Source organism: Bartonella sp. HY761 (assembly GCF_026743145.1).
Classification (GTDB): Bacteria; Pseudomonadota; Alphaproteobacteria; order Rhizobiales; family Rhizobiaceae; genus HY038.
In genome coordinates this window covers 3,330,001-3,387,109 of the sequence record NZ_CP104887.1, presented here as the reverse complement: position 1 = coordinate 3,387,109, position 57,109 = coordinate 3,330,001, and the positions used below count along the sequence as shown (strand labels likewise).

The following is a 57,109-nucleotide window of genomic DNA, read 5'->3' as shown; positions in this document are numbered from 1 at the left end:
TAAAATTTTGAATTATCCAAGATGAGAATGTTAAAAAACTTAACAAAAACAAGGCAATATTGAATGGGTGTTGATAAGACTCACATTGTTATAAAGAGACTCATTTTAAGCCGATCAAGCTTGTGAATGAGTGAGTCTTTAAAAACAAGAATCAAAATTAGGTTATAAACATATATTTATATAAAAAATTAACCATTATCAAAATAACGCATAAAATTTACTACTAATTGGTGGCGCGATGGATCCACGTTTTTAGAAAATTTGTTAACCATTAAGGCAAAAGCTAAAAAATAAGGTGCTTATTTAAAAAAGCTGATCGTCTCTTTAGTCCCAAATGTTTCAGCCTAAAATTTTATATAACCAAGCCTTTGATTCTATCATTGAGTAGACCGTAATGCGATCCATAGAGTAATAAATACGGATTGGGCAGCCACAAAAATTGTTTTCACCAGAAACTTACATGAGACAAAGGGAGGTAAATGCAAAAACGCTTCACATCAAAAGATGCAAAGCGTTTTCAAAGATAAAATTTTTAAAAAACAAGTTTATGGTTTTTGCATAGCCGCTTATGTGGCGACGACAATACGTCCAATCCTATCAGGCAGCATTTTGCAATGTTTGGATGCGTGAAGAAGCAGCACCTTGTGCAATGCGGCGTTGCTCAATCCAATCCTCACGGCTTAAGCTGAAATTATCAGCTATTAATAATCCTGATACGATCGATTGTTGCTCACTAACACCTTCATAACGAAATCCTAATTTTTGGATAACTCGCCGCGAAGGGGTATTGGCAGCAAAACAGGTGACATAAATGCTATCAAGATCAGTTGCGCGAAAAATAGTATCGATTAATGCGTTAGTGGCTTCGCTTGCATAGCCCTTTTTCCAATAGGGTTCACCAAGCCAATAGCCGATCTCAACACCATTTGGATCGTCATGGCGTTCTCGAACGCTACAAGAGCCAATAAATTCGCCTGTATCACCCAACGTAATAGCATAGACACAATGGCCCATCTCGCCCGCAACCGCACGTAGAATAAAGTCGGCCGCATGTTTTCGCGTAAACGGATAAGGCATAGCGCTAAGCATTGCAGAGACACGGCGATTATTGGCGAGATCGGCAATGGCGTCCATGTCTTCAATATGGGGTAATCGCAATACCAATCGTTCAGTTACTAAAACAGGGCAATGTAACTGCCGCCGCCGCTCATTATTGCTGATGCCGTTATTACTTAACGGCTCATTATTATCCAAGGGGTCGTTGCTCATTATAACCTCCAGAGCAAAAGAAAAAAGGGAAAGATGGTGTCCCATCTTTCCCTTATATTTTGGTCTGGATTAACAGTACCGGGGTCCAATGGGACGCCGGACTGTTTTAAGAGCTCCGGCTTACTCTGCTGCTTCTGCCATTTTCACGACAGATACAAAGCTGCGGCCATTGGCTTTCGTACGGAACGAAACAGTGCCGTTAACAAGTGCAAAAATAGTGTGATCTTTACCAATGCCTACATTGTCGCCAGGGTGCCACTGGGTGCCACGTTGACGAAGAATGATATTGCCAGGAATGACAGATTCACCACCAAATTTTTTCACGCCGAGGCGTTTTGATTCTGAATCGCGACCGTTGCGTGACGAACCACCAGCTTTTTTGTGTGCCATAGGTGTTCTCCTAAAAACTTTATTGCTATTGCAAATAATTTAACATTTTGCTGAAATTTACTGCTGCCAGTTTTGGCGCATGTATCAGCGGTTTTAACTTTTATAAAAACCAGTGATGGTTTTTAAATCTTTTAATTAACCAGCAACAATCTCGGAAATGCGGATTGTTGTCAATTCTTGACGATGGCCACGTGTGCGCTTTGAATTTTGACGGCGACGCTTCTTAAAAGCGATAACCTTACGGGCACGGCCCTGCTCGACAACAGTTGCCTTAACCACAGCACCCTTAACAAAAGGAAGGCCGATCTTGGCATCTGCACCAACGCCAACCATCATGACATCGGTAAATTCTACAACGCTACCAGCTTCACCAGCAACTTTTTCTACTTTAAGGAGATCATTAGCAGCAACGCGATACTGCTTGCCTCCGGTCTTGATAACTGCAAACATTTATAAGCCTTTCATACACACCAGATCTCACTGCAATTATAAAACTTTCAAAAATGAAAGATTTCAAACATAAAGGCAATTGCCGTTATTTTAACAGTGGCTAGTCTTTTTATAGTTTGTATCCCATTTATAGCTTTAAGCTAAAACCATGCGACCAACTTGTTTTTCATCAAAATTGCACAAAATTTAAGGCATAGAATCCCAAACCCAATTCATGCAAGTTTTTCTATTGCTAATTTTTGCTGCAATGTCAAGATTTTTTGCTAAATTTGATAAAATAACACTTGTCAGCGATTAAATTCACAGCTATTAAGCCGCTTAGCATGATATGCACTATCTGTGCGCTTTTTTGTTTTTCAAACAGCAACTAGCAAGCGCATGATTGGAGAGGTGGCTGAGTGGTTGAAAGCACCGCACTCGAAATGCGGCATAGGGGCGACTCTATCGGGGGTTCAAATCCCTCCCTCTCCGCCAGTCATAGCAAGCTTCTTTAATTTCCCTAAGCTTTTGAGATATCTTTATTTTATAACTGAAAAGCAAATTTTTTCACCCAAAACCATTCCCATTCTTTTAAAATTGACTTTCTTATAGATTAGCCTAATTTTAAAACTTCATTTTTAACATTGGGGGATATTGTGAAGGATTTAAAAAAACAATTTGAGGAAGAACTGTTTGCTTTAGCTGAAAGAACATATGCTGAGACAAATTATAATCCAAAAAGATTCAAAAATTTGATAAAGGAACATGGTGGCGTAGGAACAGCCAAGAACTTATTGGGATCTAATAAGCAAGAAGAAGGTTATATCAAATTACTTCAACTGGGACGACTTGACCTCACCATGGAGTATTTTATTGTTAACACCCCTCAATATCATTCACTTTTCACAGAAAAAGAGTTGAAAAAGGCGTTGCAACTTTGTCCAAATGAAGACAAATAGACATATTTGGTTTCACGCCGCACCGAAGCTATATGCTGTCTTATAAAACAAGATTAATTCATAGCTATTTTAAAACAACGGCTGCCCAAGGCAGCCGTTTTCTTTTTATCATAAGTGCAAAAACTACCACTTTACTTTAAAGCCAACGCTGCCTTTTAGTGCATAGCTGTCTGAAAAATCTTGTAAGCTGGTTTTAACCGTACCTTCACCAAAAAGCGCATATTTATCATCATTCCAACTATAATTAGCACCAATAGTTACACCGCCCCAAGTGCGTTGATTGCGGTTTTCAAAGGCTTTGTCATTAAGCTTAACTTTTACACCATCGGCAAAATCTTGATAGATATTGGCAATTGCATAAATATTGCTTTTATTCTGGCTGCCATCTTGTTGTTTGATGATGGTTTCGCGTTCAAAACCAAGACCAATACGGGCGGTTAAGCTTTCGGCTTTATCCAATGATACATGCACATTATAAGGGCCGGTGAAATCATCAAAATCAACTGATGACCAACTTAACTGCGCTTGAGGCGTAATGATCCAACCATTATCTAAACCAAAACGGCGACCAGCTTCAATAGACAATGCATAGCCTGTGCCATCATTATCTGAGCGCAAGCCTTGTAAAATGTTTGAATCAAGGTCGCTATTATACCAATTCATCTTGGCAAGACCATCGACATAAAAACCGTTTTCGCCGATCCAAGTTAAATTAGCACCAAAACCATAGCCGTCAGTTTTAATCTTGCCATCACCTACATTGGCGTCAATTTTGGTGGAGCCATTGGTATAATTAACAAAAATGCCGCCAAGCAATTTGCCATTGCTATTTTCGCTGAGCAATAGATCAAGTCCAGCTTCCAACTTAACCATATTGGTCGAATGATCGGCACCGCTTGTACTGCGGCTAGGGTCAAATTTACTATGCCCACCTTCAACGCGGCCCCAAAATAATGAGCCAGCTTTGCCTGCCTCGGCTGTATTATTGGCAGCACTATATGGATCAAAGAAATAGCGACCACCAGCGCGTTCGCGATAGGTAGAAACAGCATTTAAATCTAGCAAGGCTTGGCCATAAGTTTCATAGACTGGCACAGCAGGCTGATAATGCGAGCGCAAATACCAATTGCCATCATTACCAGTAATACCGCCTCTATTATAAAGGGAATAGCCATAAATGCCGTGAATAATTGACTGCTTGCCCTCGGGAGTGATGTAGTCACCATTAGCAAGAGTGAAATGTGCATTTGATGCGCCATTAACTTCAATCAGTTTAATGCCATTTAAAGTTTCTGCGCCTTCGCCGCCAGTGCGCATAACACGCAATGCGGTTGTACCACTTGTGTCTCCAGTCACATGCAACATATCGGTAGCTGATTGATCGCCACCAAAGCTGGTTGCCATTTCAAGCACACTGCCCGCGCCGCCGTGATAGGAACCAACGGTTAATTGTTGCCCCGGCAATGGGCGATTAATTGAAGTAAGCGACAAGGTGCTATTATTGATCATTGCACCACTAAGGCGTGAATTGCCGGTAAAGATTAGCGAGCCGCCGTTAATAGTTGTTGTGCCGCTCCAGCTATTATCGCCATAGAGCTCGAGCATGCCCGTGCCATTTTTGGTAAATGAGCCTTGAGTTGTAATGCCTGTTGATGGCGCAACATAATCGCCAATATTATTGCCCCATGTATCATAGGCATTAAAGCCGCCCTTGGCGCCATCCATATTAATGGTAACAAGACCATTAAAAGCACCATAACCATCTGCTGCATCATAAAGGTTTAAACGTGCATAACCACTACCATTATCTAAAGCGTGGCCTGATTGAATTTCAGTTGTTGCCAAAACTTCGCGCAATTGTTCCTTGCTCATATAAGGAAAGCGGTTGGCAATTAAAACTTCCGCACCTTCTGGCACAACGGCATCAAGATTGGTGGCACCAACAGTTGGCAAACCGTAAGTTAAACGGTAGCGATAAACTTCCTTATCTTTAAGCGATTGGGCAAAGCCATCGGTGGTTTTGGTGCAAAGCGTAAGATCTCCTGCACAACCTTCATTTAAAAGATTACGCAAATCTTGCTGGGCTGCATCAAAAAGCGCCTTAAAATCTGATGGTAAGGCAAAACGACCGCCCAAAATACCAGGAACTTCGCTATTTAAATAATCTGGATTATTATTGAGCGCTTGCGTCAAAGCATAAAGCGTATGAATACGCGCACCAATCACGTCAAACGCATAATGCACGCCAAGCACGATACGGCTATTACCATATTCACTACCGCGCAGCATCATTTCCTTATAACGCTCTGGCACCATCATTGCCATGCTCATTGTTGTCACAAAACCAGTTGCCGAATGACCGCTAGGAAAAGCGGCATTATGGCTTACACCGGGAAAAATATTGGTTGCGGTATTAACTGGCTTGCCAAAATAATTAACGCCATCAAAAGCCACAACCCGGTCTGGCGCAACTTGCAATGGTCGGCTGTCACCAACGCTATTGGCATTTTCTGGCAATGGATTATAAGCAACATCATAGGTATTAAATATGCCATCACTTGGCATTGTGATGCCGGTTAGCGGGTGATCGGGATTACCATCATAACTACCATTGGCAAAATAATTTTTTGCCACGGCAGAATCGCCGCCAACTACAATCGCGCTCATTGCGCTCATATATTTGGAAAAATTTGGTGAAAAAGTCGTTACTTGAAAGCGCTCAGTAACGGAATTATTGTCCTTATAGACTTGTGCAAGCTGCGGCCCCAATGCATCTGCTGCTAAAAGACCATTATAAAGCGAGCCGACGAGATAGCCGGTTGTATCATCATAAATTGCCTGTTGGCGCTCTGCTGCTGTTGCCTGATTATTAATGCGCAACGTTGTTTCCAAGTTTTCACGCAAGGCATTGCGGCCAGCTTCGGTTGAATTTAGCTGACTAAAACCCATAAGCAATTCTGTCGCTTTGATATTTGTATTGGTTTGCGCTCGTGCTTGCACCCCTGCAATCGTCACTAAAGCCGAACTCAATAAAAGATAGGAAAAAAATTTCTGTGTCGTTTTTAGCATCAAAGCTGCCCTCAATATCCAATGTTGCCAAAGTTAATTATTAAGGGTGCTAATGCCGTAGCGATGTTACAGATAAATGACATATTTATGTCAGAAAAATAACACGAATAAATAATGATATTTATAAGAAATAAAACCTATATTTTGCACACTAAAGACGTTTGCTTATCTCAACATAAATCAATTGGCATATTAATTCGATGAGGGTTTGGGTAACAATAATCGCCGGTAATAATGGCACGGCGTTGGGAATTGTTAAGGCAAGCGGCATAATCACCAAAGAATTACGTGTTGCCATGCTAAAGGCAATACTGCGTTTTTGTGGTTTATTTAGCTTGCAAATTTTGGCAAGAACTAACCCCAGAATTGGCGCCAAAATTGCAAAGCTGATATAAATAGGCAAAACAGTAAGCAGCGCTTTGCCAGCCAAGCCTAGTTGGGGTGCAATAGCTAAAATGACAATAAATAGCACCATGGCGGTAGCAGGAACAGGAAGACAATCAAAATACTGTTTTAAACGAAAGCCGAATTTTTGCTTTTTTGCCCAAATCTGCACAAGACTTGCAAGACATAAGGGCATAATAATCAGCCATAAAAATGCATCTATGAAGGGAGCAACTTGGATATAATTTGCTGCTTCTTTACTCAAAAAAAGTGATAAATAAAGCGGTAAAAACATCATTTGCAATAATAATAAAAGTGCCGTTGCACCAAGCAGCGCGCGCGCATCACCTTTACCCATATGGGTGAAAGTCACCACATAATCGATGCAAGGTGATAATAATACCATTAAAACGCCAAGCTTGATTAAAAAATCCAAAGGAAAAATTTGACTTAAACCAAAAACAAGGCATGGAATGACTATAAAATTGCCAAATAGCAAAACTGACAAAAAGCGTAAATCTTTGAATACCCCACCAAGAGCCGCAAGCGGTACTTGCAAAAATGTGACAAAAAGCATGAAAGCAAGGGCTGGATTGATAAGATTTTCCAAAAATGGTGTAAATTTTTGACTATTGGGATTACCCCAAACAATGAGAAGTGCCACCAAGACACTGGCAAAATAAATCAATGCTTGCCAATGCTCCAATTGCGTTTGTAATTTTAAAAATTTTTGCAAGCAGAAGCCCCCTTATTGGCGCCAATTTTCCAATTATTTTAAATTATACACTTAAGATAAATTTTCCGTGAATTAATACTTGATTATTATAGTCATGTTTGATAGAAAAAATCTGTTTATGTAGAACATAGGTATAATACAGTATAAAGCCAGCAAAAATTTAAAAAAATAGCCAGCCATATTATATCTGCACCATCTTAAAATATTAAATCCTATTATTAAAATTTAAAGGCAAGTATTAACTTCCTTTAAATTGAATGATTCTAAAAATAATTTCGATTTTTATGATTGGTGCATTTGTTCATTTAATAAAAATGGTTCAATTAAAATTTTTTCTATTTTTGGAGAATACTTATGCGCGTTGCTTTTAAAATGAAAAAGCATCTTTTAATGGCTGGTATAGCACTTAATTCGGTCATCCTTTTGGTGGCCAATATTGCCCATGCCCAAGATAGTCATAGCGGCGAAAATAGTGATACATTGCAAACCGTAACGGTTACCGGCAGCAATGGAGCAATGACACCAGCTGGCGTAAGTGTTGTTACGGCTGAAGACATTAACCGCTATGGTAGTGGCAATTTACAGGATGTTATCCGTGATATTCCTGGTACTTTCACTTGGGATAATCCTAGCCAGCCCGGCCTTGCAATTAATATTCGTAGCTTTGAAGGCTCTGGCCGCGTTAACACCATGATTGACGGCGTGCGTCAAAACTTCCGCTTTACCGGCCATGATGCTTCGGGCTATTCTTATGTTGATTCAAACCTATTAACTGAAATAGATGTAGAGCGCGGTGCCGTTGTTGGCGCTGGCGGCGGCGCTTTGGCTGGTAGCGTTAATTTGCGCACTTTAAGCGTTGAAGATATTATCAAGCCCGGTCAAAATTATGGCGTTATTGGCAAGGCATCATGGGGCAGCAACGGTGTTGGCTTTTCTGAGATGATTGCTGGCGGTGCGCGCAATGATATTGCTGGTGTTGCAGCAGCAATCAGCCGCCGAGATTCACGCGATTTTAAGGATGGTGATGGCAACCGCCAAAGCAATACCGGCCAAGAATTGACTTCCGGTTTGGTTAAAGCTGAATTTGGTTATGGCACCGATCATCGTCTTAATCTTGGTGGCGTTTTCTATAATAATGATTTTGGTGCAAATTCCTATAATCAAAATGTCAAAAATACTACATTAACCGCCAATTATTCTTATAATCCTGCGGATAATGATTGGGTCGATTTGCATGTCAATGCTTATTACAACCGCTTAAAAATGGAATATTTTGAAAATTTACGCGGTGTATGGGGAGGCTCTAGCGGCCGTGAAATTGAAGATCGTGGTGTTGGCTTTGATATTTCCAATACATCACGCTTTAATCTTGGAGAGGTTGGCGTCAAATGGCTTTATGGCGTTGAATATTTCCGCGATAAGATTGAAGGAGCTAATTCTGGCGTTAATCCAAGTAATGGTACAGCAAGCAGTGGCGGCGTTTTTTCTGATGCAACCTTCTCCTATAAGATTGTCGATCTAACTGCTGGTTTGCGTTATAATTTTTATAAAATGAATGGTGATGCAAAAGATGGCACGTCCCTTGTTGACCAATCGCATAATTCGGTTGATCCGCGTATTACCTTAGCGGTTAATGTTACCGACTGGTTGCAACCTTATGTTACCTATTCTCAATCTATGCGCAGCCCCACTTTACAAGAAACTATGGTTGGCGGCATTCATCCAGGCAGCACAACCTTTGGCTTTATTGCCAATCCTAATCTTGAGCCAGAAAAGCAAAAAGGTTGGGAACTTGGTGTAAATGTCAAAAAGGCTGATGTCTTTACTGCAGGCGATTTCTTCCGTGCAAGAGCTGCTTATTATGACATGGATATCAAAGATTATATCGTCAGTGAAGGGCGTGATGGTTGTGATCCATTGGCAAACCGTCGCTGCCAAACTTGGTATAATAATGTGCCCGGTACGTCCCGCGTCCGCGGCTTTGAAGCTGAAGCACTTTATGATGCTGGCTTTGCCTTTGCCAATTTAAGCTATACCCATACAAAATCCGATCTTCCCGGTATATTACCTGGCCTTGGTGCTAGCCAATATTTGCCAGATAATGTCTTTTCAATCGGTGGTGGTGCACGTCTATTCGAGCGTAAACTCACTGTTGGTGGTCGTTATCGGTATGTATCATCAGGCAAGGTCTCAACCTATACAGGTGTGAGTGAGTCAGATGGCAGCTATGGCCTTGTTGATATCTTCACCACCTATAAATTCAAAGAAGATATTGAATTATCCTTCAAGGTCAATAACCTCTTTAACAAAACTTATACGCCATTCTTAAGCTCGGCGAATTCCGGTCAGGGTAGAACATTCCTCGTTTCAACCCAGTTCCGCTTCTAATAGGTTTTTTTAAAATTTAAAAAAGCAGCCATTGATATAATGGCTGCTTTTTTTCATGCCTAAAATTCTGTACTTAACATAGTTTAGCGTAAGGGGGAAATACTAAGCGGTACAGCAAGAAGCGAGCGCATATCGCTCGTTAGCCATTGCGGCCCACCAACTGGTGGCCAAACACCTTGCTTGACCGATTCACTGCGTAAATCAAAACGCTCACTAGCATTTTTAAATGGCCAAATATGGGTAATGCGTGGCTCGCCATCAATGCTATAAAGCGCAATAGTGAGGGGCGATATTTTTTCACGCGCTGGCACGGCATTTTCCCAAGCTTTTAAAATATGCGGTAAACCGCCATGCTTATAGACATAGCTGCGCATTTCATAAATTGGGCCAAACTCACCAGCCTCAACTGGCTTTAAAAATGGAAAAGGAATGTAGCTATCCAAAACCAAATTGCTCATCCATTCTGAAGCACCAAAAGGATTGGCGGCATTTAAGGTGCGCTGACGCTCACTATTAAAATCATCTTCGCTATCAAATCCACGCAATAAAATAACTTGGTTTAAGGGGCCAACTTCAGTGGCAAAAGCCCCTAACAGCTTGCCCTTTGCCCCCGATTGCGAGCAAAATTCTTCAATCGCAGGGGCGGCCTTGGCAGCGCCGCCCATGGCAAGCTGCAATGTTGCAATTTCATAGCGTTCCATAATAATTGACCTTTCTTGGGTTATATAAATTCTTTTTTGGTTTGTATAAATTAAAGCGACTTATCACGATAAGACGGCCGTAAAACTGACTTTAGTCTTTAAATGAACCGGCGAGATATTTGCCAATGCGCCACCCAAAAACCATCGCTGGTCCAAGGGTTGTGCCAGGGCCCGGATAGGTGCCACGAAATATTGAGGTTGCATCATTGCCGCAAGCAAAAAGCCCTTCTATCGGCTTTTGATCATTATCAACAACGCGGCCAAATTCATCGCAATCTATGCCGCCACTGCTAGCAAGATCATAGGGGCGAACGCTCACCGCATAAAATGGCCCTTTACCCAAAACGCGCATACAAGGATTTGGCTTATTGTCCTTATCACCGTTAAAGCGGTTCATAACACTGCTACCACGCCCAAAAGCTTGATCGACACCGGTTAATGCATCGTCATCATATTGCTTTACGGTATTGATGAGCCCTTGAGGATCGACATTGATTTTTTGCGCCAAAGCCTCCAATGTATCGGCCTTAATGATGTAACCCGATTGGATAAGTCGATTAAGACCAACACCACCTGGTAAAACAAGCCCCAAACCATATTGGTAGATAAAGGCATCATCAACAATCAAATAGGCTGGTATGGTTGGCACCATTTTGTTTCGTTGCAGCGCCCCCATACAAAAATCATGATAGCTATTGGATTCATTCACAAACCGCTCGCCCTTTTGGTTTACAGCCAAAAGCCCAGGCTTAGCGCGATCTAGAATAATATGCGGCCAAACCGCCATTTCACCATTTGGCTTTTTATAAGATGAACATGGCATCCATAAAGCAGGGCTATCGCAGCCATCATCAAGCCGCGCGCCAATTTTAATCGCATTTTCAACACCATCACCATTATTGCTTAAAGGTGCAAGGCACTGCTCCCTTGTCCCTTCAGGATAAAGCGATTGGCGCAATTCCTTATTATTAGCAATGCCACCGGTTGCTAAAACAACGCCTTTACGCGCATGAATAATGCGTATGCCGTTGGGCGTTGCGACTTTAGCACCAATGATGCGGCCGTTTTCTCGTATAAGTTCTTTAAGGCTATGCTCAAATTCTGGCATGCAGCCTTGCTGTTTAAGGCTAAAAAATAATCGTGCAACCAGCGCATTGCCCATTAATACACGAGTTCCGCGTGAAAAACGCAAACGATCTTTAAAATAACGACTAACAATTTTTAATGTTGTTTTTAAATTGGCAAGGCTTTTAAAGCGATTTAAGATGATATCCAATTCATCGCGGCCAACCATCATGCCGCCAAGCCCCATAAATTCAGGACGCGGTGGTCGCACCCGCTCAAAATCCTTGCCAAGCAAGCGGCCATCAAACGGCAAAGGCGATAAAGCCCTGCCGCCAAAGGCTGCACCGTCACCATCAAGATAATCAGGATGGGCTTTAGAAGCGACAAATTGCACTTCTGTCTTTTGCGTAAAATCATCAATGGCGCTAGCGCCAGAGCGCAAGAAAGCCAACCGCTTAGCTTCCCCACCGCGATTACCAATAATGGCTTTTAAAAATTTTTCAGCGTCTTTGGCGCTATCAGCGACACCCGCCGCGATACTTAAACTAGTACCCGGCACCCATGTTGTACCGCCTGATGTTGCAGTAATGCCGCCAACTTGGCTTGTTTTTTCGCATAGCAAAACCTCAAGCCCTTCAAGCTTAGCAATTAATGCTGCACTCATGCCACCAGCGCCAGCACCAAAAATCAAAACATCCACTTCCTCAATAGTGTCTTGAGATAAAGGCGCATTTGGCTTACTCCCTGACATGTTTAATCCTCCCCTATGCTTTATCTTGTACTCTATTGCATGCAGCGGCAACACTTTCACCAATAATGTAACCAAAAGTCATTGCAGGCCCAAGGGTTATGCCGCCGCTTGGATAGGTTCCGGCAAAAATGCTATTCATATCATTTCCTGCTGCAAATAGCCCATTAATTGGCTCGCCATGCCCATCAAGTACCCGCGCTTTATCGTCACAAATAAGGCCGGCAAAGGTCCCCAAACTGCCAGCAGTAATTTCAACCGCAAAAAATGGGGCTTTAACTATCGGCGCAATACATGGATTGGGTAAATGATCCTTATCGCCTTGCGCCAATTGGTAAGGCGTTGTGCCACGGTGAAATTCATTATCTATGCCCTGCTCGGCGTCGCGGTTATAATTGGCAATGGTTGCTTGTAAGGCACCTGCATCAATACCGCATTTTTGGGCAAGTTCTGCCACGCTATTAGCGCGTTTTAAATAGCCATTTTTAAGCCATTTAGTAAAAGGCACTGGAAAAGGCTTGACCGCACCAAGCCCGTAACGGCGGATAAACCTTTGGTCAGCAAGCAGCCAAGCTTTTACCGGCTCGCCCTTCGCGGTTGCATTGAGTAGCCCGACCATAAAATCATGATAGGATATATCCTCAGCAACAAAACGCTTACCATCTTGCCGCACGGCAATAAGCCCTGGCTTACCGCGCTCCACCAAATGGGGAAAACGGTTAAAGCCACCTTGCCGGTTAGGTACTAAGGACACTGGCGCCCAAGCACCTGACGATATCAATGTTTCATCAACCAAGGCACCAATATTTTCAGCCATTTTTAAGCCATCACCATCAACGCTTAAAGGTGCGGCACTTTCATGCGGCGAGCCATTTTGCACATGGTCAAAAAGCCGTTTCTTTCTTAATTGGTCGTGAGGGAAGCCGCCCGTTGCGAGCACCGTGCCATATTTAGCAAAGACTTGTTTTTTTACGCCATTTTTCTCAATAATTGCGCCACAAATATCATCATTATTTTTTATCAAGGATAAAGCTGGTGTATCAGATAAAAGCCTGACATTATAATGCTGCGCCGACTTTAACAAACGTGCCACCAACGCATTACCATTAACAATTTGCGTTGAACGGCGATAAAACGCTAAATCATAAAAATGGCGCATAAGCCGCTTTGTTACATGGCTAAAGGACGATATTGAGCGCAAAGCCGTTAAAAATGCCCGCATATCTGCGCCTGATGCGATGGCCATGCCCATGAGCGTCATTTGCGGAATGGGTTTGCGCAATTTATAAAGAAGATCTCCTAATTTTCGACCATCAAAAGGTGCTGCAACCACCGAACGACCGCCAGTGACCGCGCCATCCACCTTGCCATGAAAATCAGGAACGGCATTGCCGCCATTAAAAGCAACATCAGTTTTTGTTTCAAAAAAATCGACCATTTCAGGAGCTTTTTTCAAATAAATATCCACCATCACATCATTATAACGGTTGCCCATAATATTTTTTAAATAAAGCCTTGGCGCATCATCACCCTCAATAATACCAGCTTTTTTGGCATGCGATGTTTGTGGTATCCATAGCCACCCACCAGAAAAAGCCGTAGTACCACCAAAATAGGCGTCTTTCTCCACCACCAAGACATCAAGTCCTTGATAAGCTGCGGTAACTGCTGCTGATAAACCACCAGCGCCAGAACCAATAACCAGTAGGTCACATTCTATCTGTTCCATATCGCTAGAAGGATGGTGTTGCATTATAACTGCTCTTTTCTGCTGATCTGCAAAAACTAATAGCCTGAGCATTTCCAACTAAAGTTGGGTCAACTTTGGCGTACGGATAATGCGTCAAATTGAAGAATTTAAAGCACGATGTTGCTTGAACAATAAACAGACGTGCTCTACTCAAGATGAATGGTTTGGCCGCTTTGTGCTGCTTGTTTAACCGCAAAAGTAACCCGCAAAGTTTCCAATCCCTCACGTCCAGACACCAAAGGTTGCGCTTTTTTTAAAATAACCTCGCGGAAATTTTCCAATTGTAAAATGAATGGATCAATCAATGGGCGGTCATTGTCGCTTTTATCAATTGGTTTAAGCCAAGTGCGCTCATTGGTATAACTCCATAATTCAAGGCTTGGCAGTGCAAGAGAACCATGGGTGCCACCAATATAATAGCTATTTTGCAGCGTTGGGGGGAAGTCAGGATTTTCACGTGCGGTAAGTTCCCAGCTCCAAGGTGCGCTAATCGCATCAGAAATGGAAAGGGTGACAATAGTACCATTTTTAAAATGCAATAATGCCCCGCAGCTTTCTTCATTTTCAAAACCACGAATTTGCTTTGTTTCGACCGCTTGCACGGTTTTGACATCGCCAAAAAGATAACGCAAACAATCAATATCATGGATCATATTGACAAAAACTGGCCCTGCCCCTTTTATCTGCCGCCATTGCGCGTTAAAATAATCATCAGGCTTTAAAATCCAAAACATGCAATGAGCAGCGAGGACTTGCCCTAACTTACCAGAGTCAATAATATTTTTAGCCGTTTGCAGCATGGGATTATGGCGGCGGTGATGGCCAACCATAAGCGGTACATTATTTTTTTCTGCCGCTTCAACCAGTTTTAAGCCCTCATCGACATTATCTGCAATCGGCTTTTCCATTAAAACTGGAATTTTGGCGGCGATTGCTTCAAGCCCATTGGCGACATGAAATTGATTAGGGGTTGCAATAATAATGCCATCAGGGCAGTCACTTAATAGCATGGTTTTAATATCGGGATACCACGGAACATTAAGGCTTATCGCATAGTCTTTTGCAGCATCAACAGGATCAATAATTGCCGATAATTCCACATTTTTATCTTGTGCAATAATAGTGACATGGCGTTTGCCGATAATTCCAGCCCCCATAACTGCAACGCGAATTTTACTTCCCATTTCTCTCTCCCTTTTGCCTCCCAAAGACGCGTTTTAGACATAGTCTCGCTGTGCAAGGTCTAAAATCTTGCGTGCAGATTCAATCGCCATACGCGCGCAGTTTTCAACGCCAAAAGCATTGATAATTTCATGGCTAGCAACTTCTATGCTGATTGGGGTATTTTGCGGCACAACCTGCATCAAGGCTGGTAAATCAATGCCGCCATCGCCGGGCATAAGCCGTGCGCTCCTTGCAATGGCAATTAGCTCTTCATCACTTTTACCATAAGGCACTGGCCCATCACATAATTGTACATAATGAATCATTGATGGGGGAAGCGCTACCACATCATCAAGAGTTGATGTGCTGCGGTCAAAATGCAAGGCATCAATCAGCACTCCGCCATTTTTTTCGCCCGCTTTTTCAACAATATTACGCGCTTCATTTAATGATTTAACTGCCGTCCATGGCATAAATTCAAGGTCTGCGGTAAGATTGGCAGTTGCAGCAAGCTGACAAAATTGGGCAAAATTATCGCTAAGGCGTGCGACATCAAAATCATCGCCAGCAACCAAAATATTTTTTGCCCCCAATTCATAAGCGCGCTCAATAAAGGGTTTAAAATCAGCAATATTGGTTTTGTCCTTAAGGCGAATGATTTCAACATCGCCAACGGCCATATTATAATCAAACAATGCTTGTTTTGTATCGTTTAGCAATTGCTTGTCGGTTAATAATGGATAGGCAGGCTCGGTTGGGGCGGCAGGCAACATACGCAAACCAACCGCTTTATAACCGTATTGAGCCGCAATTTTAATGGTTTCAACCGGTGAAATATTACCAACAGTTAGAAAAGCAAGCGAAAAATAATGGGGCATTTTATTGCATCCTTAAATGAGCAATGCATTTTCAATTTACGCGTTTGTATCTTTTGCCAATAGGAAATTGACGACAAGATCACGCACCTTGGCAAACATATCAACCCCAAGCACCGTGGTTGAACCACGTTTTTTAGCCTCAATAATCCAAGCTGTTTCAACTGGTTTTGCAATCACATCGCCAGCCCAAGTATGAGCGCTAAGGGTTGTTACATCAAAGGGTAGCGGATCATCATTACGCATGCCGGCTGGGCTTGCATTAATGGCGCCATCAAAACCGCTCACATCGCGGCTACCTTTCACAACACGGCAAAGCCCCAAGGCATTTAAACGTGCGATATTATCATTTTGACGGTTTTCATCCATGTCAAAAATTGCAAGTTCGCCAACTCCATTGGTAACAAGGGCATGAGCAATAGCACTGCCTGCGCCGCCCAAGCCGCATAATAAAACGCGCTTACCCACAAACTCACAACCCTTGGCATTTAAAGCAGCAATATAGCCAAGGCCATCAACCATATCGCCTGAAAGACCGTTTCCATCTTTCCGCACAACATTAACCGCATGTAAAAATTTCGACCTATCGCTTAAATGGTCGCAAAATTGCGAACCTGAAATTTTATGAGGAATGGTGACTAAAATACCATCAAGATTTTTAATCGTTTTGGCGGAATTAAAAAATGTTGCTATATCTTGACTTGCAACATTGGTTGGAACGCAAACCGCATTAAGCCCCAAATCTTGCAAAGTTGCGGTGACGCCAACTGGTGCTTGTACTTGTGCTATTGGATCACCAACCACAAAATAAAGCCGTGTTGATCCATCTAATTTTGTCATCAAAACCTCCCAATTTTGATAGGGGCAAAAATCTACCCAAAAGGCTTAAGCGCCTCATCTCCCGTTTATTTTTGCCCTTACAAAATTAAAGTCTTGAAAAACTTAAAATTTACAGTTACTTAGAATCTGCAAGGGCAAGATATTTACATATCTAGAAACACAGTTTCGCCTTCACCTTGAACGATAATATTAAAAGTAAAAACAGGCACGCCATCACGCATCGATTTTTGCGCAATTAATGTTTCACGGCGTTTTTTGGCATCAATACGGTTTAAGAGCGGATCTTGCTCGTTTTGCTCGCTCATATCAGAAAAATAGGCTCGTGTATGAAGCGCCATATTAATACCGCGCGCACCAATCCAAAAGGTGATATGCGGCGCTTGTTGACGGCCATCAGGATAGGGCGTCGAACCCGGGCGGATGGTCTCAAATTGGAAAAAAGCTGCGTCGCTTGATGCTGGCTGACGCCCCCAACCAGTAAAATTGCTATCAGCTGCGCCACGCGTTTCATTAACCGAATTATAAAGACCATCCGCATCGGCTTGCCAGATCTCGATTAAAGCATCTTTGATAAGCTCGCCGCCCCCGTCAAAAACTTGCCCCTCAATAATAATACGCTCGCCTTTGGTGTGCGCATTAATCATTTTATTGCCTAAATCTTCAAGATAAACGCCATGAATACCAACATAATTAGGCGTTGCACCAATATGGATATAAGGGCCAACCGTTTGCGAAGGGCTTTCTTTTAAATAGTTTAGTTCTTGTGCCATTTTAATTGCCCTCCATACGGTTTTCAAACATGGTTGAACGTCGTCCACGCAAGACAATATCAAACTTATAGGCAAGGCTATCCATTGGGATAGTGGCACTACGGTCAAGAGCTGCAATAAGCCGATCAATAGCCGCCGGATCAGGAATTGTCTTAACAATCGGGCACTGCCAAATCATCGGATCACCTTCAAAATACATTTGGGTAATAAGACGTTGAGCAAAGGCATGGCCAAATAGCGAAAAGTGGATATGTGCGGGGCGCCAATCATTAACGCCATTTGGCCAAGGGTAAGCACCAGGTTTAATGGTGCGAAACATATAGCGTCCCTCTTCATCGGTAATGGTACGCCCACAACCACCGAAATTGGGATCAATTGCAGCAAGATAGGTTTCTTTTTTATGACGATAACGTCCACCAGCATTTGCCTGCCAAAATTCAAGCAAAGTATTGGGTAGCGGCTTGCCATTTTCATCCAAAATACGACCATAGACTACAATACGTTGACCAATTGGATCGCCATCCTTGGCGTAATTGCGAATAAGGTCATTATCATATTGCCCCAATATATCATGACCAAAAACTGGGCCGGTTATTTCAGATATTGTGGCAGGCAAGGATAAAAGTGCATTACGCGGCGAGCGCAAAATACTGGTTTTATAATCTGGCGTATAGGCGGCTGGGTGCCATTCTCTATCGCGTTGAAAATAATTTCCACCCCGTTCAAAAAAATTATTCGTCATTATTTTCCTCCACTTCCTGCAATTCTTTTTTAGCGATTTTTATAGCGCTATTGGCGGCAGGAACACCGGCATAAACTGCGACATGCATTAAAGCTTCAAGAATATCTTCAGGACTTGCACCCGTATTACGCGTTGCCCGCACATGCATGGCAAATTCTTCTTCATGGCCAAGGGCGGCAAGCAAGGCAAGTGTCACGATTGAACGCTCGCGCTTAGAAAAATGATCGCGCGACCAAAGGCTTCCCCATGCGCCTTCAGTAATAAAGGTTTGAAAAGCGTCATCAAACGGTGTGGCACTTGCCAAAGCCTTATCAACATGAGCATTGCCAAGCACAAGCCGACGTGTTTTCAAGCCATTTTGATAGCGTTCACTATGCTCATTATCACCCATGGACTTCCTCCGAAAGAAAACTTTTTAATAATTCTATTGTTGCTTGCGGCTGTTCGATGCACGGTAAATGGCCACATGCGTCAATAAGTTCAAACCGCGCGCCCTTAATCAATTGTGCGGTTTCTTTCACCAATTCTGGCGGTGTCGAACCATCTTGTGCACCAGCAATAATAAGAGCAGGAAGCGATAATTTAGCCGTTTGCTCACGCAAATCGCCATCGCGCAAAGCCGCGCAGGTCGCGCAATAGGCGATTTTTGGTGTACGCTCCAACATATTGCGATAGGCTTGATAGGCAGCTTGTTGATTATTTTTAAAGTCATCGGTTAACCAGCGCACCATAATTTGTTCGCCAATAGCTGCAATACCATGCGCCTTTATGGTATTGATCCGCTCATTCCAAGATTGCTCAGTACCAATTTTTGCCGCCGTATCCATAAGCACCAAACGGCTAACCTTATCCTTAAAACGATAGGCATAATTTTGAGCAATAAGACCACCAACCGATAGGCCGATAAGCGTTATATCGCTATCCCAACCAATATTTTGCAACAAAGCATGCAAATCATCAGTTAAAAGATCAATCGAGTAACTGTCATCTTGCAAAACTAAACCAAGATCTGTCAGACCATGCCCGCGTTTATCATAGCAAAGACAAGCATAATCTTTTTCAAGACCTGCAATAACATCATTCCAAATACGAAAATCTGTTCCCAACGAATTGATAAAGACAAGGCGCTGGCCGTCTTGACGACCAGCAGTTTGGTAATGCATGACTATATCATTGGTGATGGTAAATTGCATTGGTCTGTCCTCCTAATAATTGTTCTAAATGAATTGACAGATTATGTAAAATGATAAATTATACAAGAAATATAACTTATAGGTTATTTAAACGCGGTGATAAAATGCTACCCAGTGATCTTATTCGGCTTCGTCATTTAAAAACATTTCAAGAAGTTGCACGGCAAAAAAGTATTAGCGGTGCGGCTAATGTGTTGGCGATTACCCAGCCCGGCGTATCAAAAACTATTAAAGAGCTGGAAACCATATTAAATGCCGAATTATTTGATCGTAGCCACCGCACTTTGCGGCTAACCCCAATTGGCAAGCGTTTTTTAACCCATATTGAAAATTCGATGTTGGCGTTAAACCAAGGTATTGAAGAAATACAAGAAGCTAAAGAACGCAATGCACTTCCTTTAAAAATTGGTGCTTTACCAACCGTATCGGCGCGGCTATTACCAAGGGCAATTTTACGCTACAACACCAAGAAACTAGGTGGCAAGCCGGTGATTGTAACTGGCTCTAATGGCTATCTTATCCGCGACTTGCGCGAAGGTAAGGTAGATATTGTCCTTGGCCGCATGGGGGAACCAACAGAAATGATGGGTTTACATTTCGAGCATCTTTATTCAGAAAAAATATGCTTTGCGGTGCGCCCAGATCATCCACTTTTAGCCCTTAAAACTTTCGATATAGCTAAAATTGCCCAATATGATTTCATCATGCCATCTGAGCAATCAATTATTCGCCCTGCCGTCGATAAATTGATTTTGATTGCCAATTTGCCGCGCCTTAACATTATTACTGAAACAGTTTCAACTGCCTTTAGCCGTTCTTATGTGCGGGCAAGTGATACGGTTTGGGTGATATCAGAAGGCGTTGTTTTAGAAGATATTGCGAGCGGTGCATTAGCCGCTTTGCCGATTGATACCTCATCAACCCTTGGGCCAGTTGGCATGACCTTGCGAGCGGAAGGGGCGATATCCCCTGCCGTTGAATTTTTTATGAATGAAGTAAGGCGCGTTGCATTAAGTTTTGGCAAATAAATTTTAAGCCTATATTTTAGGCCTTATTCATAACAAATATGGCTATGACATTGGCATTATGGGGCAAATTATCAAGCACATCGCCACCATCAAAAATAAGCGTATCTAACTCGCCTAAAGCTACTAATTTTTCACCAATGGTTAAATCTGTGGCAGCGGTTGCTATAAGAAATATTTTGATAATTTGAGCCGCATTAAGTGGTGGTAAAGGCTGGCTTAAACGCTGCATATGATGCTGGAAATAATGACGATTGGTCATAATATTAAGATCAGTCGATACACCGCCGCTAACCTCTGCATAAACCTTGGCTTCACCTTTAAATGAATAACAATCGCCATTTTGATTAAGGACAACCTTATCCGTATCATCAATGGTTAGAACAACGTCATCTCCTTTTATTAAAGCAATGGTGCGATCAATATCAGAAAAGGTGGAAAATGGGCCAGACTTTGAAATGGTAGCAATGCTCACCCGCCAATCTGGAGCTTGTTGGGTACTTTTTTCACTATTGCCGAATGCCACTTCACGGGTTTCACCACCGCCATTTTTCCATGGCATTACTTTATAATCACTTGCTTTAATGTGCTTCATTTGACACCCAATAATAAGATTTTTAACAAGCATATAATATTTGCTGCAAAACTCAATTAAATAGCCGAGCATTTTTTAAAAACGCTCGGCTATTATGGTCAATCACGTAACGATCCAATGGACGTGATGCGCCTCAAGCAATGTTGCCGGCTCCCATTTGGCAGCAAGACCCGCAATGATGTTTTCAGGCACTCTAGCTTCACGCTTTTTATTTTGGCGATAAAGCTGAACACTATTGGTTACAAGCCCATGAATTTCAACACGAAAACCATAGTCGCGGCAAAGCTTGATGGCGCGGCCGCGATTAAGCTCGCTAATATGAACAGCATTCCAAACAAAGCTTTGTTCACGCCGCAAATATTCCCTTGCTTGCTCAAGCGCTGCTTGCACCACTCTCCCTTGATTTTTTGTTGGAAGAATTCCCATTTCTTCCCTGATAGCATCAAGCGATAGGACTGGCAATTCTTGCAAATGCTTGCCAATATAGGTGTCTTTGCCCGCCCCCGGCAAACCACTTAATATATGAGCTGTTGCCGTTGGCTTTTGATATTCTTGATAGCCCTCATAGCGGTCAGGCTTTTCAAAATATGAAATCCGACTTTCATCATTAGCAAAAGGATATGGCGCATGAAGCATGGATTCTTCGTTCAAAAATTGCCGCAAAAGTTCAAGCTCAAATGCGGTTTGTTCGACCTGTGGCGAAATGCGACCAAGATTATCAGCCTCTGCTAAAATAAGTAGCGGCCGCCAATCATAAATCCATGAAAACTCAATAGCTTGACGCTTCATCCTATCGCTTTTCCAAATGTGGAAAGGCTTTTGATGCCAAGCAATCAACCAATAGACCTTTTCAATAATTGGCCAAGCAACGCCATTATGCCATAAAAGATCAAGTACCCGATGCGCGCCCTTAAGGGCATGCCCCGGCTGGCTAATGCGGATGCGTTTTTCAATCGGATCCCACAATTCAACCGTTGTGCGCGGTTTGGCAAGGTCATGCAAAAAAGCAGCAAGCAGCAAAATGATTTGCTGCTCTTTATCGCTTTTTTGAAAACCTTGATGATTGATCATACAATCAACCACCATTTGCGTATGAATCCAAACATCGCCTTCACCATGATAGACTGGATCATGAGGGCAATTGGCGAGAAGATCAGCAAAGGGAAATATGGCTTTTGCTAATTGGATATCACCATCAAAAATACTTTTAAGCCAAGATTTCATCACTCATCTCCTTTCATCTGATAAAATGTATCACTCTTAATGAGGCCGTTTGGTACAATCGGCCGCGAATGCCAATGGCTATTATTGTCAATGATCGTTTGCACAAAATTTGGCCGCACAAACTTAAAGCGCATGGTGACAATGCCATTTTCTTCCACCTTGCCGTAAATACCTTCCGACAATTCACTGGCTTCAAAACGCGACATATTGCGTGCCTCATCAAGCCCCTCGCGTTTTAGGGTTGCAGCCAAATGGTCTTGCCAATTTAAACTGCGATAAAGCGATGGCTGGATAAAGCTTTTAAGATGGTCAAGACTTAGAGCTGGCCCTTGATATAAAACCGGCACATGGCAAAATGGCAAATCCTGTAATAATTGATGGCGCGAGGGCGTATCAAGAAAGACTTGGTTTTGCGTATCAAACACATCAAATTCATGAAAATAATCCGGCAAACGGTCATAATACAAAGTATGAGCTGCAAAAAGCCACTCACCATAGACAATATAACGGCCAGCCAAACGATCAAAAAGCGCGTCTTCTATTGCGAGCAATAAATCCTTGAAGCGGTTGAAGTGTCGTTCACGGCCACCGCGCTTTGCTAAATCCAGATAATGCCCACGGCTTTGACCAAAAAGCGTTGCATCATCATGAAAACCAAAGCCGGTATTCGCACCATCCAGTTTTTCTTCATAAATCACATTGCGCCCCAAAAGCGCCGAAAATGGTATAATATCCGCTTGTTTATCACCTTTTTGCAAGCCTGATCCATCAAGATGCGGTGTCGAGGGATATTTGCGGATAGAATTGAATAAATGAGACATAATAGATAACTCTTTTAAACACAGAGTATTGCTAACCAAAAGCGTGAAAACGGCCTTAGTTAAAAATGCTCTAAGAGTTGCGCAAAGAAAACTATTATAAAGACACGCAAAAGCACCATCAGTTATGCGCATAAAGACGCAATAAACCAATCCTTGCCAAGCATTATGGTAAGTGCTTAAACGCCCCAATATTTAAGGGAAGTTAATCTGTCTTCAATAAACTGATTTTTACCAAAGACACAATTTACCATTGCCTCATGCATGTTTGCATAAAACTCAAGCAAAAAGGTTCCTGATAAAGATCACATTCTTTGACAACCAATATTCATATTTTGTGAGAAATGTGTCAACAATAATTCATTGAGAAATCAAAGCTGATTTCTTTTCTTTATTATTAATTATGTGGCAAAAAAATATCTATTACATTATTCCGTTCCTTTGATGGCAAACGGCTAACATAATTATTTACAAAAATCAACAATAAAGATTTATATATTTAAATGATAAAATAACAACAAAGCTTAGCCGTAAATAAATAGGGCTAAGCTTCAATATAAATATTTTAAGTTAATTAGCGCATTTGCAACACGAATATTGATTAAAAAAACGGCAGCGCGCTAAATTGTCGTTTTTCAATTTCTTCAACCGCAAAAGTCACTGCAACTTTTGCTGAAAATAATCCATTTGTTGACGCATTCTTCGAACGCAAAAGTCAATACAACTTTTGCTGAAAATGCTTTAGTTCTTATCGCCTGAATAGCGCCCACCTTGGTCAAACAAAGCAGCAACAACAACGATAATTGCAGAGATTACCAATATTACTATAACCCCTGTTACCGAATTGGTGGGCGAAGCAGTAACCAACCCCAATGCTAATAAGGGTGCTAAACCACCAGCAATCGCCGTTCCAATTTCACGCCCCATGCCAAAGCCTGTTGATCTGGTATTTACAGGAAATTGCCGACTTAAAAACGATCCTTGCGGTGCAAACATCATTGGCGCTAAAATACCAGTTGCAATAGCAAGAGCGAGATAAATTAAATGCGCTTGCCCCGTTTGCAAAAGAGCCATAAATGGATAGGCGAAAAATATCGAAAGCACACCACCCATTATAAGCACTTTTTTAGAGCTCCACCGGTCACATAACCAACCAAGTGCCGGTACTGCAAAGATTGCGACAAAACTGGCAATCGTTACCGATAACGAGGTGACGGACGCACTAACATTTTGAAATTGGGTTAAATAAGCAAGGGAAAATGTTTTGAAAATATAACTCAAAGCATTGTAACCGATAGCAATGGCGAACACCACGAGCAAACCTTTAAAATTATACTTGAAAACATCTAGGATTGCCGTTTTATTTTCCTTTTTGGTTTGCTCTAGCTTCACGAAATCAGGTGTTTCAGGCAAGCTTTTGCGCACCCACAAACCAACAAATACTAAAGCAATCGACAAAAGAAACGGAATACGCCAACCACCAGACAATAAGAATTCATCACCATTGATCGTCAACAGATAAACAGTCGCTGAAGATAGTAACAAGCCAAGATTTAATCCCAAGGCCGGCCAAGCACCTTGACGACCGCGCCTTTTGCTATTTGCATGTTCATAAGATGTGACAGCGGCAGCGGCAAGTTCTGCACCTGCGCCCAAACCTTGGAAGATACGTATAATAACAAGAAAAACCGCGCCCCAAATACCAATAACTTCATAACCGGGGATAACACCAATTAATGCAGTACAAACACCCATAAGACAAAAAGTCACCATGAGCATTTTCTTACGTCCATAACGATCACCAAGATAACCAAAGAAAATGCCACCAAATGGGCGGGCTATAAAACCAATGGCAAAAGTGGCAAAGGCTTTCAATGTTGCTGTTTTGGGATCAGTATTATCAAAAAAGATACGGCCAAAAACAATTGATGCCATGGTCGCATAAAGATAAAAATCATACCATTCCAACATTGAGCCAACAATAGTTGCAACTGCAACTTTGCGAATACGTTTGCGCTCTTCATGCGCTGTTTCGGGCTGATTTATTGCACCCATATTACTTCCTCCTCCTAACACTCCACTATGTGCTTTGTTTAAAAATTTGTCGTAAAACCTACAAAAAATTTAAACCAATATTGCATCAGCACATTGCATATTGTTTAACTCACCCTCAATGAGAAAAAATAGCCATGTAAAAACAGTATATTACAATAATTTTATTGAAATCATTCTCAACGCTGATGCAAAGAATTATTTGACTAGTTATCATGTTGTCTGATAACATGCAAGTTCGATAATTTGCATTAAGATAGATCAGCATTTCGATTTATAACGAAAATCACCTTTGGGCATTTTTGTTTTGACATCTCAAAAATATAAAGATTATGGGCGGTATTGGGAGGATATTTTGGAAAATTTTGATTTTTGTATTATTGGCGCCGGCATTGTTGGCCTATCAACAGCCATGCAACTTTTGCAAACAAAGCCAAATGCATCATTGATTGTTATTGAGAAAGAGGCAACGCCCGCTTTTCATCAAACCGGCCATAATAGCGGTGTCATCCATGCTGGTGTTTATTATGCGCCGGGCAGTATGAAAGCTAAATTTTGCCGCGAGGGACTTGCTGATACCATTGAATTTTGCAAAACTCACAATGTTGCCTATGATCAATGCGGCAAACTAATCGTTGCAACTTCACCTTTAGAGCTAGAGCGCCTTGATGCCTTGGAAAAGCGCGCCGAGCAAAATGGTCTTGATTTAGAAAGGCTTGACGGCGCGGCATTGCGCGAGCGTGAACCCCATATTACTGGACTTGGTGGCCTATTGGTTAAAGATACCGGTATTGTTGATTATCCGGGCATGTCAAGAGCCATGGTTAAGGAAATTACCCGCCTTGGTGGTAAGATTGCTTTTGCCAATCAATGTATCGACATTAAAGAAACCAGTGAAAATGTCACCGTTACCACTGATAAGCTTGAAATTTGTTGCAAAAAATTGATTGTATGTGCAGGATTACAAGCCGACCGGCTCGCTAAAATGGCCGGCCTTGATGTTGATTTTCAAATTGTTCCCTTTCGCGGCGATTATTACCGTCTGCCAGCTTCTTGCAACAATATCACCCAGCATTTAATTTATCCTGTTCCTGACCCTGATCTACCGTTTTTGGGTGTGCATTTAACCCGCATGATTGACGGATCTATAACTGTTGGTCCCAATGCCTGTCTTGCCTTGGCACGTGAAAAATATAGCCGCTTTGGCTTTAGCCTTAAAGATTTTGCCACCATGATTGGCTTTTCGGGGCTTTGGCATGTGGTGTGGAAGAATCGCAAATCAGCAATATCTGAATTGAAAAGCGCCTTTATGCGTAGCCAATATTTAAAACTATGCCAAAAATATTGCCCAAGCTTAAAACTTTCTGATCTGCAACCCTATCCTTGTGGCATTCGTGCGCAAGCAGTTTTGGCCAATGGCGACCTTGTGCATGATTTTCTTATCAAGCAGACGGCGCGCAGTATCCATATTTGCAATGCGCCATCGCCGGCTGCTACCGCATCACTGCCCATTGGTCGCCATATTCTCTCTCTCATTAATGAACAAAACTAGAATATGAGATCTGAAATTTAGAAAAATTACAATAAATGGTGCAAAAGCGATCAATGAAATAAGACCTTTGAATTCTTTCATTGAATTATTTTTTTTAGATAGTGTATGTTTCTATGGCATGGGAGCATAGGCAATGGCAAAGAAAAATAATATATCATTGACGCAAGAAAACCAGCCAACAACCAATGGCCTTGATATTGCTCCTGTCAAACGCAAACAAAGTTTGGCAGGGCAGATTTGCGATGTATTACTAGAACGCATTACCACGGGAAGTCTACGCCCCGGCGATCAATTACCAACCGAACAGCAGCTATCTGCAGCGTTTAAAGTAAGTAGATCTGTCATCCGCGAAGCAATTGCCCGCCTTAAACAAACTGGCAATATAGAAACCCAACAAGGGCGCGGAGCTTTTGTTGTCGAACAAAAAACCACAATTGATATATTGGCTTCGTCTTTGCAGCCTTCCATTTCCCCTGCCAATATTATGGAGCTAAGGCGGATTATCGAGCCTGAAATTGCCGGGCTTGCCGCATTAAGGCGCAATGAAAGCGATATTGAAGCCTTAGAAAAAGAAATTGCCATTATGAAAAATGCAGGCGATATACTTCATGAGCGCACACAAGCCGATATGCGTTTTCATACAGCCATTGCAACAGCCAGTAAAAATCCGCTTTTTGCATCGGTCATTGAAAATCTCTATCCGCTTTTTACGCAATTCTTATACCTTGCCCATGATAATGCCAGCAAAGTCAAAGGCACTTTTATAGCAGCTGAGGGCGAACATGATGCCATTGTTAAGGCGATTATTGAAAGTGATAGTAGTGCTGCAATGAAAGCAATGAAAAAGCATTTACAACGCTCATCTATCCGCCTATCAATTTTTTAAAATAGTGATCATTGCGCCAAAATAATTATTTAACGCTCAACACATAAAGCAATGCCCATACCGCCGCCAATACACAAAGTGGCTAAGCCTTTTTTGGCATCGCATCGCTGCATTTCAAACAATAAACTAGTTAATATACGTGCGCCAGATGCACCAATTGGGTGGCCAAGCGCAATCGCACCGCCATTAACATTAACCTTAGAGTGGTCAAAATTAAGACCGCGGCATACACTCAAAGCTTGCACTGCAAAAGCCTCATTCGCCTCAATCAAATCAAGATCATTAATTGTCCAACCAGCACGCTGTAAAGCTTTTTGGGTGGCTGGAATTGGTCCCATGCCCATAATCGCTGGATCGACCCCAACGCTTGCCCATGACACAATGCGAGCAAGCGGCTCGATATTACGGCGCTGCGCCTCATTAGCACTCATCAATAAAACCGCTGCTGCGCCGTCATTAATGCCAGATGCATTGCCGGCAGTTACGCTGCCCTCTTTATCAAAAGCGGGACGCAATCTTTGCAATTGTTCAATTACTGCTCCTTTACGAATATATTCGTCCTTGCTAACAACTATATCGCCCTTACGCCCCTTAATCACAACGGGTGCGATTTCCGCGTCAAAGCGTCCAGCCTTTTGGGCAGCTTCTGCCTTATGTTGGGAGTGGAGTGCAAATTGATCTTGCTCTTTACGACTAATATTCAATTTCCGCGCAATATTTTCTGCAGTGATGCCCATATGATAATTGTGGAAAGCGTCACGCAAGCCATCATAAATCATTGTATCAACAAAGGAACCATCGCCCATTTTTATACCTTGGCGTAAATAGGCTGCATGAGGTGCTTGCGACATAGATTCTTGACCACCAGCAATAATAATATCAGCCGCCCCTGTTACAATTTGTTGCATGCCAAGAATAATGGCACGAAGCCCCGAGCCACAAAGCTGATTAATGCCAAAAGCTGTACTTTCTTGTCTAAGTCCTGCCAAAAGCGCCGCTTGACGTGCGGGATTTTGCCCCCCAAGAGTGGTTAAAACTTGCCCAAGGATAACTTCATCAACTACCTCAGCGGTTATATTGGCACGCTCCAACACAGCTTCAATCACCACCTTTCCTAATTCATGGGCAGGCAGAGACGACAAAGCTCCATTAAATGACCCCACCGGCGTGCGTGCAGCCGATGCAATGACGACAGATGAACTAAGCAAAGAAGTTTGAAACTGAGACATAAACACTCTTTTCTAAAAAAAACGATAATGATTACCATAGAGCTATAATGCCGGTGATTTATCCCTTCACTGAAGCCTAAAGTACAAATTGAAAACGCTTTTTTCCTACTCCATCAACTGTGCCATCATCGGCCCATTCAATCAATGGCATTTTTTATGCGCTGCACAAACAACTGCCTTTATTATAAAAAAAGCCCACCAATTGCTTAGCAATAGATGGGCTTTGTAAAAATTATTTGATTGAAAAATCAAAATGGCAATTTAAAACCAGGAGGAATTGGCAAACCTGCTGTCATTTCTTGTGTTTTTTGCGCCATTGCAGCTTCGATCTTGCCTTTGGCTTCATTGTGGGCAGCCATGATAAGATCTTCCAAAATTTCGGTATCTTCAGGCTTATTAAGTGAAGGATCGATTTTAATGCCCTTAATCAGCCCTTGACCAGATAATGTGACACTGACCATGCCACCGCCAGATGTGGCGGTTACTTCCATATTGGCCATTTCGTCTTGCATTTCTTGCATTTTGGCCTGCATTTCTTTGGCCTTTTTCATCATGCCCATCATATCGCGCATCAATAACTCCTTAAAATAATCAACGAACCATAGCTTAATGCTAAAGCTTATTCTTCTTCCATATCGGCATGCTCATCGCTTAAATCAATATCGTCATCGCTTTCATCTTCCGGCTCGATATTATTTAAACGCACATCAACAATTTTAGCACCAGGAAAATGTGATAAAATCCGACCAACATCGGGATCAGCCTCGGCATCTGATAAAAGCTCATCGCGATGAGCTTGTTCGGCTTCAGCAATTGTCATGCCGCCGCCGTCGCGCAAGGCGGTTACCGCCCAACGCTCTCCCGTCCATTCCAATAAAGTCTTGGTAATAATGGTTGAGAGATTACGTGGTGCGTCATCGGTTGGTACATATTCCAACACGCCTTGCTTGACGGTTATTGGGCGAACATATTCTTTTAAATAAAATTTAAAATGCAGATCGCGATTTTCATCAGCAAGCGTGATTAAATCATTAAAGCGTTTAATTTCAGGCTTTTTTTTTTCGCTTTTTACTTGCCCATCAATAAAGGCTTCATCTTCGCCCTGCGCTTCACTTTCATTTTGTTGATTTTCAGCTTGCTTTAAAACGTCAACCTCAACCGCTTGACTTTCAGCTTGTTGCTTGTCGCTTAAAGGCGCGGTTTCTTCAACTGATAAAGAGCTGTCTAATTCATCAACGGTGGAAAGCGGTGCAACGCCTTCATCTTTCACTGCGTCAGCAACTTGCTTCTTTTCCTCAACCTTGTCTTCTACTTGTGGGACTAAAGCCGATTGCTTATCCACCGGTGCTTGCTCATGATTTTTATTATCTAAGCCATTATTATCTAATTGAGTGGTTGCCTCTATGACTACATTTGCAGCATTATCAACAGTTGGTAAAGGTTGCGGAGCAAGATTTTGCTCATTTTTGTTTTGCCCATTTGGACTTATTACATTTGCGCTTTGTGGTGCAGCTAGTTGTTGGGGCGCTGCCTTTTGCATGGCGACAGCCATTTGGCTCAATGCAATATCAGGGGTTTTACCGTCAGTAATAGCTTTTAAAGCTTCATCAATTGTTGGCAAATCGGCAGCATGAGCCAGCCGAATAAGCAGCATTTCTGCCGCTTGCAATGGGCGCGGCGCATTATCAGCTTCGCTAATGCCTTTTAGCAACATTTGCCAATTACGTGACAAAGTGCGGATAGAAAGCTTGCTTGCAAAATCTGCACCGCGGCGGCGCTCTTCTTCGGAAAGCGATACATCCTCAATCAATTGCGGGGTAAAGCGCAAGCGGGTTACCAAGTGATTGAAGTCCGCAAGCTCGGTTAAAATCACTATCGGATCAGCACCGGCATCATATTGGCCTTTAAATTCTTGCAAAGCACTGGCAATATTACCGCTCATAATAAGCTCGAATAAATCGATAATACGAGCGCGATCAGCAAGGCCAAGCATTGAGCGAACCGCTTCAATATGAACACTGCCAGCACCGTGAGCAATAGCTTGATCCAGAATAGACAAGGCATCGCGCACCGATCCCTCACCAGCGCGCGCAATCATCGCCAAAGCTTCACTATCAACAGTGATATTCTCGGCACTCGAAATTTTTTGCAAATGCTGCGTCAAGGTAGCAGAATCAATGCGGCGCAAATCAAAGCGCTGACACCGACTTAATACTGTAATTGGAACTTTACGAATTTCGGTGGTTGCAAAAATAAACTTCACATGGGGTGGCGGTTCTTCCAATGTTTTAAGCAGACCATTAAAGGCCTGCGTTGAAAGCATATGCACCTCATCAATGATATAGACTTTATAGCGTGCTGAAACAGGGCGATAACGCACTTGCTCAATAATTTCACGAATATCATCAATACCGGTATGGGAGGCAGCATCCATTTCTACCACATCGACATGGCGCCCTTCCATAATTGCTTGGCAATGTTCACCCATCACTGATAGGTCAATGGTTGGGCGGTCGATAGTATCGGTCTTATAATTAAGAGCGCGCGCCAAAATACGAGCTGTAGTAGTTTTACCCACACCGCGTACACCAGTCAGCATCCATGCTTGCGCAATGCGCCCCGCCTCAAAGGCATTGGTTAGGGTGCGCACCATCGGCTCTTGACCGATAAGATCAGAAAAATCTTGCGGACGATATTTGCGGGCAAGAACGCGATAAGCTTGTTCTGCCGTATTATTGTCCATGCTATCAATCCAAATATCTGAAAAAAGGTTGGCTAAAATATTTCTAGATTTATGGCATTTTGCCAACAGCTTTGCAATTTATTTATTTGCAAAAAAAATGCGCTTTACACAGCTGAAATATCGATATCCTAAAGAATATTTGATTTGCTGCAAACCTTACAAAGGTGGGAAACTGGCACGGTGACCCGACCCAGATTCGTTAGGGCTGCTTCCTTCCGGACCTGACCCGATTGGCGAGTGGTTCGTCCACCACCAGCTTCCCACTTGTCATATCGTCAATTTGGGCGCAAAAAGCAAGTATTGATTTTTAAAAAATGGTAAGAAAATACAATGAATAGCCAATTTTCCCTTGATAAACGCTTAGAAAACGACACAAAACTAATATGTTCCTTAAAAATTTGTGATTTACGCCTGCTTGATGATAGCCGTTGGCCTTGGTTAGTTCTTATTCCAAGAATCGCTAATGTGGTTGAATTACACATGCTAGATCAAACCAGCCAAAGCGCGATATTTGCTGAGATGATGAGTGTATCGCAAGCCTTGCATAATATTTTCCCCGATGCAAAAATCAACACCGGTGCGCTTGGCAATATTGTGCGCCAATTGCATATTCATATTATTGCCCGCCATGAAAATGATGTAAATTGGCCAGGACCAGTTTGGGGCGTTGCAGGAAAAATAGCTTATGATGATGAGGCTGCCTTTACTGTAATGGATAAAATCAAACATGCTTTAGGCAAAGATGTGCTTAATTAAAAAAGAAAATAAAGTTGCAGCATAGCTTTGAGAAGCAAAGATTATATGATTTTAAATATAATTTACAAGATGTTAATCTATAGCCGAAAAAACGACTAACCTATTTAATAGCATTTAAATATCGATCATTTTAAAATTTTTGTCTTTGCTGATGAAATTTTTAAATGCTGCCATATGTAGAATAGAACGAGCGAACACAAGATGCTTTGCTCTGTAAAATCTGTTCATCTTTGCTTCGGACCAAGTAGGCTTTTTCAAGTTGGCCTGTAAACGTCAAGGCATTCTTTTATTTGTGATATTGCAGTTTTCGGGGGAATGATATGCCAGCACCAATTTCTTTTTCAAATATTGCTTTTACTGGCAATCCAATTATCCGCGATAGCGAAAAGCGCAGCGACGATTGTGTGGAGCTTGCACTAAAATCTGACGAAAGCTTAGTAATATTGTTTATAAATGGTCTTGCTGTACAAAAGGAAGATACGCCATTACTTACTCTTGGCGAAGTCCAGCAATTTGATCCCAATTGGAAAAGTGCCGTTTATCTCGGGCAATATCGTGGCCGTTCGATTCTCGCGGCCCATAGTGATATCAAGATTGATGATTTAACCGAACCGTTTACTGCCAGTAATTTACGCAACCTTTATACTGATACAAAAATTGCACCACCATTGGTGGGTGCTTTGGCGCAAGCTTCATCGCTTTTAAATTGGCATGATAATAATGGCTTTTGTGCGCGTTGCGGCAATGAAACCTTGATGCGTGGTGGCGGCAATCGTCGCAGTTGTAGCCGTTGCGGAGCGGAGCATTTCCCACGGGTTGATCCTATTGCCATCATGTTGGTAACACGACGCGATAAATGCCTTTTGGCCCATAATCATAATTTTACTGAAAAGCGCTTTTCCTGTCTTGCAGGCTTTATCGAACAGGGTGAAACATTTGAAGCAGCGGTACGCCGCGAAGTATTTGAAGAAGTGCAGATTAAAATTGGTGAAGTCACCTATATTGCAAGCCAACCATGGCCTTTTCCCCAAGCCTTAATGCTTGGTAGTTTTGCTGATGCCCTTGATAATAATATTATAATTGATGATAGTGAAATTGAGCAGGCCCAGTGGTTTGACCGTAGTGAAGTGAAGACCATGCTGCTTGAAGAGCATCCGCAGAACTTTAGTCTTCCTCCTACAGGCTCTATTGCTAATTATCTCATACGTCGTTGGTTAAATAAATTTTCAAGAGGAAGAAGCTAAACAGGCTGAAAATCTGACTATTGTGATGATAATCACGCTGCAATAATTGTCACAACAGCTCCATATAAACAAGCTTGCCCCATCGCCACATAGTTTTGTCATGAAACTGCAATGTCGTAACGATAACACTTGACTGTATTTGGAATGTCGAGGTTATTATGTTAAAAATTTTTCGTATTTGCGCAATTGGGGCGCTGCTGTCTATGTCTGCTTTATCTGCTTTTGCACAAGTACATCTTGACCGCTTACCGCAAAGTAACAAGGTTCCAGACGAATTTGTCGCCGTCATTGAAATACCGCAAGGCAGTAATGTAAAATATGAAATTGATAAAGAAAGCGGGCTTATTTTTGTTGACCGCTTCCAATCTATGCCTGTGGTTTATCCTGCCAATTATGGTTCGGTGCCAAGCAGTCTTGCAGGTGATGGCGATCCTCTTGACGTCATTGTTTATACTCGCAGCCCAATTATGCCAGGTGCAGCGATTAAAGTACGCCCCATAGGCATATTAAAAATGATTGATGGCGGCGAAGCCGATGATAAAATTGTTGCCGTACCAACATCAAAAATTGATCCAACCTATGACAATATAAAAGAACTTAAAGACTTGCCAAAAATAGAAGTTTTGCGGCTTGAGCAATTTTTCGCCATTTACAAAAATTTACCCGAAGGGCGCAAAAAAGTCGAGTTAAATGGCTTTGAGGATGCGGTGGCTGCTCGTATAGCGATTAAAACAGCCATTGATGCCTATAGAGAAAAAAATACCGCCCATTAAGTCTAATAATCGCGGTAATCATATCTCAAAAATAAATAAAGCGCTTGTGTTCAACAAACACAAGCGCTTTATTTATGCCTTAATGTTTAACTCTTAATCAAGAGTGAAGTCAAAACGGTAGCTGCCTGATACACCAACGGTGAATTGATTTTTAGAGCCGCGTTGCTTAACTAGGCTAGAATCAGCAGAAGGGCCAGTTAAGCGATCATATTCAGCAAAAAGACTGGTGGTAATCTTATCAGTGGTTTTCCAAGTCACAGCACCGCCAGCACCAACAGAACCAATGCCGCCCTTTGGATTATAGGGCTTGAGGCCGGTTAATGGTGCACGAATTTCATCGACACCATAGAAGGCTTTATAATAATCCTTTGAAGCAACAAACATTCTTGGGCCTGCCGACACGCGAACGGTTGGCGTAACATCGTGGAAAGCATCAACAGCAATATCGGCAACAACACCTTGGTGAGAGCGGATACCATGGCGCACTTCAACACGGGCGCGCATCCAATCAACTGGATAAAGTTCAGCAAAAAGACCTGCTTCGCCGCCAAGTTTTACGCGCTTCATGCCTTTAAGATCGTCGGATGTGCCACCATCGCGTTGCCAAATAATCTTGCCAACAATACCGGCATTAAATGGACCCGAGGAAATGAGACCAAAGGAAGGATTATCATTTCGTGAAGAAAAGCGTGCTTCAGAACCAGTACGACCGATCGAAAAAATGGGCGCAAACTTAAGTTCGTTTTTAGAATCACCTTCATAGCTCGGCGCACTATAAGCAGAACCGCCTAAGGTGAGCGACCAGTTACCAGACCAAAAATGTGCTTTTTCTTGCGGCATAGCAATGCCATCATTATAGCCACTGCCATTATTATTATAGCTATTGCCACTATTATAATCGGCAGCCATAGCGGGTAGCGCAGCAAATGATGCGGCTGATAAAAGTGCAGCAGTAATTATTTTTTTTGTGCCGCTTCGTATGTAATGACCTAAAAACACGTTATAAAACTCCAATATAAACCCCGCTTTGTTTTCACATTTCCAGTGGTCAAGATTAACCATATTACCTGAAAGATTAAAAGAAAACAGCATCATTGTCGGCAATAAGTGTAAAATTTGATTTAAACAATGAAATCAAGTTTTATATTTTGAGCCAAAAAATGCTTTCTTCTATTTTATGGTTTCCAAAGGGTTAAAATTTATTCCTAAATTTTGCTGCCAATAGCATTTAAAAAAAGATTAGAGTGCTTGCCTCGACTTAATATGCATTCACGCTTTATCCGTAGATGATAAGTGGTTTTTACCAAGTGACGAGCGACAAGTAAACAATCCGCCTATTTGATTCCATTTAACACAAAACAATCACTTAATTTCCTTAAAAAATATAACAAATTGTTTATTATGTAAAATTTTAAATACTCCACAACACATTTCAAATTATAATATCATAAATTTGCTTTATTTCTCTTTCATATTGAACATCGTTCAACATTGAATTATGTTCAAATACATTAAAGGAGGCGAAAATGCAAGAAAAAAACGATCTTGAAACTCTTAAAGCCGTGAACAATCCATCACAACGTTTTTTTAATGTAGCAAGCTTTGCGGTCATCATCTGTATAATAGCCTCAGCATTCACCACCTATCATTACCCAAAAAACCAACCCGAATTGACTATTTGGAGCGGCACCCCACTTTGGGCAACAACATTTGGTCCAATTATTTGGCTGCTTTTTGTCGCCTTGCCACTGGTGCTCAGTGTTAGTTTTCTTTTTCGGAACCAATATAAGATGTGGCGTATTGGCTCCTATTCGATGATGTGGGCAAGCATCCTCCTTGGCATTATTTTTATCATCATGTCGGCCTACGAAATTTTAAGCACTATTTTCGCATACATAGTTTGCAGCTTTGCTTCATTATTTGGCATATTCTTCGTGATAGCAAAACGTGTCGATACAGCATTTAATTCATGCCTTGCCAAAAACGGCGTTGACATTAATCAAACCTTTGGCATTTCTATTTATCTGATCTATGCTGCTGCCCTCATTAGCCTTTTTACTCTTATCCATCTGGCAATTAAGGGAGCGATAAAAAAAACATAGATTTTTAATTATCTAACTGAGAGCTTGATGCATTTACATATTCACAATAATCTCACTCAATAATGTGCAATGAGATTTCATATTTTTTCATCTAAACAGTTTTTTAATCTGCCGTAAAATTTTAATAATTTCACGCCTGCTAAACCATTTATGAGCTTTTCCATCAACGCGAAGTGCGAGAATTCGTTTGAGTTTCGATATTACCCGAACCCAATCGCTAATATCCTTGCGGATCACTCATTTGCGTATTTTTATGACTAAATCAGGCGGTAAACTTTATAGCAGCCTATTTAACATCAACCATGTTTAGCACCTATTTCTTGCAAGAAAAATAACCTGAACAAATTATCCAAATACCGATATTGAAGCGCTAAACGCTATTTTGATACTGAAAACGCCACACCATTTCCAAGCAAAGCCAAGCTAATATGTTGAAAAATCATAAAGAGCTCATTTGTAGCGCGCAATTTTGTGCCAGAATACAAGCTAATAGCTGGCGTCTTGTATTTACATTAAGCGTACAAGCCAAAAGCGCTCACTAGCAACAGCAAATAAAATAAATGAATTTATCAAAATTTATGATAGTTTTCTTTGTTTAACCATCAGCATAAAAATATTAACCAACATCTACCTTAGTAGATATTAAAGCAAAATAATGATTTTATAATATATAAAATAACCAGTACTTGAATAACCACCATTACATTGTTTATAGTAACGCCGTTGACTATAAAGTCGACCCTTAGTCATATATCAAATAAGTCATATCTTAAAAAAATTCTAATATTTTAACTATATCGAACTGATTTATAATTGGCTGCCAATCGAGGAAAACATATTGAACGTTTCAAGTAATTTAGTAGTGAAAAATAAATTGCAAAAAAGTGACCCTAAAATTGGTGGATTGCTTTATTTGGTTGCAATATACTTAACATATCACGTGGTTTATAATGTCAGCTATATTTTAAATAAGGTTCAATTTATTTACAATTTTGACAGCTTTACCCAAGTTTTAGTCTCATTTCTTTCTGCTCCATTCTTATTTGATTTAGTCTTAATGACAATGGCTTTCATAGGGTTACTTAAGGAAAAACGAACCTTCCCATATGTATTTATTGCATTTTTGATCTATCGAATTTGCTTGGATGTTGGTTATGCCTTATTTTTTAAATATAGATTTAAAAAAGATGAAGTGTTTACGTCCCCTATTTATTGGCTAGGCTGTTTTATAGCTGTTATTTTTCTATTCTATATTATTTTTTCTAAGCGAGTAAAAAACACCTTCGTTAATTAATTGTTTTTTAAATATAGTTATTTCAATTCTTAGATTGAGTTTGGAACCGTTATGAATGGTATAAATACAAGTAGCAATATCACCGCAAAGAAGGGAAAAATTGTAAAAAATACTAAAATTGGCGGCGCGCTTTACTTGGTTGCCCTTTATCTTATTTTATTTACAATTTCATGTATACGCGACATCATAGCAATTTTTAATAGTGATTTTTCAACTTATTTCTTTAATGCTGATTTTTCAAATAATTTCATTGTAGCGAAGCTATTAAATACAAACTTTTTGTTTCCATTATTTTTATTCCAATTTGTGATGCTCTTTATCATTGCAATTGGATATTTCAAAAAATACTATTATTTCCCTACTATGTTTATATTATTTTTAATAAGTAATTTTCTTTATAATGCAGCTTATATAAAGCAAATACCAAATTTTGAATATTTGAATTATTTTTTTAAATTTTATTTTGAGATTCTTTTGATTTTATTCATAGATATAATTTTATTAATTTATATATATTGCTCCAAACGGGTCAAAGAAACCTTTATAAATTGAATAAAGGCAACTGATTTAAGTTGCTAGAATTTGCCTTATAATGAAACACTTTAGACGGCGTTGAACCTTTCATAAAATTGTAATGTCAAAATGACAAATTGCAAAACGACAATGTTACACAGATAATTGATTATTTTTTTAACAATATGAACAGTAAATTGATGTTTTTTGGGATCGTAATGGATAAAATGACGGTGACGAAAATTAGTTGCTAAAAATGATCTATGAGGAAGTGAAAAATGGATAAAAAGAAAAAGCGATTTTCCTTTCCTAAGCTCAATAATAAAACACTACGCCAGAATGTCGATTCTGCGATTAGAAATCGTCGCGGACATCGGCCACTATCAGCAGATAGGGAGGGTGGCGATACGGTTATCGCATCCTATAATGTTCATAAATGTGTGGGCCTTGACAAGATATTTAATCCTGAAAGAATTGTTAATGTTATTTCTGAACTTAATGCTGATATTATAGGTTTGCAAGAAATCGATAAACGCTTTGGTGAACGCATAGGCCTTTTGGATCTGAATTATTTAAATGAGCGCACCGGATTAAAGCCCGTACCAATACAGGCCATGTCATCGCTGGGGCACGGTTGGCACGGCAATGGGCTATTTTTTCGTAATGGCGAAGTGCGTGATGTACATCAGATAAAATTGCCAGGATTAGAGCCGCGCGGCGCTGTCATTGTTGAATTTGAGTTAATTTATGGCCCCCTACGAGTTATTGGTGCGCATTTTGGTTTATTACACCGTTCGCGTATACAGCAAGCAAAAACTATTTTAAGCTATCTTGAAACGCGCCCAGACATGCCAACTTTATTAATTGGTGACCTGAATGAATGGCGTATTGGTAAAGGGTCATCTCTCACCAGCCTATCACCGCTTTTTGACCTTGCAATGGGAACTTTACCAAGTTTTCCTGCGCGTTTTCCCGTCTTAGCTTTGGATCGCGTGTTTGCTTATCCTAAAAATCTAATAAATTCTGTAGAGGTGCACAAAAGTGCTTTGGCCCGCATTGCATCAGATCACCTACCCATCAAAGCCCATATTGATATCCTTGGCGCTTTAAATAGCATGAATGTCGCAGCAAACACTTAATAGAATATTTTGTCATAAGCATTTTACGAAAGACTTATCATAAATGCAGAAGTTCTATGTCCATAATATTAACTAATCTGAATTTTGCCAAACCAGCTCAAGTAAAACTCGACACAAACTGCTAAATTAATTTCTAGTTCGATTTTGTTAAATAAATTTTGGATTTTTTAAAAGGTTATAGTCGGTATTACGAAAGATTTTTGGATATTTTAGATTAAACTAATATCTTTACGTAAAAACTGGCAAGAGATAAGGCTATATTGGTTTAAATACAACTACTCAGCAACGGCAATAATTTCTTGCTAACCAATATCTCTATAAAATAATAATCCGGATGCAGAAGCATCCGGATTACGTCCTGAGGCCGGGATGACAGACGGCTAATTGCGGGGCACCGTTCTGCCGCTAACACATGCAGGATATCATATGATAGCAATACAACTATATGGTGTATTTTGATTCATGTCAAATAAAATTAACCGGCTAATTAGTTTAAGGCTATAATGTGGTGGAAAACTGTTTTGTTTTAAATCTTAAGAAAAATACAACTAAAAATTACATAATTTCCAAGAAATTAATATTAGAAAATATAAACTAGCTCCATTTCGAGCCAGTATTTTTTGATTAAATATATTTATAATTCTCTAAATCGCGCTTAAGTTGTATTTAAATACTGATTAAACAGGTTACTTGAGTAAATAGATAACCCTAATTTTAATTATTTGTAAATATTTTAATCAATTTCAACAAAGTTTCGCGACAAAAAATCAAACTATACCGTATCTATTTTACCAATATATTTCCCACGCATATTAATTTTACACGAGATTGATAAAATGAGGTATTTTAAAATTGATTTTTATCAAAAAGACCAAGTCAGGCGGACTTAAAATGTGAGTCCGCCATGCTGTTGCACTATGGCATCTTAAAAAAATAGATTGCAATTTTATGATAAGCGCTTTTTCCAAATTTCGATTTGTTGGCGCACTTGATTTGGCGCTGTACCACCGTAAGATTGACGGCTTTCAACCGACTTTTCTACGGTGAGGTAATCAAATACATCACTGGTAATATCATTGTGGATAGATTGTAAGTCTTGCAAAGTTAGCGCACCAAGTTCCACTTTCTTTTCTTCAGCTAGTGCAACCGCACGTCCAGTAACGTGATGAGCCTCCCTAAAGGGTAAGCCAAGCACGCGCACTAGCCAATCAGCAAGATCGGTAGCGGTGGAAAAACCAGAGCCTGCAGCTTTTGCCATAGCATCGGTATTAATGTGAATATCGCTCATCATACCCGTCATAGCAGCAATGCACAGCTCTAAGGTTTCAGCCGCGTCAAATACTGCTTCCTTATCTTCTTGCATGTCTTTAGAATAGGCAAGCGGTAAGCCTTTCATCACGGTCAGCAATGTGATTAATGCACCATTGATACGGCCCGTTTTTGCACGGATAAGCTCTGCGGCATCAGGGTTTTTCTTTTGAGGCATAATCGATGAGCCGGTTGAAAAACTGTCAGACAAGCGCACAAAATTAAATTGTGGTGTTGACCAAATAACAATTTCCTCAGCCATACGGGATAGATGGGTGGCGCAAATCGAGGCTGCACTTAAAAACTCAAGCGCATAGTCACGATCAGATACGCTATCAATCGAATTGCGAGTTGGTTCACGAAAGCCTAATAATTTGGCGGTCATGAAACGATCGGTTGGAAAGCCCGTACCGGCAAGGGCTGCGGCACCAAGGGGTGACTCGTCCATGCGATTGACCGCATCTTGCATACGCGACAAATCACGGCCAAACATTTCAACATAGGCCATAAGGTGGTGACCATAGGTAACTGGCTGCGCCGTTTGTAAGTGAGTAAAGCCCGGCATATAATTTCCAGCAAATTGTTCCGCACGCTTGACTAAAAGAACAATTAACTTATGGAGGCTAGCAGCTGTCTTTTGCGTTTCATCCTTAACCCAGAGACGAAAATCAACCGCCACCTGATCATTACGCGAACGCGCGGTATGCAAACGCCCTGCCGGTTCGCCAATAAGATCCTTAAGACGCGCTTCAATATTCATATGAATATCTTCAAGGCGGCGTGAAAAAACAAAGCTACCGCTTTCAATTTCTTTCAAAATAATATGCAATCCGCGCTCTATCTCTTGCATATCATGAGCAGAAATAATACCTTGTTTAGCAAGCATCGCTGCATGAGCAAGGGAACCTTTGATATCTTGTTTATAAAGTTTGCGGTCATAATCAATGGAAGCATTAATTTCTTCCATAATAGCGTCGGGGCCAGAAGCAAAACGTCCACCCCACATCTGGTTGCTTTTATCGGTCTCAGTCATAATCTTGGCCCTGAATTAAAGGAATAATAAAATGCTTGAAGAAAAACCTTATGGCAAAAGGATTAAAACAGCAATAAAAACTGTTTTTAAACCTAAAAGCTCGTATATTTTTGCCCTTCTACCATTTTTGCTATACGCGATTTTCCCCGCCCCCTCAATGGCAGAAAATAAGTCTTGTGCGTTAAATGAACAAAAATTAAGCTCGTTGAAAAAAAGTCGTTCTGGCGAGTTTACCAATGTTATTATGGCACAAGATCCGTTTTATGCCGGTGATTTAACCTTTAAAAACGCAGACGGTAAGGAAGTTAAAGTTTCTGATTTTAAAGGACAAACAGTTTTCTTAAACCTTTGGGCAACGTGGTGTGGGCCATGCCGTGAGGAAATGCCCGATATTGCCAAGGTGCAAGACAAAAAAGCGGATGATTCTCTTGCTGTTGTTGCAGTCAATGTTGATAAGCAAGAAGATAGCTATGTGCATGACTTTTTAAAAGAATATAAAGCCGATAATTTGCCGTTTTATCGCGATACTTCTATGGCAATTTTTTATAAATTACGCCGTGAAGGTTTGGCACTCGGGCTTCCAACCACATTGATTATTGACAAGGATGGTTGTTTGACGGCTAGCCTTATCGGCTCTGCACCTTGGGGCGATGCAGATGCTATGAAGTTCATCGACAAGGTTAAGGAACTTGATGCACAATAAAGCCTAATTTACTTCACTGCTTTAAAGCCGGTTTTTTAAAAGCCGGTTTTTTGCTTTTATTTTGCTAGTTCCTATAAAAGCGGTTTCCACTTAGAGCTAAAATGCTATACACCGCTATTAAAGTTTTAAAGCTGCTTAACAATATGAGATATTATGGCCAATCCTCCTCTTTTAACCCTTGATCAATTATCGCTTACCTTCGGGGGCACGCCTTTATTAACCAATGCCAATTTAAGCGTTAGCGAGGGGGAGCGCATTGCATTGGTTGGCCGCAATGGGTCTGGTAAATCCACCCTTTTAAAAATAGCAGCTGGCCTTGTTGAGCCAACTGATGGCGAAATTTTTCGTCATCCAGGTGCGACCATTCGCTATTTGCCACAAAGTCCTGATATGGATGGTTTTGACACGGTGGAGGCCTATGTTGAGGCAGGACTTGGGCCAGCTGATGACCATTACCGCGTTGGTTATTTGTTGGATCATCTGGGTTTAAGTGGTGAAGCTAATCCGCGTGATTTATCTGGTGGTGAGGCGCGCCGTGCAGCCCTTGCCCGTGTACTTGCGCCTTCACCCGATGTTTTATTATTAGATGAGCCAACCAACCACCTTGATCTTACCACCATTGAATGGCTTGAAAATGAGCTTGCGCAAATTCGCTCGGCATTAGTAATTATTTCCCATGATCGGCGTTTTCTTGAAACCGTGAGCCGCTCAACCGTATGGCTTGATCGCGGTGTTACCCGCCGCTTGGATCAAGGCTTTAAATTTTTTGAAGAATGGCGCGATAAGGTTTTAGAAGAAGAAGAACGCGATCAGCATAAGCTTGGCCGCCAGATCGAGCGTGAGGAGCATTGGCTGCGCTATGGTGTGACAGCGCGGCGTAAGAGAAATGTTCGCCGTCTTGATGAATTGCATAATTTACGCGCCCGCCATCGTAGCCATCAAGGACCACAAGGCGTTGTGCAATTGCAAGCCGCGGATAGCCGCGATTCGGGTAAATTAGTGGTTGAAGCCAAACATATTGCTAAAGCCTATGGCGAGCGTGTTTTGATTAAAGATTTTTCTACCCGTATTAATCGTGGTGATCGTATTGGACTTGTTGGCCCTAATGGTGCCGGCAAAACCACGCTGCTTTCAATTTTAACCGGCCTTATTGAGCCTGATAAAGGCAGTGTGCGCCTTGGGGTTAATCTTGAAGTGGCAATGCTTGACCAAAAACGCAGCCTTAATCTTGATGAAAGCCTTAAAGATTATTTGACTGACGGGCGCGGCGATAGCGTTATTGTTAATGGCGAACAAAAACACGTTGTATCCTATATGAAAGATTTTCTCTTTCAAACCGAGCAAGCACGCACGCCTATTCGCGAGCTTTCGGGTGGTGAACGCGCAAGATTAATGCTAGCACGGCTTTTGGCACGCCCTGCAAATTTGCTTATCCTCGATGAGCCCACCAATGATCTTGATATGGAAACCCTCGACCTCTTGCAAGAACTCGTTGCCGGCTTCCCCGGCACGGTAATTCTTGTAAGTCATGATCGCGATTTTCTTGATCGCACCGTCACATCGGTTATTGCGCCAGAAGGTGATGGCGATTGGTTGGAATATGCCGGTGGCTATAGTGATATGTTAGCACAACGTAAAGATAAGGCGCTGAGCATACGCAAAGAGCAAAAAGCAACCAAAAATAATGACACGGCAAATGCCGGACAAAAAAACGATAATGCACCAGCAAAGGAACAAAAACGGAAACTTTCTTTTAAACAAAAATACGCGCTTGATAATTTGCCGATTGAGATGGAAAAGCTCAATGGTGAAATAGCGATTCTTGAAAAAGAATTATCTGATCCTAATCTTTATAGCAAAAATGCCGACCGTTTCCATGACCTTTCTAAAAAACTTGAGCAAAAGCAAACATCGCTAATGGAAAAAGAAGAAGAATGGTTGGAGCTTGAAATGCTGCGCGAAGAAATGGAATAGCAAACATATATCAGGATAAGAGTTGGTTTAAATATCTCACCTTTTTAATATACTGATATTTCGTAATTTTTGATCAAAAAGCCGCATATTATATGCGGTTTTTTTATGCGCGGCTTTGCTTAACACTAAATTTTACGCATAAAAAAAACGCCTGCTGCGGGAGGAGGTGCAGCAGGCGCTTGAATTGAAAACCGACTGGGAGGAGGAGGAGATGTCGGTCTTCCAAAATTTTCAGGGTATAGGAGGAGGAGAACCCTGAAAAAACTGTAATAATACTAATTTCTAACTCAAAAGCTCTCAACCCATTTTTGGAGAGCGCCTATGAATAATTTATTAACGTGTTGCGCGACGAGCAATTGTTGGGATTTCAGCACGATTAATGCCAAGATCATTGAGCTCACGAGAGGAAAGACGGCTAAGCTCGTTAACTGTTGTGCGATAACGACGCCAGTTGTTGAAAGAGCGAACCAAATTCATTTTAATCACCTAGATTTTGTTTGTTAAGCTTTATTGCTTTGTTAACCTGAATATAGGCTGTTCACATTTATTTGAGTAGTGCCAAGTTTGCATAGCTGCCCTAGCCATTTCACAAAGATTTCTAAAAAAATTCCTAATATAGGCTTTATTAAATAGCTCTTTAGGCAATGCGTTTTGCCATAAAAAAACACCTGCTGCGGGAGGAAATGCAGCAGGTGTTTGAATTGAAAACCGACTGGGAGGAGGAGGAGATGTCGGTCTTCCAAAATTTTCAGGGTATAGGAGGAGGAGATTTACCCTAAAAATTTAAATTTCAATTTAACGGCTCTCAACTCAACAGCGAGCGCCTAGATCAAATTTTATGATCAAATTTTAAGATCAATTTTGAATATTAACGTGTTGCGCGACGAGCAATTGATGGAATTTCAGCACGGTTAATGCCAAGATCATTAAGCTCACGAGCAGAAAGGCTATTTAACTCATTAACCGTTGTACGGTAACGACGCCAGTTATTGAAAGAGCGAACCAAATTCATTTTAATCACCTAGATATTGTTTGTTACGTTTTATTGTTTTGTTAAAATCAATATAGGTTTTTCACGATAATTTGAGTAGTATTAACTTTGCATAGCTGATCTGCGAAGAGCATGCAAAAAGCGCCTTTTTTAGTCATATTTCTTTCATAAAGGCCTAATTTTGCCGCAATCTGATAAAAAATGGTTCGCATTGCGGCTAAAGCATGGCGCATATTTTTTCGCTTTGTTTCTTTGCCATTTTATAAATTTTATTGGGTATTTTTGCCTTTGCTAAGACTTATGCTCAAGCTTAAAAATGTCTTGATCGAATCATTCATTGTCATAGCTGCGCGACAAAATTGCTTGCGCAACGTCATCACCCATTTTTATAATGCGAATAAGCAAAGGGATAAAGAGTGCTAAAAAGCTACGCTCTAAACCGCGAGCCTTTTGTGCTTCATAAATATCATCGGCAATGGTTTTCACAACTGGTACAAATCGCAAGGTCAACGACAAGGCCAATGCAATTTTTTTGGGGTTAGCGCCAAGCGGTTTAAAGAGCATAAAGAATCGCTCAAATGCGTCAAGCATATCGCTTGCTTTGGTCGTTGCATTAATCAAATTTGCGGCAAGTAATAAAATTGCAAGACGTAATGTAATTGCTAAACTAGCTGCCCATGGAATGGTTAGCCATTGCACCAAAAATAATCCAAGCAACAGCCACCATAATTTTACAAGATTTTTAATTGGCAGTGTTAAGCTAAATCCAACTATTGGATAAGCAAGCAGCGCCAATAGGAAGGCAATTGCCATAATATCGATGCGCGTGAAAAAAAATACAAATAAGCCAAGGACAAAAAGGAAAATAATTTTCACCCAAATAGGTGTTTTTTTGGCCCATAAACGTGCGGACTCATTGTTTTCAAAATTGCTCATCATTGCATTAAAGTTTTATAAAATTCAATCGCAGCATGGGCGCTGCCATCATAGGCTATTTTGCCTTCATCGATCACCAATACACGGTCGAAATCCTGCAAAAGTTCAAGGTCGTGACTTACCAAGACAACTCGTTGCGGCAGATTGTTGATGAGGGCGGCAATGCGCTTTTTGTTGCGCAAATCGAGCATGGTTGTTGGTTCATCAAAAACCATAATTTCAGGCTGCATAACCAAAACACCGCAAATCGCCAATAATTGCTTTTGTCCACCACTTAAATTATGGGCAGATGATGTTTTAATCGCATCAAGATTATAGAGCTTTAAAACATCATCACTGCGTCTTTGGATTTCCGCCTTTGTGAGCTTCATATTTTTAAGTCCAAAAGCAATATCTTCCTCAATTGTTGGCATAATGATTTGATTGTCGGGATTTTGAAAAATAAACCCAACTTTGCGACGTATATTTTTACCGTCCTTTTTCGTATCTAAACCGTCGATAAAAACCGTGCCAGTACTAGGTAGCAAAAGCCCATTTAACAATCTTGCAAAACTACTTTTACCCGAACCATTAGCGCCAATAACACCAATGCGCTGTTGTTGTAATGTTACATTTATCGATTGTAAGACGGTCTTATTGCCAAGCTTTAATGTGACATCTTCCAACTGTATATGCTTATCGCAAGTGGGACTAGCTAAAGCCGTGGCAGTTGCAATTTTCACCGTATTTGCCCCTGCCAATCAATACCAAGTTCCGCCAGTCTTTTAACAGCTGTTTGTGGCATAGCTGGTGGATTTTTGCTATTTGCTGCTTCAATCAATAAATCATCGCAGGCTTTTTCAGTAACCTCTTCCAATTTTTTTAAAAATTCACGTTTGTTAAGACCTGGCTCAATGGCAGGTAAAACCCGCATAATAACGGTGCCAGGATAGCGCATGACAGTTGATCGCGGCCAAAAAAGCCCAGCATTAAGCGCAATAGGAATAACGGGCAAGGATAATTCACTATAAATTGGTATAATTCCCGGCTTATAGCTCGGTTCCGCACCCGGCTCTTGACGCGTGCCTTCAGGAAAAATAACGATTTGCCGGCCATCGGCAGCCTTTTCACGCGCTCCATTAATCACCGCTTTCATCGCCTTGATTGGGGATCCACGATCAATAGGAATCATGCCAATTTTCCACATAAACCACCCAAAAATTGGCAAGCGCATTAATTCGCGTTTGAGCACAAGACTTGGATCTTCAAGGCACATACATAGCATGATTGTTTCCCACATGGATTGATGCTTAGGTGCGATAATACAAGCACCTTTTGGTATATTCTCCATGCCTTCAAGGCGATAATTAGTGCCAACAATATGCCTAAATAAAAACATGGTAACGCGGCCCCATATTTTAGGCACTATCCATGCTTTTTTTCGCGGCAAGAAAAAATAAAACGGCGTATAAAGAAAAACCTGCAATATCGATGCGGTATAAAAAGCAAATATGAATAATATCGATCGTATAAAAAGCACTATTTTTTCCAATGCAGAGTTTTGGGGCATTTGGTTTATAAAACAGAATAAACACGCTGAAAATGGCTTTATTGCATATTGGGTTATTTTACCAAATAAAAATAAGCTATTTTGATGAATTTTTAAATCTTAGGCTGCGCTTCACTGTCATAGGCTTTCATGATCAGATCAACAATAGCATTTAAACGCTTAGTATCAACCCCATCGCGTGCCTGTACTGAAAAGCCGCAAAGGGCAGTGCAACAAAAATCAGCAAAAGCAGTTTCATTAAAGTTTGGCGCAATTGTACCATCACATTTAGCCTGCTTAAGGTAGGATTTAATCAGATCAGTGCGTTCATTGCGCATATCGGTGAGCCATTGTGCGATATTATGATGGTTTTGCGAGTAATTAACGGCGGAAGATACAACCATGCAGCCCATAAATTTATCGGTGTAAACATCTATTGCCCCACGTAAAACTTGCTCGATTGCGGCACGTGCATCACTATTTTGCGCAAGCGCTACATTGGCGAAGGAGCCTTTTTCAAGCTGATATTGCTCGACAGCTTCACGAAAAAGCGCTTCTTTAGAGCCAAAGGCCGCATAAATACGAGCCGATGCAATATTAAGCGCTTGCGTCAGATCTGCCATAGAGGTCCCCTCGAAGCCATATTGCCAAAAAAGATTACGTGCTTCTTTCAAAGCCTCATCTCTATCAAATTCTCTTGGTCTACCTGCCATTTTTCAATCTCGCATTTCAATTCCCACGCAATTTTTTGTCGATTGATAAATAATTCATTTGACAAATGAAAACAAGTCTGGATTCTTTAATGATCAACAAAGAATTATACTGGAAGATAATGATGTCCGAAAAGAGCTTTGAAAACAAAACAATATTTATCCTCGGTGCAACATCTGGAATTGGTTATTATCTCGCCAAACATTATGCAAAACTAGGCGCTAACCTTATTATAGCAGGACGTTCAGATCAAAAATTACACATGGTTCATAATGAAATAAAGTCCGCAACAGGCAGTATTAAGACCGAAAAAATTGATGTATGTGATGAAAATTATGTCGCTGGTGCATTTAAAAATATCAATAATTGGTTGCAAAACCAAAATAGCAAAATGGATATAGCTATTAATTGCGCTGGGCTAGTCAAAAATGGTGAAATTGATACCATGACAAATAGTGATTTCAAACAAATGATAAATACGAATCTTTATGGTGTATGGCTTTGTATGAAAGAAGAAATCGCATTGATGAAACCCCATAAAAATGGAAGCATAATAAATATTGCGTCTAATATTGGTCTGCACTCAATACGACCTCTAATGGGTGGTTATGGAGCAACAAAAGCTGCTCTAACCATTTTAAGTCAAACCTCTGCACTTGAAGTTTTGCCCTTTAATTTACGTGTTCATACGCTCAGTCCTGGACCATTTGACACTAAATTGTCATATCGTTCCGGAGAAGACAAAAAAATGCGTGACATAAGAATCTTTAACAGCAACCCTTCGAAGCGAGTTGGCACCCTTTTAGAAATAGCTGAAACTATAAAATGGTTATCACAAAGCCCGCATTATCTTGTCGGTCAAGATATTATAATCGATGGCGGTGCATCGTTATGAAAAAAAACTATCGCTCCCCTTTTCAGTCTCGCCGCTTTTTTGCTTACTCGCTTTGCCACCGCTATGGTTTTATTAACATTTGTCTTTAACCATTTGGCACTGGTTTATATAAGTGTTGCGCTTTGGGAACTAACTTTTTGGGGGGCGCTAACTTTGCTACAAACCGCCCTTGCCGATGCCGCTAGTGATGAAGCCGATATGGCACAATCTTTCTTTGTAACGCTGTTTAACCTTGGAGTGGCAGGTGGTGGTCGTATAGGTGGCTATCTATTAGACTGGACAAGCGCCAAATCTTTACCTACGCTTTCTCTTCTCCTTATATTTATTGCACTTATTATTGCATTTTTGGCTAAGAACCATGCTTTCAAAACTGGACATCGCCATTGAATATTTTCATACTAACCAAATAAAAAACCGTAATAAGAAAGGATCTTATTACGGTTTCATTGAAATTTAAATTACAACTAAAATTAACTAGCTTTGAATTTCAAAATTGAAATATAGGCTTTAGCGCGAAAATGGTGATACACAAATACGGCGCTCGCCTCTTCTAACGGCAAAGCTGTTATCAGATGGGCGGTAAGTGCGATATTGTTGAGCACACCACTTAATATGGCGTTGGTTCAAAACTGGGCGTTGCGGCATCGGCCTATTGATACTTGGATGGTTGGGGCGTGGTTGATCCAAGTGGTTAGAAAGCGGTGGACGTGGTCCACTGTCGCCATTATGAGGGTCGCCATAAATTGGTGGCGCAGGGCGAATATGCCTAAATGCTGCATCTGGATACCACCAACCATCACTATGGCGCTGATAACCTGGGCGATGATGACGATAGCCCTTATAGCCATTATAAAGTCCTTGATTAATCGGCCCATTTCTTTGTTCAATGCGCTGCGGCATATGGTCATTTGGCGCTGCAAAAACATTTGTGCTTGATACAAGGCTTGTAAAAACTGCAAGCGCAAGAACCTTGCCAAGAGCCTTTTTTGAAATTTGTTTATAATGGTTGGTCATTTTAAATCCCATTCTGCCATTGTTTAAAAATGTGTTCTAAAAATTTGATATTTGCACCCAATCATGGCAAATTTTAGCTACTCTCAACACGCGTAAGCACTAAGGCTTTCAACTTTTATTGAAAGCGAAAATAAATGGTTTTTAATCATTATAGCAAAAATCGCTTATCGAATATCGAGCGATCACCAAGCAATTATTATTCATCAAGCAGCTTAAAACTATTGATTGGAACTGCTACTCATTATAAGCAATCCAGTAAAGATCTCAACAAAGGGGAATGCGTTGCAAAAATCCTATTATTCTATTTGGCTGCGTCCAGTATCAGTTGATTTTACACCCTTGAGCGATTCTATCGCGCATTTTTCGCAGCTTTTTAATAGCGAGAATTTTGAGCCACATATGACCCTTGCAGGCGATATCAGTATGGATATTGAAAAGGGCGAAGCAAGCCTCATTGCGCTAATGGAAGCAATTGCCAAGGATATATCGATTTTTTCTGCACCAATTATTGATGTGCGCCAAGAAGATGTTTTCTTCCGTTCTTTCTATCTTGCATTTGATCTGGTAGAAAATTTGGCAGCTCTAAAACAGCGAGCTGCTGATTATTTAAAAACCGATGATTTTGATAGCTTTATGCCGCATCTATCCTTAGCTTATGGTGTAGAGAATAGCCTGTTAAAACGTCAAGAAATTGAAAAAATACAAAAAATATTTGCCAGTAAGTCAATGGCTTTTGATCAGTTGGTATTATCAACAGCATCTAGCCATAATACAATTAAAAATTGGCAGGTCAAACATGTTTTACCATTAAAGCCGATAATCGCCTAAGCGTTACTTATGCTAATCTGTTTTAAAACTTGCAATTTATAATTTTCATTTTTTGAAAAAAGGCAAGTAAATGACAATAGAGCGTGCTGATTTTATAGATTTTCACAAAAAACTGCTCTTCCAGTGGCTAAAATACATAAGAAATGTCTCTACCCTCTTGACTTGATGTGCGATAAATGTCGAAAGATTTTAAATGAGTAAAAATATTTCGATCCACAAAGCTATCCATCGACTGCGCAGCAATATTGGCGAGCGCTCTTTGGTGCTTGTTGGTTTGATGGGCGCAGGCAAGACAACAATCGGCAAAAGGCTTGCCCAATTGCTTAATCTTGATTTTTATGATGCTGACCACGAAATAGAGCACGCTTCACAAATGAGCATTAGTGAAATTTTTGCTCAATATGGCGAACAAGAATTTAGAGATCTTGAAAAACGTGTTATCTTGCGTTTGTTAAATAAAGGGCCAATTGTTCTTGCAACAGGTGGTGGTGCTTATATTAATGAACAAACACGCGAGGCTATTCATGATCAAGCACTGGCAATTTGGCTTGATGCTGATCTTGATACTTTGATGGATCGCGTTTCACGCCGTAGTCATCGTCCACTTTTGCAAAATGATAATCCCCGCGCCGTCATGGAGCGGTTAATTGCGGAACGTTATCCAATTTATGCCAAAGCCCATCTTTCAGTGATGAGCACACGCGGCAAACGTGATGCAGTAACACGGCAGGTCATTAAAAATGTTGATGCTTTTCTTGCCAAAGAAAATGAGAGTAATAGCGCAATCGAAGCGCAATAAAACAAATTTTTCATCGCATTGTTAAACTTTTTTTCATTTTTCTTTAATCTTATTACAAAAGAATTTAGCTACAACTGTGTTTAAACCGCTAAGCAAAGATGATGTGGTGCAATTTTATTAAATTCATCTATTCATTTAAAGGATTTTATAGTGAAATTCTATTTTTACTACCCTAATATAGATAACGCTGAAATAGAATTTTGGACATTGGAAAAGATTGGTTTAATCGGTTGGGATAGCGAATTTTCCGTATCCTTTGCATCGCCTGATGAATGTGTAAATTATACCCCCTCCTGTCTCATCAATTTTGATGTATTTGATAAATTGTTTTATCCTTCAAGCTTTGCTGAATTGGAGGCAAAGGGATATGCAGATATCTTGACCGGCTATTACCCGCTAGGCGATGAATGGAAATGTGGTGAACCTTACGGAAAATACTTGGGCAAACGCATTTATTTTTAGGGCTGGCATAGATAGCTAAAAAAAGCTATTGGTGTCAAATGGATAAGTTACGTCGCAAAAGTCGTCTTTTGCAAGTAAAACAAGAAGAACCGATTGAAGTATTTCGTAGCAGGCTCAACGGCTCGTTCTGCTGCCGTTTTAGCAGGAGTAAACAGGAACACAGCTACCCTTTATTTCCACAAGCTGCGAGAGGAAATAGCCTCACGCCTTGAGCAAGAAATCCCCGAACTCATGTGCGGTGCAATTGAACTTGATGAGAGTTATTTTGGTGGGGTGAGTAAAGGAAAAAGAGGGCGCGGAGCTGCTGGGAAAACACCCGTATTCGGATTGTTAAAACGTAATGGAAAAGTTCATGCTTTTCCTATACCAAATGCCCGTAATGAAACACTTTTACCGATTATTAGGCAATCAATTAAGCCAGATTCCATTATTTATCGAGATAAGCTTTTCTGCCTATGATGTTCTCGATGTATCTGAGTTTCACCATGAGCGGATCAACCATTTAAAACCTTTGAGCAAAAACCTTTTTGGATGAGCACAATCATATCAATAGGATCGAGAACTTCTGGAGCCAAGCCAAGCGTCATATGCGTCGTTTTAATGGCATACCAAAAGAGCACTTTCACCTCTACTTAAAGTAGTGTGTATGGCGTTTTAATAATCATTCAACACAGAAATTGATAAAAGTATTGTCAAGCTTTATGAAATAATTATACTTAAACCTTATCTATGCCAGCCCCAAAATTTGAATAAATCATCTAGATTAAATGTTCACACAAATTCAAATTTGTAGTATAACTTGTATTGACTTCAAAATTTTATAAGGTCTTCATTATGGAAGAAAGATATACAATTTTTATTGATGAAAGTGGCGAGGCGGGCATTGAGAACGTTCGCTCTGAATCTATAGACGGAGCGTCCCCTTACATGACATTAGGCGCTTGCCTTATCGCTAACCGAGATAGAGAAGTCATTGAAAATACTTTAGTAGAGGTTCGAACCCAATTACGAAAAAAATCACTTCACTGTTCAGATCTAAATCATTACCAAATAATTCACTACACTCGGCAAATTATTAAACTGAATATGCACCTATTTGGGTTTATATCACGCAAAGAAACGTTGCGTGGTTATAAAAGACGCATTGATGATAATAGTAAAATGTACTATAATAAATGTGTTCAATATTTGTTGGAGCGCGTAGGTTGGTTTATGCAGTTACACCAAATTCCGCCCGAAAATCTTGATATTGTTTTTGAAGAGGCTAGAAGCGTAGACTATGAAAAAATGCGTAAGTTTCTGCGAGCATGCCAATCGAAACCCAATCATGAAAATACTAAAAAATTACAATATATTGACATTAAAAAAATAACAGTAAAGAAGAAAAGCGAGGAACCTCTATTAGAGTTAGCTGACCTCGTTGCTCATGCGCTATATAAGTGTGTCGATAAGCACAAAACGACCTATGATATACCAGAACCACGTTATCTATGTGAGCTCGCTCCGCGTTTTTTTGGCAATCCTAAAAATCAAATTGTAGTTGGTGCGGGGTTATATTGCGTGCACTCTACGCGTGACCTTAAACTTGATGCAGATGTAGAAACAATTTTAAACGGTTTGTTGGCTTTGCCTTTTAAAACTACAAAGGAAGTTGAATGAAACAAGCAAAAATTTACACCATCGTGCAAAAACAAAATTAGATATAAAAATTTGTATTAAGGTTATTTCGCAATGTTTACGCCGTTATATCACCTAAAAATATCTCGTAAAAAACGACCAACAACACCGTATTAAGATCACCAAAAACTAGTTTAAATGTCTTTTAATTCTACGGTGATTAAGAATAGAATAAATTTAGGGTTAGGTTATCACGCCAAATATCCCAGACCACACGCAGGATTAATGTATTGAGGTTGTTACACCTATTTTATAAAGCTTTTGACTTCAGGAAGAGCTTATCTCTACCATCAATGAATTTGGAACTTAGCTCTACCTACATCGTTCATTTAGCTACGTCATAACCATGCAGTACTCATTTTCGTGCATGTACCGCTTTTTCATAATCACAATCGCCAAGAACCGCCCATGTGGCCGCTATTATATAATTGGTGTTAGTTATCTTGTTTTATTGCTGAGATATTACTTACACATCTTGGTTATGATTTTCTTTGGTTGCGAAGGAGTACGTGTTAGCATATTAGCAGCACCTCAGCGCCAATCAATGTTAACACGAAGCCATTTTGACGTTATTGTAAAATAACTCGCATTAACAATGTGTTTATTATTTTGCTGATGGGTAATATTGGTTGCGGGGGCAGGATTTGAACCTACGACCTTCAGGTTATGAGCCTGACGAGCTACCGGGCTGCTCCACCCCGCGTCAAGGGTTTTGTTTACTTCTTCACGCTCGGTATGTTGTGAAGGAGTATCTGATATTAAGGCACATTTTTAAGATAATGTCATGCTTTTAGGAAGCGTTATTATCTTGATTTTGTGTTTTTTTTCCAAGGAATGATTTAAGCTATATGGCTTATATTGCTTGGGATTTATCAGATAGATTAATAAGGGTGTTTTGATGGTGAAGAGATAGTATTCATACATGCATTTTGCAGACCTGGCAGCGACCTACTCTCCCGTGTCTTAAGACAAAGTACCATTGGCGCTGGAGCGTTTCACGGCCGAGTTCGGAATGGGATCGGGTGCAGCCGCTCCGCCATAACCACCAGGTCGGCGAAAGGCATGAACGAATTGAAGCTGGTTTTGATTTTTCTGCATTTTTATTAACTGGATATAGGTAATGGGAACGATCAAGCCGATTGAACGATTAGTATCAGTAAGCTTCATGTGTTACCACACTTCCACACCTGACCTATCAACGTGGTCGTCTTCCACGGTTCTCATGGGAATACTCGTTTTTAGGTGGGTTTCCCGCTTAGATGCCTTCAGCGGTTATCCCTTCCGTATATAGCTACCCTGCTATGCGGCTGGCGCCACAACAGGTCCACCAGAGATACGTCCATCCCGGTCCTCTCGTACTAGGGACAGATCCTATCAATATTCCTACACCCACGGCAGATAGGGACCGAACTGTCTCACGACGTTCTGAACCCAACTCACGTACCGCTTTAAATGGCGAACAGCCATACCCTTGGGACCTGCTCCAGCCCCAGGATGCGATGAGTCGACATCGAGGTGCCAAACAACCCCGTCGATATGGACTCTTGGGGGTCATCAGCCTGTTATCCCCGGCGTACCTTTTATCCGTTGAGCGATGGCCCTTCCACACGGGACCACCGGATCACTATGACCGTCTTTCGACTCTGCTCGACTTGTCAGTCTTACAGTCAGGCAGGCTTATGCCATTGCACTCAGCGAACGATTTCCGACCGTTCTGAGCCCACCATCGCGCGCCTCCGTTACTCTTTAGGAGGCGACCGCCCCAGTCAAACTACCCACCATACACGGTCCTGGTTCCGGATAACGGAACGCAGTTAGACATCCATGTAGATAAGGGTGGTATTTCAAGGAAGACTCCACAATGGCTGGCGCCACTGCTTCAAAGTCTACCACCTATCCTACACATGTCGACACGAATGCCAGTGTAAAGCTATAGTAAAGGTGCACGGGGTCTTTCCGTCTAACCGCAGGAACCCCGCATCTTCACGGGGAATTCAATTTCACTGAGTCTATGTTGGAGACAGCGGGGAAGTCGTTACGCCATTCGTGCAGGTCGGAACTTACCCGACAAGGAATTTCGCTACCTTAGGACCGTTATAGTTACGGCCGCCGTTTACTGGGGCTTCAATTCAATGCTTGCACATCTCCTCTTAACCTTCCAGCACCGGGCAGGCGTCAGACCCTATACGTCGTCTTGCGACTTCGCAGAGCCCTGTGTTTTTGGTAAACAGTCGCTACCCCCTGGTCTGTGCCACCCCCTAACGGTTGCCCGCTAAAGGGTCACGCTTCTTCCGAAGTTACGCGTGCAATTTGCCGAGTTCCTTCAACATAGTTCTCTCAAGCGCCTTGGTATTCTCTACCGGTCCACCTGTGTCGGTTTCGGGTACGGTCTATAATGTGGGAGCTATTTCCTGGAACTGCTTCACTGCATCATCAATCCAATAAGATGATACAATTTACGCAATCCGTCACTTCCCACAGGCCCACGAATATTAACGTGGTTCCCATCGACTACGCCTTTCGGCCTCGTCTTAGGGGCCGGCTCACCCTGCTCAGATTAACTTTAAGCAGGAACCCTTGGACTTTCGGCGAGGGAGTCTCTCACTCCCTTTATCGTTACTCATGTCAGCATTCTCACTTCCAATACCTCCAGGATCCCTCACGGGTATCCCTTCACAGGCTTATGGAACGCTCCGCTACCACTTACACTTACGTGTAAATCCACATCTTCGGTGTATGGCTTTAGCCCCGTTACATTTTCGGCGCAAAGACCCTTATTTAGACCAGTGAGCTGTTACGCTTTCTTTAAATGATGGCTGCTTCTAAGCCAACA

Annotated in this window: 51 protein-coding genes, 2 tRNA genes, 2 rRNA genes, 1 other RNA gene and 1 pseudogene (1 of these 57 cut by a window edge); 22 read left to right on the top strand and 35 right to left on the bottom strand. The window is 41.2% G+C overall.

What is annotated here, in order from left to right:
- Nucleotides 1-597: 597 nt before the first annotated feature.
- The 3 genes from N6A79_RS14555 to rplU form a co-directional block, all read right to left on the bottom strand.
- Nucleotides 598-1,269, bottom strand: coding sequence for a GNAT family N-acetyltransferase (locus N6A79_RS14555; RefSeq protein ID WP_182418319.1), 672 nt, complete (start codon nt 1,267-1,269; stop codon nt 598-600).
- Between the two features lie 120 nt (nt 1,270-1,389).
- Nucleotides 1,390-1,659 carry a 50S ribosomal protein L27 gene (rpmA, locus tag N6A79_RS14550; protein WP_182418318.1) on the bottom strand — a complete coding sequence of 90 codons (270 nt, stop codon included), beginning with the start codon at nt 1,657-1,659 and terminating at the stop codon, nt 1,390-1,392.
- 135 nt (nt 1,660-1,794) lie between these two features.
- Nucleotides 1,795-2,109, bottom strand: coding sequence for a 50S ribosomal protein L21 (rplU, locus tag N6A79_RS14545; protein WP_182418317.1), 315 nt, complete (start codon nt 2,107-2,109; stop codon nt 1,795-1,797).
- 384 nt (nt 2,110-2,493) lie between these two features.
- Here rplU and N6A79_RS14540 point away from each other — a divergent pair.
- Nucleotides 2,494-2,583 (top strand) — tRNA-Ser (locus tag N6A79_RS14540).
- Between the two features lie 161 nt (nt 2,584-2,744).
- Nucleotides 2,745-3,047 carry a hypothetical protein gene (locus N6A79_RS14535; protein ID WP_182418316.1) on the top strand — a complete coding sequence of 101 codons (303 nt, stop codon included), beginning with the start codon at nt 2,745-2,747 and terminating at the stop codon, nt 3,045-3,047.
- Between the two features lie 123 nt (nt 3,048-3,170).
- Here the strand turns inward: N6A79_RS14535 and N6A79_RS14530 are convergent, their stop codons facing one another.
- Entirely contained in the window at nt 3,171-6,116 is a 2,946-nt protein-coding gene (locus N6A79_RS14530) for an autotransporter outer membrane beta-barrel domain-containing protein (protein WP_268546487.1), read from the bottom strand.
- A 151-nt stretch (nt 6,117-6,267) separates the two neighbouring features.
- A complete protein-coding gene (locus N6A79_RS14525) occupies nt 6,268-7,236 on the bottom strand; it encodes an arsenic resistance protein (protein ID WP_268546486.1) in 969 nt (322 codons plus the stop codon).
- 354 nt (nt 7,237-7,590) lie between these two features.
- On the opposite strand from N6A79_RS14525, the gene N6A79_RS14520 reads away from it, so the two are divergent.
- Nucleotides 7,591-9,624, top strand: a complete 2,034-nt coding sequence (locus N6A79_RS14520) for a TonB-dependent receptor domain-containing protein (RefSeq protein ID WP_268546485.1) — start codon at nt 7,591-7,593, stop codon at nt 9,622-9,624.
- Nucleotides 9,625-9,707: 83 nt separating this feature from the next.
- On the opposite strand, the gene N6A79_RS14515 is transcribed toward N6A79_RS14520, so the two are convergent.
- The 10 genes from N6A79_RS14515 to pcaD all read right to left on the bottom strand — a co-directional run bounded on the left by N6A79_RS14515 (nt 9,708) and on the right by pcaD (nt 19,472).
- Nucleotides 9,708-10,325: an NIPSNAP family protein gene (locus tag N6A79_RS14515; RefSeq protein ID WP_262098641.1), complete on the bottom strand. Its 618-nt coding sequence runs from the start codon at nt 10,323-10,325 to the stop codon at nt 9,708-9,710.
- Between the two features lie 91 nt (nt 10,326-10,416).
- Nucleotides 10,417-12,141, bottom strand: coding sequence for an FAD-binding protein (locus N6A79_RS14510; RefSeq protein ID WP_268546484.1), 1,725 nt, complete (start codon nt 12,139-12,141; stop codon nt 10,417-10,419).
- Between the two features lie 13 nt (nt 12,142-12,154).
- On the bottom strand, nt 12,155-13,891 hold the full coding sequence (locus tag N6A79_RS14505) for an FAD-dependent oxidoreductase (RefSeq protein ID WP_268546483.1): 1,737 nt from the start codon (nt 13,889-13,891) through the stop codon (nt 12,155-12,157).
- A 143-nt stretch (nt 13,892-14,034) separates the two neighbouring features.
- Nucleotides 14,035-15,072, bottom strand: a complete 1,038-nt coding sequence (locus N6A79_RS14500) for a Gfo/Idh/MocA family protein (protein ID WP_268546482.1) — start codon at nt 15,070-15,072, stop codon at nt 14,035-14,037.
- A 33-nt stretch (nt 15,073-15,105) separates the two neighbouring features.
- Nucleotides 15,106-15,930 carry a sugar phosphate isomerase/epimerase family protein gene (locus N6A79_RS14495; protein WP_268546481.1) on the bottom strand — a complete coding sequence of 275 codons (825 nt, stop codon included), beginning with the start codon at nt 15,928-15,930 and terminating at the stop codon, nt 15,106-15,108.
- Nucleotides 15,931-15,966: 36 nt separating this feature from the next.
- Complete coding sequence (locus N6A79_RS14490) at nt 15,967-16,767, bottom strand: shikimate dehydrogenase family protein (protein ID WP_268546480.1); 801 nt, start codon at nt 16,765-16,767, stop codon at nt 15,967-15,969.
- Nucleotides 16,768-16,910: 143 nt separating this feature from the next.
- Entirely contained in the window at nt 16,911-17,537 is a 627-nt protein-coding gene (pcaG, locus tag N6A79_RS14485) for a protocatechuate 3,4-dioxygenase subunit alpha (RefSeq protein WP_268546479.1), read from the bottom strand.
- Between the two features lies 1 nt (nt 17,538).
- Nucleotides 17,539-18,279 carry a protocatechuate 3,4-dioxygenase subunit beta gene (pcaH, locus tag N6A79_RS14480; protein WP_182418305.1) on the bottom strand — a complete coding sequence of 247 codons (741 nt, stop codon included), beginning with the start codon at nt 18,277-18,279 and terminating at the stop codon, nt 17,539-17,541.
- On the bottom strand, nt 18,269-18,670 hold the full coding sequence (pcaC, locus tag N6A79_RS14475) for a 4-carboxymuconolactone decarboxylase (RefSeq protein WP_268546478.1): 402 nt from the start codon (nt 18,668-18,670) through the stop codon (nt 18,269-18,271). The genes pcaH and pcaC overlap by 11 nt, the downstream gene beginning before the upstream one ends.
- Nucleotides 18,663-19,472, bottom strand: coding sequence for a 3-oxoadipate enol-lactonase (gene pcaD / locus N6A79_RS14470; protein WP_268546477.1), 810 nt, complete (start codon nt 19,470-19,472; stop codon nt 18,663-18,665). Before pcaD ends, pcaC begins: the two co-directional genes overlap by 8 nt.
- Nucleotides 19,473-19,576: 104 nt before the next feature.
- Here pcaD and pcaQ point away from each other — a divergent pair, with 104 nt between their 5' ends.
- Entirely contained in the window at nt 19,577-20,500 is a 924-nt protein-coding gene (pcaQ, locus tag N6A79_RS14465; RefSeq protein WP_268546476.1) for a pca operon transcription factor PcaQ, read from the top strand.
- A gap of 16 nt (nt 20,501-20,516) precedes the next feature.
- Here pcaQ and N6A79_RS14460 read toward each other — a convergent pair whose 3' ends face one another.
- From N6A79_RS14460 to N6A79_RS14445, 4 genes are all read right to left on the bottom strand, one after another.
- Nucleotides 20,517-21,092 carry a HutD/Ves family protein gene (locus N6A79_RS14460; protein ID WP_268546475.1) on the bottom strand — a complete coding sequence of 192 codons (576 nt, stop codon included), beginning with the start codon at nt 21,090-21,092 and terminating at the stop codon, nt 20,517-20,519.
- A gap of 102 nt (nt 21,093-21,194) precedes the next feature.
- Nucleotides 21,195-22,316 (bottom strand): AAA family ATPase, encoded by a 1,122-nt coding sequence (locus N6A79_RS14455; RefSeq protein WP_268546474.1) that lies wholly within the window; start codon nt 22,314-22,316, stop codon nt 21,195-21,197.
- Nucleotides 22,316-23,137, bottom strand: coding sequence for an RNA ligase family protein (locus N6A79_RS14450; RefSeq protein WP_268546472.1), 822 nt, complete (start codon nt 23,135-23,137; stop codon nt 22,316-22,318). Before N6A79_RS14450 ends, N6A79_RS14455 begins: the two co-directional genes overlap by 1 nt.
- A gap of 738 nt (nt 23,138-23,875) precedes the next feature.
- Nucleotides 23,876-25,189: an MFS transporter gene (locus N6A79_RS14445; RefSeq protein ID WP_268546471.1), complete on the bottom strand. Its 1,314-nt coding sequence runs from the start codon at nt 25,187-25,189 to the stop codon at nt 23,876-23,878.
- 352 nt (nt 25,190-25,541) lie between these two features.
- Here N6A79_RS14445 and lhgO point away from each other — a divergent pair, with 352 nt between their 5' ends.
- Complete coding sequence (lhgO, locus tag N6A79_RS14440; RefSeq protein WP_268546470.1) at nt 25,542-26,738, top strand: L-2-hydroxyglutarate oxidase; 1,197 nt, start codon at nt 25,542-25,544, stop codon at nt 26,736-26,738.
- A gap of 133 nt (nt 26,739-26,871) precedes the next feature.
- Nucleotides 26,872-27,624: a FadR/GntR family transcriptional regulator gene (locus tag N6A79_RS14435; RefSeq protein ID WP_182418298.1), complete on the top strand. Its 753-nt coding sequence runs from the start codon at nt 26,872-26,874 to the stop codon at nt 27,622-27,624.
- A 29-nt stretch (nt 27,625-27,653) separates the two neighbouring features.
- Here the strand turns inward: N6A79_RS14435 and N6A79_RS14430 are convergent, their stop codons facing one another.
- The 4 genes from N6A79_RS14430 to ffs form a co-directional block, all read right to left on the bottom strand.
- Entirely contained in the window at nt 27,654-28,853 is a 1,200-nt protein-coding gene (locus N6A79_RS14430) for an acetyl-CoA C-acetyltransferase (RefSeq protein ID WP_268546469.1), read from the bottom strand.
- A 248-nt stretch (nt 28,854-29,101) separates the two neighbouring features.
- Nucleotides 29,102-29,425: a YbaB/EbfC family nucleoid-associated protein gene (locus tag N6A79_RS14425; RefSeq protein WP_182418296.1), complete on the bottom strand. Its 324-nt coding sequence runs from the start codon at nt 29,423-29,425 to the stop codon at nt 29,102-29,104.
- Between the two features lie 47 nt (nt 29,426-29,472).
- Nucleotides 29,473-31,596: a DNA polymerase III subunit gamma/tau gene (locus N6A79_RS14420; RefSeq protein WP_268546468.1), complete on the bottom strand. Its 2,124-nt coding sequence runs from the start codon at nt 31,594-31,596 to the stop codon at nt 29,473-29,475.
- Between the two features lie 164 nt (nt 31,597-31,760).
- Nucleotides 31,761-31,857, bottom strand: an RNA gene (gene ffs / locus N6A79_RS14415) — signal recognition particle sRNA small type.
- Nucleotides 31,858-31,926: 69 nt separating this feature from the next.
- Between ffs and N6A79_RS14410 the strand changes: the two genes are divergently transcribed.
- The 3 genes from N6A79_RS14410 (at nt 31,927) to N6A79_RS14400 (ending at nt 34,369) form a co-directional block, all read left to right on the top strand.
- On the top strand, nt 31,927-32,352 hold the full coding sequence (locus N6A79_RS14410) for an HIT domain-containing protein (RefSeq protein WP_268546467.1): 426 nt from the start codon (nt 31,927-31,929) through the stop codon (nt 32,350-32,352).
- A gap of 320 nt (nt 32,353-32,672) precedes the next feature.
- The gene (nudC, locus tag N6A79_RS14405; RefSeq protein WP_268546466.1) at nt 32,673-33,596 is read left to right on the top strand and encodes an NAD(+) diphosphatase; all 924 of its coding nucleotides are present in this window, start codon (nt 32,673-32,675) and stop codon (nt 33,594-33,596) included.
- Between the two features lie 203 nt (nt 33,597-33,799).
- Nucleotides 33,800-34,369 (top strand): inorganic diphosphatase, encoded by a 570-nt coding sequence (locus N6A79_RS14400; protein ID WP_268546465.1) that lies wholly within the window; start codon nt 33,800-33,802, stop codon nt 34,367-34,369.
- Between the two features lie 93 nt (nt 34,370-34,462).
- Here the strand turns inward: N6A79_RS14400 and N6A79_RS14395 are convergent, their stop codons facing one another.
- Nucleotides 34,463-35,278 carry a MipA/OmpV family protein gene (locus tag N6A79_RS14395; protein ID WP_442784287.1) on the bottom strand — a complete coding sequence of 272 codons (816 nt, stop codon included), beginning with the start codon at nt 35,276-35,278 and terminating at the stop codon, nt 34,463-34,465.
- Nucleotides 35,279-35,895: 617 nt separating this feature from the next.
- Here N6A79_RS14395 and N6A79_RS14390 point away from each other — a divergent pair.
- The 4 genes from N6A79_RS14390 (at nt 35,896) to N6A79_RS14375 (ending at nt 39,417) form a co-directional block, all read left to right on the top strand.
- Nucleotides 35,896-36,471 (top strand): hypothetical protein, encoded by a 576-nt coding sequence (locus N6A79_RS14390; RefSeq protein WP_268546463.1) that lies wholly within the window; start codon nt 35,896-35,898, stop codon nt 36,469-36,471.
- An 838-nt stretch (nt 36,472-37,309) separates the two neighbouring features.
- Nucleotides 37,310-37,765, top strand: coding sequence for a DUF2569 family protein (locus N6A79_RS14385; RefSeq protein WP_268546461.1), 456 nt, complete (start codon nt 37,310-37,312; stop codon nt 37,763-37,765).
- A gap of 51 nt (nt 37,766-37,816) precedes the next feature.
- A complete protein-coding gene (locus N6A79_RS14380; protein ID WP_262079259.1) occupies nt 37,817-38,317 on the top strand; it encodes a DUF2569 family protein in 501 nt (166 codons plus the stop codon).
- Between the two features lie 239 nt (nt 38,318-38,556).
- Nucleotides 38,557-39,417, top strand: a complete 861-nt coding sequence (locus N6A79_RS14375; RefSeq protein ID WP_262079257.1) for an endonuclease/exonuclease/phosphatase family protein — start codon at nt 38,557-38,559, stop codon at nt 39,415-39,417.
- Nucleotides 39,418-40,363: 946 nt separating this feature from the next.
- Here N6A79_RS14375 and argH read toward each other — a convergent pair.
- Nucleotides 40,364-41,758 (bottom strand): argininosuccinate lyase, encoded by a 1,395-nt coding sequence (gene argH, locus N6A79_RS14370; RefSeq protein WP_268546460.1) that lies wholly within the window; start codon nt 41,756-41,758, stop codon nt 40,364-40,366.
- A 31-nt stretch (nt 41,759-41,789) separates the two neighbouring features.
- Here argH and N6A79_RS14365 point away from each other — a divergent pair, with 31 nt between their 5' ends.
- The gene (locus tag N6A79_RS14365) at nt 41,790-42,461 is read left to right on the top strand and encodes a TlpA disulfide reductase family protein (protein WP_268546459.1); all 672 of its coding nucleotides are present in this window, start codon (nt 41,790-41,792) and stop codon (nt 42,459-42,461) included.
- 153 nt (nt 42,462-42,614) lie between these two features.
- Nucleotides 42,615-44,435, top strand: a complete 1,821-nt coding sequence (locus N6A79_RS14360; protein WP_182418285.1) for an ABC-F family ATP-binding cassette domain-containing protein — start codon at nt 42,615-42,617, stop codon at nt 44,433-44,435.
- 333 nt (nt 44,436-44,768) lie between these two features.
- Here N6A79_RS14360 and N6A79_RS14355 read toward each other — a convergent pair whose 3' ends face one another.
- From N6A79_RS14355 to N6A79_RS14330, 6 genes are all read right to left on the bottom strand, one after another.
- Nucleotides 44,769-44,912: a DUF1127 domain-containing protein gene (locus tag N6A79_RS14355; protein ID WP_182418284.1), complete on the bottom strand. Its 144-nt coding sequence runs from the start codon at nt 44,910-44,912 to the stop codon at nt 44,769-44,771.
- 391 nt (nt 44,913-45,303) lie between these two features.
- Complete coding sequence (locus N6A79_RS14350) at nt 45,304-45,447, bottom strand: DUF1127 domain-containing protein (protein WP_182418283.1); 144 nt, start codon at nt 45,445-45,447, stop codon at nt 45,304-45,306.
- 309 nt (nt 45,448-45,756) lie between these two features.
- Entirely contained in the window at nt 45,757-46,362 is a 606-nt protein-coding gene (locus tag N6A79_RS14345; RefSeq protein ID WP_268547600.1) for an energy-coupling factor transporter transmembrane component T family protein, read from the bottom strand.
- Entirely contained in the window at nt 46,362-47,084 is a 723-nt protein-coding gene (locus tag N6A79_RS14340; protein ID WP_268546457.1) for an energy-coupling factor ABC transporter ATP-binding protein, read from the bottom strand. The genes N6A79_RS14345 and N6A79_RS14340 overlap by 1 nt, the downstream gene beginning before the upstream one ends.
- The gene (locus N6A79_RS14335; RefSeq protein WP_182418281.1) at nt 47,081-47,911 is read right to left on the bottom strand and encodes a lysophospholipid acyltransferase family protein; all 831 of its coding nucleotides are present in this window, start codon (nt 47,909-47,911) and stop codon (nt 47,081-47,083) included. The genes N6A79_RS14340 and N6A79_RS14335 overlap by 4 nt, the downstream gene beginning before the upstream one ends.
- 92 nt (nt 47,912-48,003) lie before the next feature.
- The gene (locus tag N6A79_RS14330; protein WP_268546456.1) at nt 48,004-48,603 is read right to left on the bottom strand and encodes a TetR/AcrR family transcriptional regulator; all 600 of its coding nucleotides are present in this window, start codon (nt 48,601-48,603) and stop codon (nt 48,004-48,006) included.
- 89 nt (nt 48,604-48,692) lie between these two features.
- Between N6A79_RS14330 and N6A79_RS14325 the strand changes: the two genes are divergently transcribed.
- Both N6A79_RS14325 and N6A79_RS14320 read left to right on the top strand, forming a co-directional pair.
- On the top strand, nt 48,693-49,496 hold the full coding sequence (locus N6A79_RS14325; protein ID WP_268546454.1) for an SDR family NAD(P)-dependent oxidoreductase: 804 nt from the start codon (nt 48,693-48,695) through the stop codon (nt 49,494-49,496).
- Nucleotides 49,497-49,559: 63 nt separating this feature from the next.
- Nucleotides 49,560-49,883 carry a hypothetical protein gene (locus tag N6A79_RS14320; protein WP_268546453.1) on the top strand — a complete coding sequence of 108 codons (324 nt, stop codon included), beginning with the start codon at nt 49,560-49,562 and terminating at the stop codon, nt 49,881-49,883.
- Between the two features lie 120 nt (nt 49,884-50,003).
- Here N6A79_RS14320 and N6A79_RS14315 read toward each other — a convergent pair whose 3' ends face one another.
- Nucleotides 50,004-50,510: a BA14K family protein gene (locus N6A79_RS14315; RefSeq protein WP_268546452.1), complete on the bottom strand. Its 507-nt coding sequence runs from the start codon at nt 50,508-50,510 to the stop codon at nt 50,004-50,006.
- A gap of 282 nt (nt 50,511-50,792) precedes the next feature.
- On the opposite strand from N6A79_RS14315, the gene N6A79_RS14310 reads away from it, so the two are divergent.
- From N6A79_RS14310 to N6A79_RS14290, 5 genes and pseudogenes are all read left to right on the top strand, one after another.
- Nucleotides 50,793-51,338, top strand: coding sequence for a hypothetical protein (locus tag N6A79_RS14310; protein WP_268546451.1), 546 nt, complete (start codon nt 50,793-50,795; stop codon nt 51,336-51,338).
- A 193-nt stretch (nt 51,339-51,531) separates the two neighbouring features.
- A complete protein-coding gene (locus N6A79_RS14305) occupies nt 51,532-52,137 on the top strand; it encodes a shikimate kinase (protein ID WP_182418276.1) in 606 nt (201 codons plus the stop codon).
- 150 nt (nt 52,138-52,287) lie between these two features.
- Entirely contained in the window at nt 52,288-52,599 is a 312-nt protein-coding gene (locus tag N6A79_RS14300; RefSeq protein ID WP_268546450.1) for a hypothetical protein, read from the top strand.
- 38 nt (nt 52,600-52,637) lie between these two features.
- Nucleotides 52,638-53,309, top strand: a pseudogene (locus tag N6A79_RS14295) (IS1595 family transposase).
- Nucleotides 53,310-53,433: 124 nt separating this feature from the next.
- Nucleotides 53,434-54,258 carry a DUF3800 domain-containing protein gene (locus tag N6A79_RS14290; protein WP_268546449.1) on the top strand — a complete coding sequence of 275 codons (825 nt, stop codon included), beginning with the start codon at nt 53,434-53,436 and terminating at the stop codon, nt 54,256-54,258.
- Nucleotides 54,259-54,902: 644 nt separating this feature from the next.
- On the opposite strand, the gene N6A79_RS14285 is transcribed toward N6A79_RS14290, so the two are convergent.
- The 3 genes from N6A79_RS14285 to N6A79_RS14275 form a co-directional block, all read right to left on the bottom strand.
- Nucleotides 54,903-54,979 (bottom strand) — tRNA-Met (locus tag N6A79_RS14285).
- Between the two features lie 232 nt (nt 54,980-55,211).
- Nucleotides 55,212-55,326, bottom strand: a 5S ribosomal RNA gene (gene rrf, locus N6A79_RS14280).
- 76 nt (nt 55,327-55,402) lie between these two features.
- Nucleotides 55,403-57,109 (bottom strand): 23S ribosomal RNA (locus N6A79_RS14275); it runs 1,106 nt beyond the window's last position.

Coding starts and splice junctions, on each gene's coding strand:
- pcaG (WP_268546479.1), bottom strand. CDS start 17,537: ATGGCACAAGAACTAAACTATTTAAAAGAAAGCCCTTCGCAAACGGTT.
- N6A79_RS14420 (WP_268546468.1), bottom strand. CDS start 31,596: ATGGACAATAATACGGCAGAACAAGCTTATCGCGTTCTTGCCCGCAAA.
- N6A79_RS14390 (WP_268546463.1), top strand. CDS start 35,896: ATGCAAGAAAAAAACGATCTTGAAACTCTTAAAGCCGTGAACAATCCA.
- N6A79_RS14400 (WP_268546465.1), top strand. CDS start 33,800: ATGTCTGCTTTATCTGCTTTTGCACAAGTACATCTTGACCGCTTACCG.
- N6A79_RS14425 (WP_182418296.1), bottom strand. CDS start 29,425: ATGCGCGATATGATGGGCATGATGAAAAAGGCCAAAGAAATGCAGGCC.
- N6A79_RS14530 (WP_268546487.1), bottom strand. CDS start 6,116: ATGCTAAAAACGACACAGAAATTTTTTTCCTATCTTTTATTGAGTTCG.
- N6A79_RS14335 (WP_182418281.1), bottom strand. CDS start 47,911: ATGCCCCAAAACTCTGCATTGGAAAAAATAGTGCTTTTTATACGATCG.
- pcaD (WP_268546477.1), bottom strand. CDS start 19,472: ATGCAATTTACCATCACCAATGATATAGTCATGCATTACCAAACTGCT.
- N6A79_RS14320 (WP_268546453.1), top strand. CDS start 49,560: ATGGTTTTATTAACATTTGTCTTTAACCATTTGGCACTGGTTTATATA.
- N6A79_RS14495 (WP_268546481.1), bottom strand. CDS start 15,930: ATGCCCCATTATTTTTCGCTTGCTTTTCTAACTGTTGGTAATATTTCA.
- nudC (WP_268546466.1), top strand. CDS start 32,673: ATGCCAGCACCAATTTCTTTTTCAAATATTGCTTTTACTGGCAATCCA.
- N6A79_RS14450 (WP_268546472.1), bottom strand. CDS start 23,137: ATGTCTCATTTATTCAATTCTATCCGCAAATATCCCTCGACACCGCAT.
- pcaH (WP_182418305.1), bottom strand. CDS start 18,279: ATGACGAATAATTTTTTTGAACGGGGTGGAAATTATTTTCAACGCGAT.
- N6A79_RS14515 (WP_262098641.1), bottom strand. CDS start 10,325: ATGGAACGCTATGAAATTGCAACATTGCAGCTTGCCATGGGCGGCGCT.
- N6A79_RS14380 (WP_262079259.1), top strand. CDS start 37,817: ATGAATGGTATAAATACAAGTAGCAATATCACCGCAAAGAAGGGAAAA.
- N6A79_RS14375 (WP_262079257.1), top strand. CDS start 38,557: ATGGATAAAAAGAAAAAGCGATTTTCCTTTCCTAAGCTCAATAATAAA.
- N6A79_RS14460 (WP_268546475.1), bottom strand. CDS start 21,092: ATGAAGCACATTAAAGCAAGTGATTATAAAGTAATGCCATGGAAAAAT.
- N6A79_RS14505 (WP_268546483.1), bottom strand. CDS start 13,891: ATGCAACACCATCCTTCTAGCGATATGGAACAGATAGAATGTGACCTA.
- N6A79_RS14555 (WP_182418319.1), bottom strand. CDS start 1,269: ATGAGCAACGACCCCTTGGATAATAATGAGCCGTTAAGTAATAACGGC.
- N6A79_RS14365 (WP_268546459.1), top strand. CDS start 41,790: ATGCTTGAAGAAAAACCTTATGGCAAAAGGATTAAAACAGCAATAAAA.
- N6A79_RS14410 (WP_268546467.1), top strand. CDS start 31,927: ATGAATAGCCAATTTTCCCTTGATAAACGCTTAGAAAACGACACAAAA.
- rpmA (WP_182418318.1), bottom strand. CDS start 1,659: ATGGCACACAAAAAAGCTGGTGGTTCGTCACGCAACGGTCGCGATTCA.
- N6A79_RS14315 (WP_268546452.1), bottom strand. CDS start 50,510: ATGACCAACCATTATAAACAAATTTCAAAAAAGGCTCTTGGCAAGGTT.
- N6A79_RS14395 (WP_442784287.1), bottom strand. CDS start 35,278: ATGGCTGCCGATTATAATAGTGGCAATAGCTATAATAATAATGGCAGT.
- N6A79_RS14325 (WP_268546454.1), top strand. CDS start 48,693: ATGATCAACAAAGAATTATACTGGAAGATAATGATGTCCGAAAAGAGC.
- argH (WP_268546460.1), bottom strand. CDS start 41,758: ATGACTGAGACCGATAAAAGCAACCAGATGTGGGGTGGACGTTTTGCT.
- N6A79_RS14490 (WP_268546480.1), bottom strand. CDS start 16,767: ATGACAAAATTAGATGGATCAACACGGCTTTATTTTGTGGTTGGTGAT.
- rplU (WP_182418317.1), bottom strand. CDS start 2,109: ATGTTTGCAGTTATCAAGACCGGAGGCAAGCAGTATCGCGTTGCTGCT.
- N6A79_RS14430 (WP_268546469.1), bottom strand. CDS start 28,853: ATGTCTCAGTTTCAAACTTCTTTGCTTAGTTCATCTGTCGTCATTGCA.
- N6A79_RS14500 (WP_268546482.1), bottom strand. CDS start 15,072: ATGGGAAGTAAAATTCGCGTTGCAGTTATGGGGGCTGGAATTATCGGC.
- pcaQ (WP_268546476.1), top strand. CDS start 19,577: ATGCTACCCAGTGATCTTATTCGGCTTCGTCATTTAAAAACATTTCAA.
- N6A79_RS14445 (WP_268546471.1), bottom strand. CDS start 25,189: ATGGGTGCAATAAATCAGCCCGAAACAGCGCATGAAGAGCGCAAACGT.
- N6A79_RS14355 (WP_182418284.1), bottom strand. CDS start 44,912: ATGAATTTGGTTCGCTCTTTCAACAACTGGCGTCGTTATCGCACAACA.
- N6A79_RS14510 (WP_268546484.1), bottom strand. CDS start 12,141: ATGTCAGGGAGTAAGCCAAATGCGCCTTTATCTCAAGACACTATTGAG.
- N6A79_RS14520 (WP_268546485.1), top strand. CDS start 7,591: ATGCGCGTTGCTTTTAAAATGAAAAAGCATCTTTTAATGGCTGGTATA.
- N6A79_RS14360 (WP_182418285.1), top strand. CDS start 42,615: ATGGCCAATCCTCCTCTTTTAACCCTTGATCAATTATCGCTTACCTTC.
- N6A79_RS14435 (WP_182418298.1), top strand. CDS start 26,872: ATGGCAAAGAAAAATAATATATCATTGACGCAAGAAAACCAGCCAACA.
- N6A79_RS14330 (WP_268546456.1), bottom strand. CDS start 48,603: ATGGCAGGTAGACCAAGAGAATTTGATAGAGATGAGGCTTTGAAAGAA.
- N6A79_RS14350 (WP_182418283.1), bottom strand. CDS start 45,447: ATGAATTTGGTTCGCTCTTTCAATAACTGGCGTCGTTACCGTACAACG.
- N6A79_RS14345 (WP_268547600.1), bottom strand. CDS start 46,362: ATGAGCAATTTTGAAAACAATGAGTCCGCACGTTTATGGGCCAAAAAA.
- N6A79_RS14455 (WP_268546474.1), bottom strand. CDS start 22,316: ATGAAATCTTGGCTTAAAAGTATTTTTGATGGTGATATCCAATTAGCA.
- pcaC (WP_268546478.1), bottom strand. CDS start 18,670: ATGGGTGATAATGAGCATAGTGAACGCTATCAAAATGGCTTGAAAACA.
- N6A79_RS14290 (WP_268546449.1), top strand. CDS start 53,434: ATGGAAGAAAGATATACAATTTTTATTGATGAAAGTGGCGAGGCGGGC.
- N6A79_RS14305 (WP_182418276.1), top strand. CDS start 51,532: ATGAGTAAAAATATTTCGATCCACAAAGCTATCCATCGACTGCGCAGC.